General features: G+C 65.4%; 68 protein-coding genes and 1 tRNA gene (1 of these 69 cut by a window edge). 57 read left to right on the top strand and 12 right to left on the bottom strand.

The window, feature by feature from the left end; translation table 11 throughout:
- The 15 genes from ACMGRF_RS13845 to queC form a co-directional block, all read left to right on the top strand.
- Nucleotides 1-522, top strand: the 3' portion of a protein-coding gene (locus ACMGRF_RS13845; RefSeq protein WP_032954421.1) for an esterase/lipase family protein. Its footprint begins 111 nt before the window's first position; only the last 522 of its 633 coding nucleotides appear in the window; the start codon falls outside the window, past its left edge; it ends in the stop codon at nt 520-522.
- A gap of 175 nt (nt 523-697) precedes the next feature.
- Nucleotides 698-1,429 (top strand): YebC/PmpR family DNA-binding transcriptional regulator, encoded by a 732-nt coding sequence (locus ACMGRF_RS13840; RefSeq protein WP_262257696.1) that lies wholly within the window; start codon nt 698-700, stop codon nt 1,427-1,429.
- A 105-nt stretch (nt 1,430-1,534) separates the two neighbouring features.
- Entirely contained in the window at nt 1,535-2,056 is a 522-nt protein-coding gene (ruvC, locus tag ACMGRF_RS13835) for a crossover junction endodeoxyribonuclease RuvC (RefSeq protein WP_414485320.1), read from the top strand.
- A 13-nt stretch (nt 2,057-2,069) separates the two neighbouring features.
- Entirely contained in the window at nt 2,070-2,663 is a 594-nt protein-coding gene (gene ruvA, locus ACMGRF_RS13830; protein WP_005418517.1) for a Holliday junction branch migration protein RuvA, read from the top strand.
- Nucleotides 2,664-2,781: 118 nt separating this feature from the next.
- The gene (locus tag ACMGRF_RS13825; RefSeq protein ID WP_414485319.1) at nt 2,782-4,632 is read left to right on the top strand and encodes a potassium transporter Kup; all 1,851 of its coding nucleotides are present in this window, start codon (nt 2,782-2,784) and stop codon (nt 4,630-4,632) included.
- A 126-nt stretch (nt 4,633-4,758) separates the two neighbouring features.
- Nucleotides 4,759-5,799, top strand: a complete 1,041-nt coding sequence (gene ruvB, locus ACMGRF_RS13820; protein WP_005418515.1) for a Holliday junction branch migration DNA helicase RuvB — start codon at nt 4,759-4,761, stop codon at nt 5,797-5,799.
- On the top strand, nt 5,789-6,220 hold the full coding sequence (gene ybgC, locus ACMGRF_RS13815) for a tol-pal system-associated acyl-CoA thioesterase (protein ID WP_049413323.1): 432 nt from the start codon (nt 5,789-5,791) through the stop codon (nt 6,218-6,220). The genes ruvB and ybgC overlap by 11 nt, the downstream gene beginning before the upstream one ends.
- 10 nt (nt 6,221-6,230) lie before the next feature.
- A complete protein-coding gene (tolQ, locus tag ACMGRF_RS13810; protein ID WP_005410752.1) occupies nt 6,231-7,010 on the top strand; it encodes a protein TolQ in 780 nt (259 codons plus the stop codon).
- 24 nt (nt 7,011-7,034) lie between these two features.
- A complete protein-coding gene (gene tolR, locus ACMGRF_RS13805) occupies nt 7,035-7,463 on the top strand; it encodes a protein TolR (RefSeq protein ID WP_005410751.1) in 429 nt (142 codons plus the stop codon).
- Nucleotides 7,453-8,508 carry a cell envelope integrity protein TolA gene (gene tolA / locus ACMGRF_RS13800; RefSeq protein WP_049413325.1) on the top strand — a complete coding sequence of 352 codons (1,056 nt, stop codon included), beginning with the start codon at nt 7,453-7,455 and terminating at the stop codon, nt 8,506-8,508. Before tolR ends, tolA begins: the two co-directional genes overlap by 11 nt.
- 283 nt (nt 8,509-8,791) lie before the next feature.
- Nucleotides 8,792-10,111, top strand: coding sequence for a Tol-Pal system beta propeller repeat protein TolB (gene tolB, locus ACMGRF_RS13795; RefSeq protein ID WP_049413327.1), 1,320 nt, complete (start codon nt 8,792-8,794; stop codon nt 10,109-10,111).
- Nucleotides 10,112-10,175: 64 nt separating this feature from the next.
- The gene (gene pal, locus ACMGRF_RS13790; RefSeq protein WP_005418510.1) at nt 10,176-10,694 is read left to right on the top strand and encodes a peptidoglycan-associated lipoprotein Pal; all 519 of its coding nucleotides are present in this window, start codon (nt 10,176-10,178) and stop codon (nt 10,692-10,694) included.
- A 3-nt stretch (nt 10,695-10,697) separates the two neighbouring features.
- On the top strand, nt 10,698-11,516 hold the full coding sequence (ybgF, locus tag ACMGRF_RS13785; RefSeq protein ID WP_019660125.1) for a tol-pal system protein YbgF: 819 nt from the start codon (nt 10,698-10,700) through the stop codon (nt 11,514-11,516).
- A gap of 130 nt (nt 11,517-11,646) precedes the next feature.
- Nucleotides 11,647-12,348, top strand: coding sequence for a 7-carboxy-7-deazaguanine synthase QueE (queE, locus tag ACMGRF_RS13780; RefSeq protein ID WP_049441294.1), 702 nt, complete (start codon nt 11,647-11,649; stop codon nt 12,346-12,348).
- Nucleotides 12,349-12,425: 77 nt separating this feature from the next.
- Complete coding sequence (queC, locus tag ACMGRF_RS13775) at nt 12,426-13,091, top strand: 7-cyano-7-deazaguanine synthase QueC (protein ID WP_049413330.1); 666 nt, start codon at nt 12,426-12,428, stop codon at nt 13,089-13,091.
- A 70-nt stretch (nt 13,092-13,161) separates the two neighbouring features.
- Here queC and ACMGRF_RS13770 read toward each other — a convergent pair whose 3' ends face one another.
- Nucleotides 13,162-14,115, bottom strand: a complete 954-nt coding sequence (locus ACMGRF_RS13770) for a DUF2268 domain-containing putative Zn-dependent protease (RefSeq protein ID WP_414485318.1) — start codon at nt 14,113-14,115, stop codon at nt 13,162-13,164.
- A gap of 167 nt (nt 14,116-14,282) precedes the next feature.
- Between ACMGRF_RS13770 and ACMGRF_RS13765 the strand changes: the two genes are divergently transcribed.
- Nucleotides 14,283-14,358: transfer RNA gene (locus tag ACMGRF_RS13765), tRNA-Lys, on the top strand.
- 73 nt (nt 14,359-14,431) lie between these two features.
- Here ACMGRF_RS13765 and ACMGRF_RS13760 read toward each other — a convergent pair.
- From ACMGRF_RS13760 to ACMGRF_RS13745, 4 genes are all read right to left on the bottom strand, one after another.
- Entirely contained in the window at nt 14,432-15,484 is a 1,053-nt protein-coding gene (locus ACMGRF_RS13760) for a tyrosine-type recombinase/integrase (protein WP_414485922.1), read from the bottom strand.
- Complete coding sequence (locus ACMGRF_RS13755; protein WP_227860217.1) at nt 15,484-15,696, bottom strand: DUF4224 domain-containing protein; 213 nt, start codon at nt 15,694-15,696, stop codon at nt 15,484-15,486. Before ACMGRF_RS13755 ends, ACMGRF_RS13760 begins: the two co-directional genes overlap by 1 nt.
- Nucleotides 15,697-15,703: 7 nt before the next feature.
- The gene (locus tag ACMGRF_RS13750) at nt 15,704-15,994 is read right to left on the bottom strand and encodes a hypothetical protein (protein WP_134709534.1); all 291 of its coding nucleotides are present in this window, start codon (nt 15,992-15,994) and stop codon (nt 15,704-15,706) included.
- A gap of 581 nt (nt 15,995-16,575) precedes the next feature.
- Nucleotides 16,576-16,725: a hypothetical protein gene (locus tag ACMGRF_RS13745; protein WP_414485317.1), complete on the bottom strand. Its 150-nt coding sequence runs from the start codon at nt 16,723-16,725 to the stop codon at nt 16,576-16,578.
- A gap of 340 nt (nt 16,726-17,065) precedes the next feature.
- Here ACMGRF_RS13745 and ACMGRF_RS13740 point away from each other — a divergent pair, with 340 nt between their 5' ends.
- The gene (locus ACMGRF_RS13740) at nt 17,066-17,389 is read left to right on the top strand and encodes a hypothetical protein (protein WP_414485316.1); all 324 of its coding nucleotides are present in this window, start codon (nt 17,066-17,068) and stop codon (nt 17,387-17,389) included.
- A gap of 221 nt (nt 17,390-17,610) precedes the next feature.
- Here the strand turns inward: ACMGRF_RS13740 and ACMGRF_RS13735 are convergent, their stop codons facing one another.
- The 5 genes from ACMGRF_RS13735 to ACMGRF_RS13715 all read right to left on the bottom strand — a co-directional run bounded on the left by ACMGRF_RS13735 (nt 17,611) and on the right by ACMGRF_RS13715 (nt 20,530).
- Nucleotides 17,611-17,826 (bottom strand): hypothetical protein, encoded by a 216-nt coding sequence (locus ACMGRF_RS13735; protein ID WP_414485315.1) that lies wholly within the window; start codon nt 17,824-17,826, stop codon nt 17,611-17,613.
- Entirely contained in the window at nt 17,823-18,011 is a 189-nt protein-coding gene (locus ACMGRF_RS13730; protein WP_414485314.1) for a hypothetical protein, read from the bottom strand. Before ACMGRF_RS13730 ends, ACMGRF_RS13735 begins: the two co-directional genes overlap by 4 nt.
- Nucleotides 18,012-18,170: 159 nt before the next feature.
- Nucleotides 18,171-19,010: a DUF3037 domain-containing protein gene (locus tag ACMGRF_RS13725; RefSeq protein WP_414485313.1), complete on the bottom strand. Its 840-nt coding sequence runs from the start codon at nt 19,008-19,010 to the stop codon at nt 18,171-18,173.
- Nucleotides 19,007-19,762 carry a HipA family kinase gene (locus ACMGRF_RS13720; protein ID WP_227853587.1) on the bottom strand — a complete coding sequence of 252 codons (756 nt, stop codon included), beginning with the start codon at nt 19,760-19,762 and terminating at the stop codon, nt 19,007-19,009. Before ACMGRF_RS13720 ends, ACMGRF_RS13725 begins: the two co-directional genes overlap by 4 nt.
- A gap of 18 nt (nt 19,763-19,780) precedes the next feature.
- Nucleotides 19,781-20,530: a S24 family peptidase gene (locus tag ACMGRF_RS13715; protein WP_227853588.1), complete on the bottom strand. Its 750-nt coding sequence runs from the start codon at nt 20,528-20,530 to the stop codon at nt 19,781-19,783.
- Between the two features lie 56 nt (nt 20,531-20,586).
- Between ACMGRF_RS13715 and ACMGRF_RS13710 the strand changes: the two genes are divergently transcribed.
- Nucleotides 20,587-21,111 carry a transcriptional regulator gene (locus ACMGRF_RS13710; RefSeq protein WP_414485312.1) on the top strand — a complete coding sequence of 175 codons (525 nt, stop codon included), beginning with the start codon at nt 20,587-20,589 and terminating at the stop codon, nt 21,109-21,111.
- Between the two features lie 4 nt (nt 21,112-21,115).
- Here ACMGRF_RS13710 and ACMGRF_RS13705 read toward each other — a convergent pair whose 3' ends face one another.
- Nucleotides 21,116-21,325 (bottom strand): hypothetical protein, encoded by a 210-nt coding sequence (locus tag ACMGRF_RS13705; RefSeq protein WP_414485311.1) that lies wholly within the window; start codon nt 21,323-21,325, stop codon nt 21,116-21,118.
- Between the two features lie 11 nt (nt 21,326-21,336).
- On the opposite strand from ACMGRF_RS13705, the gene ACMGRF_RS13700 reads away from it, so the two are divergent.
- From ACMGRF_RS13700 to ACMGRF_RS13510, 39 genes are all read left to right on the top strand, one after another.
- A complete protein-coding gene (locus tag ACMGRF_RS13700; RefSeq protein WP_414485310.1) occupies nt 21,337-21,516 on the top strand; it encodes a hypothetical protein in 180 nt (59 codons plus the stop codon).
- Nucleotides 21,517-21,529: 13 nt separating this feature from the next.
- On the top strand, nt 21,530-22,147 hold the full coding sequence (locus ACMGRF_RS13695; RefSeq protein ID WP_414485309.1) for a hypothetical protein: 618 nt from the start codon (nt 21,530-21,532) through the stop codon (nt 22,145-22,147).
- Nucleotides 22,148-22,456: 309 nt separating this feature from the next.
- Complete coding sequence (locus ACMGRF_RS13690; protein WP_414485308.1) at nt 22,457-23,350, top strand: helix-turn-helix domain-containing protein; 894 nt, start codon at nt 22,457-22,459, stop codon at nt 23,348-23,350.
- On the top strand, nt 23,340-24,002 hold the full coding sequence (locus tag ACMGRF_RS13685) for a hypothetical protein (protein ID WP_414485307.1): 663 nt from the start codon (nt 23,340-23,342) through the stop codon (nt 24,000-24,002). The genes ACMGRF_RS13690 and ACMGRF_RS13685 overlap by 11 nt, the downstream gene beginning before the upstream one ends.
- The gene (locus tag ACMGRF_RS13680) at nt 23,999-24,193 is read left to right on the top strand and encodes a hypothetical protein (protein ID WP_065200530.1); all 195 of its coding nucleotides are present in this window, start codon (nt 23,999-24,001) and stop codon (nt 24,191-24,193) included. The genes ACMGRF_RS13685 and ACMGRF_RS13680 overlap by 4 nt, the downstream gene beginning before the upstream one ends.
- Nucleotides 24,193-24,480: a hypothetical protein gene (locus tag ACMGRF_RS13675; RefSeq protein ID WP_414485306.1), complete on the top strand. Its 288-nt coding sequence runs from the start codon at nt 24,193-24,195 to the stop codon at nt 24,478-24,480. Before ACMGRF_RS13680 ends, ACMGRF_RS13675 begins: the two co-directional genes overlap by 1 nt.
- The gene (locus ACMGRF_RS13670) at nt 24,480-24,842 is read left to right on the top strand and encodes a Ref family recombination enhancement nuclease (protein ID WP_414485305.1); all 363 of its coding nucleotides are present in this window, start codon (nt 24,480-24,482) and stop codon (nt 24,840-24,842) included. Before ACMGRF_RS13675 ends, ACMGRF_RS13670 begins: the two co-directional genes overlap by 1 nt.
- On the top strand, nt 24,839-25,357 hold the full coding sequence (locus ACMGRF_RS13665) for a hypothetical protein (protein ID WP_414485304.1): 519 nt from the start codon (nt 24,839-24,841) through the stop codon (nt 25,355-25,357). The genes ACMGRF_RS13670 and ACMGRF_RS13665 overlap by 4 nt, the downstream gene beginning before the upstream one ends.
- On the top strand, nt 25,354-25,671 hold the full coding sequence (locus ACMGRF_RS13660) for a hypothetical protein (RefSeq protein WP_414485303.1): 318 nt from the start codon (nt 25,354-25,356) through the stop codon (nt 25,669-25,671). Before ACMGRF_RS13665 ends, ACMGRF_RS13660 begins: the two co-directional genes overlap by 4 nt.
- A gap of 109 nt (nt 25,672-25,780) precedes the next feature.
- Nucleotides 25,781-26,479: a hypothetical protein gene (locus ACMGRF_RS13655; protein WP_414485302.1), complete on the top strand. Its 699-nt coding sequence runs from the start codon at nt 25,781-25,783 to the stop codon at nt 26,477-26,479.
- 97 nt (nt 26,480-26,576) lie between these two features.
- Complete coding sequence (locus tag ACMGRF_RS13650; RefSeq protein WP_414485301.1) at nt 26,577-27,065, top strand: lysozyme; 489 nt, start codon at nt 26,577-26,579, stop codon at nt 27,063-27,065.
- 8 nt (nt 27,066-27,073) lie between these two features.
- A complete protein-coding gene (locus ACMGRF_RS13645; protein WP_223224762.1) occupies nt 27,074-27,517 on the top strand; it encodes a hypothetical protein in 444 nt (147 codons plus the stop codon).
- Nucleotides 27,514-27,996, top strand: a complete 483-nt coding sequence (locus ACMGRF_RS13640) for a hypothetical protein (RefSeq protein ID WP_414485300.1) — start codon at nt 27,514-27,516, stop codon at nt 27,994-27,996. Before ACMGRF_RS13645 ends, ACMGRF_RS13640 begins: the two co-directional genes overlap by 4 nt.
- Nucleotides 27,997-28,251: 255 nt before the next feature.
- On the top strand, nt 28,252-28,530 hold the full coding sequence (locus tag ACMGRF_RS13635) for a hypothetical protein (protein WP_414485299.1): 279 nt from the start codon (nt 28,252-28,254) through the stop codon (nt 28,528-28,530).
- On the top strand, nt 28,530-28,892 hold the full coding sequence (locus ACMGRF_RS13630) for a DUF1064 domain-containing protein (protein WP_414485298.1): 363 nt from the start codon (nt 28,530-28,532) through the stop codon (nt 28,890-28,892). The genes ACMGRF_RS13635 and ACMGRF_RS13630 overlap by 1 nt, the downstream gene beginning before the upstream one ends.
- Before the next feature lie 162 nt (nt 28,893-29,054).
- On the top strand, nt 29,055-29,318 hold the full coding sequence (locus ACMGRF_RS13625) for a hypothetical protein (RefSeq protein WP_414485297.1): 264 nt from the start codon (nt 29,055-29,057) through the stop codon (nt 29,316-29,318).
- Nucleotides 29,318-29,716, top strand: a complete 399-nt coding sequence (locus tag ACMGRF_RS13620) for an HNH endonuclease signature motif containing protein (protein ID WP_005408954.1) — start codon at nt 29,318-29,320, stop codon at nt 29,714-29,716. Before ACMGRF_RS13625 ends, ACMGRF_RS13620 begins: the two co-directional genes overlap by 1 nt.
- Before the next feature lie 78 nt (nt 29,717-29,794).
- Nucleotides 29,795-30,175 (top strand): hypothetical protein, encoded by a 381-nt coding sequence (locus ACMGRF_RS13615; protein WP_065179332.1) that lies wholly within the window; start codon nt 29,795-29,797, stop codon nt 30,173-30,175.
- A gap of 3 nt (nt 30,176-30,178) precedes the next feature.
- Nucleotides 30,179-31,849 (top strand): terminase large subunit, encoded by a 1,671-nt coding sequence (locus ACMGRF_RS13610; protein ID WP_049431057.1) that lies wholly within the window; start codon nt 30,179-30,181, stop codon nt 31,847-31,849.
- On the top strand, nt 31,849-33,153 hold the full coding sequence (locus tag ACMGRF_RS13605) for a phage portal protein (protein ID WP_111176615.1): 1,305 nt from the start codon (nt 31,849-31,851) through the stop codon (nt 33,151-33,153). Before ACMGRF_RS13610 ends, ACMGRF_RS13605 begins: the two co-directional genes overlap by 1 nt.
- A gap of 1 nt (nt 33,154) precedes the next feature.
- A complete protein-coding gene (locus ACMGRF_RS13600) occupies nt 33,155-33,877 on the top strand; it encodes a head maturation protease, ClpP-related (protein WP_240458965.1) in 723 nt (240 codons plus the stop codon).
- A 68-nt stretch (nt 33,878-33,945) separates the two neighbouring features.
- Complete coding sequence (locus ACMGRF_RS13595) at nt 33,946-35,190, top strand: phage major capsid protein (RefSeq protein ID WP_099605632.1); 1,245 nt, start codon at nt 33,946-33,948, stop codon at nt 35,188-35,190.
- A gap of 57 nt (nt 35,191-35,247) precedes the next feature.
- Nucleotides 35,248-35,637 carry a hypothetical protein gene (locus ACMGRF_RS13590; RefSeq protein WP_329890157.1) on the top strand — a complete coding sequence of 130 codons (390 nt, stop codon included), beginning with the start codon at nt 35,248-35,250 and terminating at the stop codon, nt 35,635-35,637.
- 3 nt (nt 35,638-35,640) lie between these two features.
- Nucleotides 35,641-36,063, top strand: coding sequence for a head-tail connector protein (locus ACMGRF_RS13585; RefSeq protein WP_069116978.1), 423 nt, complete (start codon nt 35,641-35,643; stop codon nt 36,061-36,063).
- On the top strand, nt 36,060-36,392 hold the full coding sequence (locus ACMGRF_RS13580; RefSeq protein ID WP_164227277.1) for a phage head closure protein: 333 nt from the start codon (nt 36,060-36,062) through the stop codon (nt 36,390-36,392). Before ACMGRF_RS13585 ends, ACMGRF_RS13580 begins: the two co-directional genes overlap by 4 nt.
- Nucleotides 36,385-36,888 (top strand): HK97-gp10 family putative phage morphogenesis protein, encoded by a 504-nt coding sequence (locus tag ACMGRF_RS13575; protein WP_414485296.1) that lies wholly within the window; start codon nt 36,385-36,387, stop codon nt 36,886-36,888. The genes ACMGRF_RS13580 and ACMGRF_RS13575 overlap by 8 nt, the downstream gene beginning before the upstream one ends.
- Complete coding sequence (gene gp17 / locus ACMGRF_RS13570; RefSeq protein WP_065186827.1) at nt 36,885-37,247, top strand: tail completion protein gp17; 363 nt, start codon at nt 36,885-36,887, stop codon at nt 37,245-37,247. The genes ACMGRF_RS13575 and gp17 overlap by 4 nt, the downstream gene beginning before the upstream one ends.
- Nucleotides 37,248-37,325: 78 nt before the next feature.
- Complete coding sequence (locus ACMGRF_RS13565; protein ID WP_182068261.1) at nt 37,326-37,799, top strand: phage tail tube protein; 474 nt, start codon at nt 37,326-37,328, stop codon at nt 37,797-37,799.
- 125 nt (nt 37,800-37,924) lie between these two features.
- Nucleotides 37,925-38,299, top strand: a complete 375-nt coding sequence (locus ACMGRF_RS13560) for a hypothetical protein (protein WP_414485295.1) — start codon at nt 37,925-37,927, stop codon at nt 38,297-38,299.
- Between the two features lie 56 nt (nt 38,300-38,355).
- Nucleotides 38,356-38,592 (top strand): hypothetical protein, encoded by a 237-nt coding sequence (locus ACMGRF_RS13555; RefSeq protein WP_414485294.1) that lies wholly within the window; start codon nt 38,356-38,358, stop codon nt 38,590-38,592.
- Nucleotides 38,593-38,594: 2 nt separating this feature from the next.
- Nucleotides 38,595-40,562 carry a hypothetical protein gene (locus tag ACMGRF_RS13550; protein WP_414485293.1) on the top strand — a complete coding sequence of 656 codons (1,968 nt, stop codon included), beginning with the start codon at nt 38,595-38,597 and terminating at the stop codon, nt 40,560-40,562.
- Nucleotides 40,563-40,584: 22 nt separating this feature from the next.
- The gene (locus ACMGRF_RS13545) at nt 40,585-41,328 is read left to right on the top strand and encodes a hypothetical protein (RefSeq protein ID WP_414485292.1); all 744 of its coding nucleotides are present in this window, start codon (nt 40,585-40,587) and stop codon (nt 41,326-41,328) included.
- Nucleotides 41,329-41,617: 289 nt separating this feature from the next.
- Nucleotides 41,618-45,343, top strand: coding sequence for a phage tail protein (locus tag ACMGRF_RS13540; protein WP_414485291.1), 3,726 nt, complete (start codon nt 41,618-41,620; stop codon nt 45,341-45,343).
- 6 nt (nt 45,344-45,349) lie between these two features.
- Nucleotides 45,350-48,184 carry a hypothetical protein gene (locus tag ACMGRF_RS13535; protein ID WP_414485290.1) on the top strand — a complete coding sequence of 945 codons (2,835 nt, stop codon included), beginning with the start codon at nt 45,350-45,352 and terminating at the stop codon, nt 48,182-48,184.
- A gap of 69 nt (nt 48,185-48,253) precedes the next feature.
- Entirely contained in the window at nt 48,254-49,522 is a 1,269-nt protein-coding gene (locus ACMGRF_RS13530; RefSeq protein ID WP_414485289.1) for a hypothetical protein, read from the top strand.
- A 2-nt stretch (nt 49,523-49,524) separates the two neighbouring features.
- Entirely contained in the window at nt 49,525-49,995 is a 471-nt protein-coding gene (locus ACMGRF_RS13525; protein ID WP_414485288.1) for a hypothetical protein, read from the top strand.
- A 42-nt stretch (nt 49,996-50,037) separates the two neighbouring features.
- Nucleotides 50,038-50,970 carry an SOS response-associated peptidase family protein gene (locus ACMGRF_RS13520; RefSeq protein ID WP_414485287.1) on the top strand — a complete coding sequence of 311 codons (933 nt, stop codon included), beginning with the start codon at nt 50,038-50,040 and terminating at the stop codon, nt 50,968-50,970.
- A gap of 454 nt (nt 50,971-51,424) precedes the next feature.
- Nucleotides 51,425-51,874, top strand: a complete 450-nt coding sequence (locus ACMGRF_RS13515; RefSeq protein WP_414485286.1) for a BLUF domain-containing protein — start codon at nt 51,425-51,427, stop codon at nt 51,872-51,874.
- Between the two features lie 70 nt (nt 51,875-51,944).
- Nucleotides 51,945-52,232, top strand: coding sequence for a hypothetical protein (locus tag ACMGRF_RS13510; protein ID WP_414485285.1), 288 nt, complete (start codon nt 51,945-51,947; stop codon nt 52,230-52,232).
- A gap of 63 nt (nt 52,233-52,295) precedes the next feature.
- Here the strand turns inward: ACMGRF_RS13510 and ACMGRF_RS13505 are convergent, their stop codons facing one another.
- Nucleotides 52,296-52,565 carry a hypothetical protein gene (locus ACMGRF_RS13505; RefSeq protein ID WP_414485284.1) on the bottom strand — a complete coding sequence of 90 codons (270 nt, stop codon included), beginning with the start codon at nt 52,563-52,565 and terminating at the stop codon, nt 52,296-52,298.
- Nucleotides 52,566-52,595 lie beyond the last annotated feature (30 nt).

Here is a 52,595-nt window from a genome sequence, read left to right as displayed (position 1 = left end):
TCCTCGGTGTTCGGTGGTCCCGACGTGGCGGTGCCCCAGCTGCTGGAGCGGTTGGCCGATGCCGGGCCGTTGTCGCTGGTCGGCCACAGCCTGGGAGGGTTGCTGGCGCTGGAAGCGCTGCGGCGCAATCCGCAGCTGCCGGTGCAGCGGGTGGTCTGCCTGGGTTCACCGCTGCGCGGCAGTGGCACCGCACGCTCGTTGTCCGAGCACGGCTGGGGCCTGGCGCTGGGACGCAGCAGCGAGCTGCTGCTCGATGGCCTGCCGGACTGGCAGGGCAGGGCCGAGGTTGGCCTGATCGCCGGCTCGGTGCCGCATGGGCTGGGCAGCCTGCTGGGTGCCATCGACGATGCCTCCGATGGCACCGTGGCACTGGCCGAGACCCGGCTGCCGGGCCTGGCCGACCATTGCGTGGTCCGCACCAGCCACAGCGGCCTGGTGGTGTCGCCCGACGCCGCGCGGCAGACCGCGCATTTCCTGCGTCATGGCAAGTTCGACCACAGCCGCGACGCGGCGGCGGCCTAGGGGCAGGGAGGCAGGGCCGCCCTGTAGAGCCGGGCCCATGCTCGGCTGCATTCGGTCGGGCCCATGGAGCCGGGCATTGGCTCGGCTCTACAACAATACGGGCCTAGACACGGTTGCAGCGCCCGATCAGGTAGAATCCGCGCCTTGATCCTGAAGCAGCCAGACGGTAGCACCCATGGGTAGAGGCCCCTCCATCGAAGCCCGCAAGAACGCGTCCGACGCGAAGCGCGGCAAGATTTTCACCAAGATCATCCGCGAGATCGGCGTTGCCGCGCGCGGCGGTGGAGGCGACCCCAACAACAATCCGCGCCTGCGCGTGGCCGTGGACAAGGGCCTGGCCGTGAACATGTCCAAGGACGTGATCGAGCGTGCCATCAAGAAGGCGACCGGTGAGCTGGAAGGCGTCGACTACGAGGAAGTCCGCTACGAAGGCTACGCGCCGGGTGGCGTGGCCGTGATCGTCGACTGCCTGACCGACAATCGCGTGCGCACCGTGGCCGATGTCCGCCATGCGTTCAGCAAGTGCGGTGGCAACATGGGCACCGAGGGCTCGGTGGCCTTCATGTTCAAGCGCCTGGGCGTGCTCAGCTTCGCCGCAGGGGCCGACGAGGAAGCCATCACCGAAGCGGCCATTGAGGCCGGTGCCGATGACATCGTGGTCTACCCCGATGACGGCTCGATCGATGTGGTCACCAGCCCTGACGCGTTCAACGCGGTGAAGGATGCGATGGCCGCCGCCGGCCATATCGCCGACCACGCCGAGATCACCTTCCGCGCGGACAACGACATCAAGGTTGAAGGCGACGTCGCCCTGCAGGTCAAGAAGCTGCTGGACATGCTCGAAGACCTGGACGACGTGCAGGACGTGTATTCCAACGCCGAACTCGGCGCCGACGCCTACGCCTGAGCCGTCTTCGACGGCCTGGGCGCGGGCCGTTGAACGGTCACCGCGGACAGTCATGAGCCCATACGCCTGCCAGCGCATCCCGTTCCGCCCCGCCAGGAGTGCAGCATGACCCGCATCCTCGGCATCGACCCCGGTTCGCAGCGGACCGGGGTCGGCATCATCGATGTCGATGTCGCCGGCCGCGTCACCTACGTGCACCACCAGCCACTGGTGCTGCTGGGCGCCGACGACTTCCCGCAGCGCATGAAGCTGCTGGTGCTGGGCCTGGCCGACCTGTGCCGCGAGTACCAGCCGCAGGAAGTGGCCATTGAAAAGGTGTTCATGGCCCGCAATCCCGATTCGGCGCTGAAGCTGGGCCAGGCCCGGGGCGCGGCGATCTCGGCCGTGGTGCTGCGCGACCTGCCGGTGCACGAATACGCCGCCAGCGAGATCAAGCTCGCCGTGGTGGGCCGTGGTGGCGCCGAAAAGCAACAGGTTCAACACATGGTCGGGCTCATGCTCAACCTGAAAACCAAGCTGCAGGCCGACGCGGCCGACGCGTTGGCGGTGGCGATCACCCATGCCCACGTACGGGCAACGGCCAACCGCCTGGGGCTCAGTGCCCGCCAGGCGTGGGGCCGCAAATGAGGAGCTGCACGCAATGATCGGTCGACTGCGCGGCATCGTCGCCTACAAGGCGCCGCCGTGGCTGGTGGTGGACGTGAACGGGGTGGGCTACGAACTGGAGGCGCCGATGAGCACCTTCTACGACCTGCCCGAGCTCGGCCGCGAGGTCACGCTGTACACCCACTACGCGCAGAAGGAAGACAGCGTTTCGCTGTACGGCTTCCTGCGCGAGGGTGAGCGGCGCTTGTTCCGCGACGTGCAGAAGGTCAGTGGCATCGGCGCGAAGATCGCGCTGGCGGTGCTGTCCGGCGTTTCCGTCGAGGAGTTCGCGCGCATGGTCCAGGCCGGTGACATCACGGCGCTGACCCGCATCCCCGGCATCGGCAAGAAGACTGCCGAGCGCATGGTGCTGGAACTGCGTGACCGCGCCGCCCAGTTCGGCGCCGGCGGCGCGCTGCCCACCGGCAGCGGCCCAGCCCCGGCCGACCCGCTGTCCGATGCCACCGTGGCCCTGCAGCAGCTGGGCTACAAGCCGGCCGAAGCGGCACGCATGGCCCGCGACGCCTTCAATGAAGGCGACGAGGTAGCCACCGTGATCCGCAAGGCGCTGCAGTCGGCGCTGCGCTGAGCCGCGTCCCTTTCCTTCAACGAACCGCCTGAGCATCGCCAGGAGTCCCATGTCCAGCAGTCAAACCCCGCACGCAGCTGCCTCCGGCAGCCACGGTCACGCCCCTCCAGCAGGAGGCATGGCGCTGATCATCGGTGCGATCGGCGTGGTGTTCGGCGATATCGGTACCAGCCCGCTGTACACGCTGAAGGAGGCGTTCTCGCCGCACTACGGGCTCAACAGTGACCACGACACCGTGCTGGGCGTGCTGTCGCTGGCGTTCTGGGCGCTGAACATCGTGGTCACGCTGAAGTACGTGACCATCATCATGCGCGCCGACAACGACGGCGAGGGCGGCATCATGGCGCTGATGGCGTTGACCCAGCGCACGCTGCGCAACGGCTCGCGCTCGGCCTACGTGGTCGGCATCCTCGGCATTTTCGGTGCCTCGCTGTTCTTCGGCGACGGCGTGATCACCCCGGCGATATCGGTGCTGGGTGCGGTGGAAGGCCTGGAGGTGGCCGCGCCGGGCCTGCATGCCTTCATCGTGCCGATCACGGTGGTGGTGCTGTTGATGGTGTTTGCGGCGCAGCGCTTCGGTACCGAGAAGATCGGCAAGGCGTTCGGCCCCATCACGTCGGTCTGGTTCATCTCGCTGGCGGCGATCGGCATCTACAACATCGTCGATGCGCCGGAAGTGCTCAAGGCATTCAACCCGTGGTGGGCGATCCGCTTCTTCATGGAGCACAGCTGGCATGGGATCTTCATCCTCGGCGCAGTGGTGCTGGCGGTGACCGGTGGCGAGGCGCTTTACGCCGACATGGGCCACTTCGGTGCCAAGCCGATCCGACACGCCTGGTACTTCTTCGTGCTGCCGTGCCTGGTGCTGAACTACCTGGGGCAGGGCGCACTGGTGCTCAACCACCCCGAGGCGCTGAAAAACCCGTTCTTCGAGGCGGTGCCGCCGTGGGCGCTGTACCCGATGATCATCCTGGCCACCATGGCGGCGGTGATTGCCTCGCAGTCGGTCATCACCGGTGCGTTCTCGGTCTCGCGTCAGGCGATGCAGCTGGGCTACATCCCGCGCATGCGCATCAAGCACACCTCGCACGACACCATCGGCCAGATCTACATCCCGGGCATCAACTGGGGCATCGCGGTGATGGTGATCGGCCTGGTGCTGGCCTTCCGCAGCTCGTCCAACCTGGCGGTGGCCTACGGTATCTCGGTGTCGGCCACCATGCTGATCGACACCCTGCTGCTGGCCCTGGTGGCCCGTTCGCTGTGGCCGAAGGCGCGCGCCTGGCTGCTGCCGCTGTGCGTGGTGTTCTTCATCATCGACCTCGGCTTCGTCATCGCCAACGGTGCCAAGCTGCTGCAGGGCGCCTGGTTCCCGGTGGTACTGGGGATCTTCCTGTTCACCATGATGCGCACCTGGCGCCGTGGCCGCGAACTGCTGCGCGATGAGATCCGCAAGGACGGCATCCGCCTGGATACCTTCCTGCCTGGGCTGATGCTGGCACCGCCGGTGCGCGTGCCGGGCACTGCAGTGTTCCTCACCGCCGACCCGACCGTCGCCCCGCATGCGCTGATGCACAACCTCAAGCACAACAAGGTGCTGCACGAACGCAACGTGTTCCTGCACGTGGAGACCCTGCCGATCCCGTATGCGATGGAAGGGCAGCGGCTGAAGATCGAATCGGTGGGCGACGAGTTCTACCGCGTCTATGTGCGCTTCGGCTTCATGGAAACCCCGGACGTGCCGCTGGCGCTGATGCGCTCGTGTGACCACGGTGGCATCTACTTCGACCCGATGGACACCACCTTCTTCGCCAGCCGCGAAACCATCGTGGCCACCGCCAACCGCGGCATGCCGATCTGGCGCGACAAGCTGTTCGCGCTGATGCACCGGAATGCCGCGCCGGCCACGGGCTTCTTCCGTATTCCCGGCAACCGCCTGGTCGAACTCGGGGCCCAGGTCGAGATCTGAGGTCTGGTAGTGCCGGCCGCTGGCCGGCTTCCGCCGCACCACCGGTGTTCATGGGGTTGCCGGCCAGCGGCCGGCACTACCGTGCTTCCGGCCCCGGAATGCAACCATTTACCGCATAATCACGGTATGACCGACGACCGCATCATCGGCGCCGGCGCCACCCGCGAGGATGACGCCGCCGACGCCAGCATCCGCCCCAAGCGCCTGGCCGACTATCTTGGCCAGGCCCCGGTGCGCGAGCAGATGGAGATCTACATCGAAGCGGCCAAGGGGCGCGGCGACGCGCTCGACCACGTGCTGATCTTCGGGCCGCCCGGCCTGGGCAAGACCACGCTCAGCCACGTCATCGCCAACGAACTGGGCGTGGCCCTGCGGGTGACCTCCGGCCCGGTGATCGAGAAGGCCGGCGACCTCGCCGCGCTGCTGACCAACCTGCAGCCGCACGACGTGCTGTTCGTGGACGAGATCCACCGCCTGTCGCCGGTGGTCGAGGAAGTGCTGTACCCGGCGATGGAAGACTTCCAGATCGACATCATGATCGGTGAGGGCCCCGCGGCCCGTTCGATCAAGATCGACCTGCCGCCGTTCACCCTGATCGGTGCCACCACCCGCGCCGGCCTGCTGACCGCGCCGCTGCGCGACCGCTTCGGCATCGTCCAGCGGCTGGAGTTCTACAGCGTCGAGGAGCTGACCCGGATCGTGCGCCGCTCGGCCACCATCCTCGGCATCGACTGCACCGCCGATGGCGCCGGCGAGATCGCGCGCCGCGCGCGCGGCACCCCGCGTATCGCCAACCGCCTGCTGCGCCGCGTGCGCGACTATGCGCAGGTGAAGGCGGGCGGCCACATCGACGAGGCCGTGGCGCAGGCCGCGATGAAGATGCTCAAGGTTGATCCGGAAGGCTTCGACGAGCTCGACCGGCGCCTGCTCAAGACCCTGGTCGACTACTTCGATGGCGGCCCGGTCGGGATCGAGTCGCTGGCCGCGGCGCTGTCCGAGGAGCGCGGCACGCTGGAAGACGTGGTCGAGCCGTACCTGATCCAGCAGGGCTTCCTGGTGCGCACCGCGCGCGGCCGCATGGCCACCCACAAGGCCTACCGGCACATGGGCCTGAAGCCGAAGAACCCGCCGCAGGACCTGTTCGCGGAGGTTCCCGATGTCGGTTGAGCCACTATTCAGTTGGCCGACACGCATTTACTGGGAAGATACCGACGCAGGCGGCGTGGTCTACCACGCCCGCTATGTGGCCTTCATGGAACGGGCCCGGACCGAATGGATGCGTGCGCTCGGCTACGGCCAGGAGCGCATGCGCGCCGAGCATGGGATGGTCTTCGCGGTGCGCTCGATGCAGATGGATTTCATCAAGCCGGCACGGCTGGATGACACCCTGCAGGTGAGCGCCCGCCTGGTCCAGCTGAAGAAGGCCAGCATGGTCTTCGACCAGCAGATCCTGCGCGACGGCGAGCTGCTGCTGTCGGCCCGGGTCCGCATCGCCGCACTGGAAGCGGCCAGTTTCCGCCCGCGTGGCATGGACGAGGCCGTCCTTGCCATGCTGCAACCCCACCTCCACCCCGAATCCGAACACTGAGGAACAACGGATGATCGCAACGCTCCTGGCCCTGCAGGCCACGGTCACCGAGGCACTGCCGGCCGACGTCAGCAACGCCGCGACACAGACCCTTGCCCAGGCCACCACCGGCGGCGGCATCAACTACCTCGAACTGATGGCCAAGGCCAGCCTGCCGGTGAAGATCATCGTGCTGCTGCTGCTGGTCGGCTCGTTCGTCAGCTGGGTGATCATTTTCCGCAAGGCCCGCGTGTTCAAGCAGGCCACCCGCGAAGCCGACGAGTTCGAGAACCGCTTCTGGTCCGGCGCCGACCTGGGCAAGCTGTACAGCGCCGCCACCGACCGCAGTCGCAGCGTGACCGGCCTGGAAGCCATCTTCGAAGCCGGTTTCCGCGAGTACACCCGTCTGCGCGACAAGCGCCGCCTGGATGGCCGTGCGCAGCTGGAAGGCGCGCAGCGCGCCATGCGCACCACCTACACCCGCGAAGTGGACCAGCTTGAGCGCAACCTGGAACTGCTGGCCAACATCGGTTCGACTGCCCCGTACGTGGGCCTGGTCGGTACCGTGTTCGGCATCATGGTGACCATGCACGACATGATCAGCAGCGGTGCGCAGGCCGGCATCGCCGCCGTCGCGCCAGGCATCTCCGAAGCCCTGTTCGCCACCGCCATCGGCCTGTTCGTGGCGATCCCGGCGGTGTGGGCCTACAACCGCTTCACCACCCGCGTGGAGCGCATGTCGGTGCGGTTCGAGACCTTTGCCGAAGAGTTCAGCTCCATCCTGCAGCGCCAGAGCGCTGGCGACGAGTAAGCGCCTGACCCGGGAGTCCAAGCCATGTCCGCTGCCATCGGTCGCCGCAAGCGCCGCAAGCTGAAATCGGAAATCAACGTCGTTCCCTACATCGACGTCATGCTGGTGCTGCTGATCATCTTCATGGTCACCGCGCCGCTGCTCACCCTGAGCTTCGACGTCGACCTGCCGCAATCCAACGCCAAGGCGCTGGAAAGCAAGCAGGACCCGGTGATCGTCTCGGTGCGCCAGGACGGCCAGCTGAGCCTGAAGCTGCCCGATGCCAAGGAACCGACCGCCGTGTCGGCCGAGGAACTGGAAGGCCGCCTGGCAGGCATCGCCGCCCAGGACAAGGGCGTGCGCGTGATCGTCGCCGCCGACCGTGCCGTGGCCTATGAAAAGGTCATCGCCGCGATGGATGTGATCAAGCGCGCCAAGGTAGACAAGGTAGGCCTGGCCACCGATGCACGCTGACGCCCTGCCACCTCCACAGCAGCGCGAACCCGGCTGGGGCCTGCCCCTGGCGCTGGCGTTGCTGGTGCACCTGCTGGTCGCGCTGGTCTTCATCGTGGCCTGGTTCTGGTCACCCGAGCGCAACACCGACGCCGCCGCCGGTGATCCGTCGGTGGAGGCCAGCCTGGCGCTGTCCGCGTCCGAGGCGTCCGCCGCCCGCCAGGCCCTGCGCCAGTCCGAAAAGCTGGAGGACCTGCCGCCGCCGGTGGCCGAGCCGGATCCGGTGCCGGAAGACACCATTCCGCCGCCACAGCCGATTCCCGAGCCGCGCCCACAGGACGCCCCCACGCCGCAGCAGCAACAGGCGCAGGAGCGCGTCGCGCAGCCGGATACCAAGGACCAGGAAGCAGTGAGCGCGCTGGCCATCTCGCAGGAGAAGGCGAAACAGGAACAGGAAGCCAAGCGCCGCCAGGAGCAGATCGACCTGACCGAACGCAAGCGCCAGGAAGAGGCCGAGCAGAAGCTGCGCCTGGCCAAGCAGCAGGAAGAAGACGCGAAGAAGAAGCTGGCCGATCAGGCGCGCCAGGCCGCGGACAAGGCCGAGGCCGAGAAGCAGAAGAAGATCGCCGAGATCCGTGCCCGCCGCGAGCAGGCCGAAAAGGAAGCCAAGCTGGCCGAGCAGAAGCTGCGCCAGGTCGCCGCCGCGCGCAATGCCGCGGGCAGTGCCGCCGCCGGTGCCAGCGGTGCGTCCCAGCCGGCCGCCGGTGGCGGTGGCAACAGCGATGATCTTTCGGCCAAGTACGCCGCGGCGATCCAGGCCAAGGTCCTGTCGCAGTGGGTGCGCCCGGATACGGTGCCACTGGGCCAGCGCTGCCAGATCACCATCACCCAGATTCCGGGTGGCACGGTGATGCAGGCCAAGGTCAGCCCGAACTGCCCCTACGACGAGGCCGGCAAGCGTTCGATCGAGGCCGCCGTGCTCAACGCGCAGCCCCTGCCGTACCGTGGCTTCGAGTCGGTGTTCGCACGCACGCTCAACTTCACCTTTACCGCCCAGGATCGCTGAGGCGGGCAGGGCAGGGGGGGCTCGGGCCACTCCTGCCCACGGTTGTCGCGCTTGCCTCTGGTGTGCTCGGTTTCGACCGGGCAGGCTGTGGGCTGCTGTCGAACGCCGTCCTCCGGGGCGGCGTGACCAGGGCAGACGGTGCGATGTTAGCCACGACGTTAACGGTGCGTGAGAAGACGGGCTGGAACTGACCCGGAATTCACGTACCCTTGGTTCATGATTGCGAAGCGGTTCACTCCCGCTTTGTTATCCCTCGTTCCGGTTTCCCCTTATTGAGCGCTCCATGAAAAAGATGCCTCGCTGGCTTGCCGTGTTTGCGGCCCTGTTGCTGCCCTTTGCTGCCGCCGCGCAGCAGAAGGGGTTGGATATCGACATCATCGGCGGCAATGCCTCCGCGCTGCCGATCACCATCGTGCCGATGCCCTATCAGGGTTCGTCGGCCGCTCCGCAGACCGACGTCGCCGGCGTGGTCCGTGCCGATCTGGAGCGTTCGGGCCAGTTCCGCACGCTGCCGGAAGCGCAGATCGTCGAGAAGCCCGTGCGGGGAGGGGATATCCAGTTCGCGACCTGGCGCGCGCTGAAGCAGAACTACATTGTGGTCGGCCGCGTGCTTGATGCCGGTGCCGGTGCCTACCGCGTCGAGTACGAACTGTTCGACGTGCCCAAGGGCGAGCGCCTGCTGGGCCTGGCGATGACCGCCCGTGGCAATGCCATGCGCGACGTTGCCCACCAGATGGCCGACGCCATCTACGAAAAGATCACCGGTGTGCGCGGCGCCTTCTGGACCCGCATCGCCTACGTGACCGCCAGTGGCAAGGGCGACGCCATGCGCTACGCGCTGATGGTGGCCGATTCCGATGGCTTCAACCCGCAGACCATCGTGCGCTCGGCCGAGCCGCTGCTGTCGCCGTCGTGGAGTCCGGATGGCAGCAAGCTGGCCTACGTCAGCTTCGAGCGTGGCAATTCGGCCATCTACATCCAGAACATCGGTACCGGTGCGCGCGAGCTGGTCACCAGCTTCCGCGGCATCAACAGCGCCCCGGCGTTCTCGCCGGACGGCCGCAAGCTGGCCCTGACCCTGTCGCGCTCCGGTAACCCGGAAATCTACGTGATGGACCTGGGCAGCAAGCAGCTGACCCAGCTGACCAACCACTTCGCCATCGATACCGAGCCGACCTGGGCACCGGACGGCAGCGCGGTGTACTTCACCTCCGATCGCGGCGGCCGTCCGCAGGTCTACAAGGTCGGTGCCGGCGGCGGCAGCGCCGAGCGCGTGACCTTCCAGGGCAACTACAATGCCAAGCCGTCGGTGTCCTACGATGGCAAGAAGATCGCCGTCGCCCAGGGCTCGGGCAACAGCTACAAGATCGCGATGATGGACAGCTCGCTGGGCTCGCCGCGCTGGAGCACGCTGTCCCCGGGTTCGCTGGATGAATCGCCGAGCTTTGCGCCCAACGCAAGCATGGTGCTGTACGCCGCCCGCGAAGGTGGCCGTGGTGTGTTGTATGCCGTTTCGGCCGATGCGCGGGTTCGCCAGCGCCTGGTCCTGGCTGACGGTGATGTGCGCGAACCGGCATGGTCCCCATACCGTACCCAGCGCTAAAAGAGTGTTAATATTTTCGTTGTCTTGAACCCCTCATCGGCTTAGGAGCCACAAAGGTATCGCCATGAACAAGTCCACCCGCGTTCTGCTTGTTTCCCTGCTGTCTGTGGCCGTCCTGGCCGGTTGCTCGAAGAAGGTGAAGGAAGAGCCGGCAGCCCCGGTCGACACCGGCACCTCGACCACCACCCCGACCGGTCCGTCGACCTCCGGCCTGTACGGCCCGGGCGACCTGGACACCGACGCTTGCCTGCGCCAGCGCGTGGTCTACTTCGACCTGGACAAGGAAGACGTGAAGCCGGAATTCCAGGCCATCATGGCGTGCCACGCCAAGTACCTGCGTGACCGTCCGTCCTCGCGCATCACCCTGCAGGGCCACACCGACGAGCGCGGTTCGCGCGCGTACAACCAGGCCCTGGGTGAGCGTCGTGGCAACGGCGTCAGCTCGGCCCTGCAGGCCAACGGTGGTTCGGCTTCGCAGCTGACCGTCGTGTCCTACGGTGAAGAGCGTCCGGTCTGCACCGAGTCGAACGAGTCCTGCTGGTCGCAGAACCGTCGCGTCGAAATCGTCTACACCGCGCAGTAATCCATGCGCATTGGCATCAAACTGATGCTGGTCGTTGCGGCAGCCCTCGTGGCTGCCGCACCGGCGCACGCACAGCGACAGAGCCTGGCTGACCGTGTCGGCGCGCTCGAGCAGCAGATGTACAACAACAGTGCCAACCAGGACCTGTTGAACCAGATCAATCAGCTGCGGCAGCAGGTCACCAGCCTGCAGGCCTCGATCGAGCAGTTGCAGCATGACAACGCCCAGCTCAAGCAGTCCGCCCAGGACCAGTACCTGGATCTGGACAGCCGCCTGAACCGGCTGGAAGGGGGCAATGCCGCCCCGGCCCTGCCGCCTGTTCCGGCGAGCGCGCCGAAGGCCGCACCGGCCCCGGCAAAACCCGCAGCGGCGGCCACTTCCGAGCGGCCGCCTTCCGTCCATGGTGATGCTGGCAGCCTTGCCGCCACCGGCGACGAGCGCACCTCCTACAACGTTGCCTTCGATGCGTTGAAGGCCGGCAGGTACGACGATTCGGCGCAGCTGTTCCTGAGCTTCCTGGAGTTGTACCCGAACGGCGTCTACGCGCCGAATGCGCTGTACTGGCTGGGCGAGAGCTACTACGCCACCCGCAATTTCCCGATGGCCGAGACCCAGTTCCGAGAACTGCTCTCGCGCTATCCGACCCACGACAAGGCCGCGGGCGGCCTGCTCAAGATCGGCCTCTCGCAGTACGGCGAGGGAAAGGTCGACCAGGCCCAGCAGACGCTGGAGACCGTCGTGGCGCAGTACCCCGGCTCGGACGCCGCGCGCACCGCGCAGGACCGTCTGCAGTCCATCCGCCTGGGCAAGCAGATCCGCTGACCGGGCGTACAATACGCACCGTGGCGCTGGGCTGATGCCCGGCAGCCTCCTGTAGAGCCGAGCCCATGCTCGGCTGCTTTCGTTTCCGGCGCCGTGAATCGGCTGCCCGTCCCATGAAGAACTTTCCGCCATGACCGCCGTTACCCCGTCCAACGCCGTCGCCACCCCCAGCGACATCGTGCAGTCGCCGCTGCCGCGCCTGAAGATCACCGAGATCTTCACCTCGCTGCAGGGCGAAGCCGATACCGCTGGCTGGCCGACCGTGTTCGTGCGCCTGACCGGCTGCCCGCTGCGCTGCCAGTACTGCGACACCGCCTATGCCTTCCATGGCGGCACCTGGTGGGATATCGACGATATCGTGGCCGAGGTGCTGGCCCAGGGCGTGCGCCACGTCTGCGTGACCGGCGGCGAGCCGCTGGCGCAGAAGCGCTGCCTGGTGCTGCTGCAGAAGCTGTGCGATGCGGGCATGGATGTCTCGCTGGAAACCTCCGGCGCGCTGGATGTCAGCGCAGTGGACCCGCGCGTGTCGCGCGTGGTCGACATCAAGACGCCGGGTTCGGCCGAAGTGGCGCGCAACCGCTGGGAAAACCTGCCGCTGCTGACCGCGCGCGACCAGATCAAGTTCGTCATCTGCAGCCGCGAGGACTACGACTGGGCCAAGGCCATGGCCGCCGAGCACGGCCTGGTGAAGCGTTGCACCGTGTTCTTCTCGCCGAGCAAGGGCGAGATCACCGCGCGGCAGTTGGCCGACTGGATCGTCGAAGACCGGCTGCCGGTGCGCTTCCAGATGCAGTTGCATAAAATCCTGTGGAACGACGAGCCCGGCCGATGAGCCGGTGCAGCGTTCCCTGATGTAGCTCCGGCGCGGGACAGCGTGCTGGCTTTCCTCTCCCAACCGGAAGATTCCCCATGAAGAAGGCAGTCGTGCTTCTCTCCGGCGGCATGGATTCAGCCGCCGTCATCGCCATGGCCCAGGAACAGGGCTTCGCCGTGCACGCCCTGAGCGTGCGCTACGGCCAGCGCCACACCTCCGAACTGGATGCCGCCGCCCGCGTGGCCAAGGCCCAGGGCGTGGTCGCGCACAAGACCGTGGACGTGGACCTGCGCAGCATCGGTGGCTCGGCGCTGACCGATGACATCGACGTACCGGAGGCCGGTGGTGCCGGCATTCCGGTCACCTACGTGCCGGCGCGCAATACCATCATGCTGTCGCTGGCCCTGGGCTGGGCCGAAGTGCTCGGCGCCAACGACATCTTCTGCGGCGTCAACGCCGTCGACTACTCCGGCTACCCCGACTGCCGCCCCGAGTTCGTGGCCGCGTTCCAAACGCTGGCCAACCTCGCCACCAAGTCGGGTGTGGAGGGCGCGGGCATCAAGGTGCACGCACCGCTCCAGTTCCTCAGCAAGGGCCAGATCGTCAGCGAAGGCGTGCGCCTGGGCGTGGACTTCGGACTGACCGTGTCCTGCTACAACGCCGACGCCAACGGCGCCGCCTGCGGCCACTGCGACGCCTGCCGCCTGCGCGCGCAGGGCTTCGCCGAAGCCGGCGTGCCCGACCCCACGCTGTACGCCTGACCGCGTCTGGTAGAGCCGGCCGCTGGCCGGCTTCACTGTAGCTGCGAACCGTGGGTTCGCGCTCCTTGACCTACCGGGCCTGCAACCATCCCGATGCCTCGATGAAGTCGGCCACCGCCTTCGGATCGGCATAGTCCAGCTCGATCATCCGCGCGATGCCGGCGTTCTCATCGGTCTGCTGGCGCATGTACTCCTGCGCGATGCGGTAGCCGGCGTAGTAGCCCAGATCGCTCACCCCGAACGGATTGCGCGCACTGTTGTACAGCCAGTTGTCGAGGTTGTCCCCGCTCATCTCGGCAATGAACCGCGTGCGGATCTCCGCTTCGTGCGCGGGCCCGTAGGCATACAGCGGCAACGCGGGCCGACGCCCGCTCAGCCGCTCGGCCACATACTCGGCGACGCCCTCGCGCAATGCATGCTGGGCCAGGCTGCCGGTGGTCTCGCGCTGCTGGGTATGCACGTACTCGTGCAGGTTGTTCTGCGCGTTGTTCGCGCCCGGGCGGCTGTCGTAGAAGATCCGCAGCCGGCTGCGCATCGGCTCCGGAAGCTCGCTTACATCCACTCGCTCATCACCCAGCGCCATCTCCGCACCGATCAATACCTTGTTGCCCAGCGTGGTGCCGCCGGTGCGCAGGACACCGATCGCATAGGTGATGGTGGCCGGGCGCAGTGCCGGGTAGAGCGCGCGGAAGGCGGTCAGATCCCGCTCTAGCGTGGCGCTGGCCTGCTGCGCGTTCGCAGTCAACGGCCGTACCGACGTCCAGAAGCGTGGCCATGACTGCATGGCCTCGGCGTACTCGCGGGCGGTGTAATGGCGGGCCTGCATCAGTGCATGCAGGCCGGGGCTGCCCGGATCGATGTAGCGCTGCTGGACCAGCGCCACCCGGCGCTCGGCATCGGGTTCGGCGCGCACCGCGTCATAGGTGGCCCAGAAGCGGGCGATGTCGTCGGTGACGAGCTGGGGCGGCGAAGCCAATGCTGTGCAGGGCAGCAGGGCGGCAAGCAGGCTGACGATCAGACGCATCCATGGCTCCAGAAAGGACCACAGATGGGATGCGCCAGTGGCGCCAAAGGTTTAATCCCGCTGGTAGTGCCGGCCGCTGGCCGGCAACCCCGACACACCGGGGTTCCACGCGACCGGCCAAAATAGGGTAGAATGCCCACCCCGCCGAAAGGCCGGGGCGATGCATTGGGCCGTTAGCTCAGTCGGTAGAGCAGAAGACTTTTAATCTTTTGGTCGAAGGTTCGAATCCTTCACGGCCCACCATTGCGACAGAAGGGTTTCGGAGCGATCCTGAGCCCTTTTTGTTTTTCCGCAATCGCCTGTCTTTTCCGCAAAACTACTTCGTCGGGGTTACACGGTCGCCCTTTCGCTTTCGCGTGTAGGTCTCGGTCATCACCACGGACGAGTGGCCCAACTGCCGCTGGGCCTGGCGAATGTCCGCCGCAGCGTCGGCCTTGTCGGTGCCTGCCTTTGCCCGCAGATCCCGGAACTGGAACGCCGCCTTGGGCACGCCTGCACGCTCGCGCGCTGCGTCAAACCGGCTCCGCAGCTGACCCCTACTGAGGGGCTGACCGTATTCGTCCAGCAGCAGCGCCGTGTGCACAATGACCGCGCCCTTTTGCTTGCCGCGCCGCTTGAACGTCCTGGCGCTGAAGCGCACCAGTAGTTCGGCCAGCTCCCCTTCAATGGCAATGCGCAGCTTGTGCCTCGTCTTGCTCTGGCTGATGTGCAGGAAGCCATCGCGCACGTCGCGCCTGTCCATGTTAAGGGCGTCCGAAGGGCGCTGACCCGTTAGATAGGCCAGATCCAGGGCGTCTCTCAGTGGCTGATCTGCTGCATCCCACACCGCCCGGTAGACGTCGTCCTCGACGTACACATCGCGGCCTGCTTCGCCGTAACCACGCACACCCTTGCAAGGGTTCTCCGCGTCGGTGAAGCCCCATTCCCTACACTTGTTCCACAGATGACTCAGCAGCGCCTTCTCGCGGTTGGCGCTGACCATGGCCACCGACCCGTTCTTGGTTCGCCAGTCCAAGTACTGACGAACGTGCAGCGGCCTGATCTTGGCCAGTGGCGCAGGCGGATTGCAAAAGAATTCTTCGAGCTTCGCCAACTCCGCCAGATTGACCTTGGCCGTTGATGCGCGCTTCTTCGGGATGACCAATTGCTTGTACCGCTTGGCGGCATCGCGGAAAGTAACGATTTCCGGCACAGCTGCCTCGGTCGCCATCAGCTCGGCCCACTTGCGCACAGCCTCTGGATAACTCTTGCCCAGTGCTGTTTCCCGGCGCGGCTTGCCGCCGTGGTCGAAGAAGTAATACGTGGTCTTGCCCCGCACACGCTTCCGCATGTGTGGGATGGCACCAGGATCCTTAGAGCGTCGTCCCATTACGCTGCGGGCCTCATAGCGTTGCTTGACCAAGCGCCATCCGCCTCGGGTGCCTTCTTCGCCGAGCCATCGACTGCCGACCACATGACCACCGGCCATCCGGCCGCGTTAATGGTATGCGGGATGCCGTTGCGGGCCAGGTTCTGAATCTGCCTGCGCTTGGTGTGTGCGCCTGTTAGCTCGGCCACATCGCCGTGTGCGCCAGGACGCATGATCTTGTCAGCCGCCGACACGGCGCACCTCCCGATGCGAGGCCAGGAGCGGCAGCTGCAGCACGTTCTCTGGCAGCGTCGGCTCCGCCCTGCGCGCGCTGCGCTCGGGACGGTTGAGCCGGCGCCATGCTGCGATGGCCTTGTCGGGATCTGCATGCTTGCTGGTCGACCTGCAAGCGCACTCGACCATGTGACCACCGCCGGCGGAGGCGCAGCGCTTGTCGTGGATGTGGCGCGCGCGGTGGCCGGCGGCGCAGTTCGGCAACCCTTCCGGGTGGCTGATATGTTCCTGGGTCATGGCTTCTTGCACTCCTCGATGTGGGCCTGGAGCTTTTCCTTCGGGCATTGGTTGCACGGTGCTGTGTGGGGCGCACGGACGGAGAACCTTGTGCCGCGCACGTGCTCACCTGGGCGAATCACGACGTGGCCGCACGACAGCAGACATTGGAATCGAGCGGCAAGGACGCTCGAGCCGGGCGACGCAATGAACTGCGCGCTGGTGACGTTGCGTACTGGTGCGGCGGCGAGCAGCTGGTCAGTCATTGGACGACGCGCTCCACGTTGGCGAGGTCTTGTATGCTGAGAAGTGGGATGGTTGTGACAGGGGAGTTAAGTGGTCGAGCGAGCGCGGTGGCACGAGGACTGGAACTTCAAGATCAGGGGAAGAGACGTGACGGTCCGTGTAGCTACCGATGGCCCCGGCAGAGGCGAGGTGACTGCTATCCACGTGATCTACGGTCCCAGCCAGACCGGCTTGGCCATTCCGGTGGCTTCGCAGAAGGACGCCATGGAGAAAGCCGAAGCTCTGCTTAGCGATCTGATGGGCTCGAGCTGGTACTGACATAGCGTTCGCCGGCGCCGCAATCTTGTTGGCATTGCTCATGCCTGCATGTCCTTGCTACTGGTGGAGCGCGCGCTGTGCGCGGCGAGGTGTTCCCAGCGTTCGGCTTCGCCCACGTAGGCGGCGGCGCGGTTGGCCGCTGCCATGCGGGCTGGGTCGTGATCGAAGATGTCGAGCTGGCTACGCACGACATATCTCCGGGTCGTGGGGCGTGGCAGAATGCCGGCGAATCCACAGGGGGATCATGGAATGGGCTGGTAGAATGGGATCAGTGAGTGCTACTGGGTAAGTTCCACGTGCGTTCTCGATTGGGACGCAGCCTCGGCCGTGGCGACGGCGGCAGGCGTTTTGGCTGCCTTGGCTGCACCGGCCGTCACGAGAATCAGGCAGCGAAGACGTGCCAACGCGCTGCTCGTTTTGTCCTTCAGCGGGGATATCGCTCAAGCATGGGCACGTGCTGAATCGATATCGCGCGATTATCCATTTGGCTTGGCCGGTCCGGAATCCCAAGCCGCGCAAGAGCGGTTCATGAACGATCCTGACTATCGCGCCCAGTTTGCTCGCAGCGGTGAGCCCCTGCGTGTGCTCGCGCAAAGAGAACTCGACCTGAGCAAGTGGCCTCAGGCCATCGACCTTGGTGTGGCGGAGCGGGTCGCTGTAGCGATTCATGCAGCACAAAGGCTCTGCGTTGCACTTGAAGCAGGAAGTGAGGGTTCCCCCGACGCTGCCGGGTGGCGAGATTTTTGGACGCATTACAGGCGAGACGTTGATTTCGCAGTGAAACGGCTCGATGAAGCCTGGACGACCTGTCTGCGTGCTTCGCACAAGAGCCGCTACCCGGCTGGCCACTAGGGCGCTCAATCCAACCGCGAGATCCTCCGAAATCAGCAGGCATGCGGCAGAGGAATTGAGTGGATCCTGTCCCCACGTGGCGGTGGTGGTGTGCCCGAAGATCGCGCAGCACCGGTGCACGTGGACGCAGTCACCACACGTCTTTCCCACGGGCAGCTCCATGCAGGTGCTGCCGCTGCATGCCTTGTCGGCGCAGCATCCATGCTTGCCATTGGCAGTGTTCATGCAGCACCGCCTTGGGCGCGCGCTGCGCTTCGGACAGCGGCGACGGCGCCTGCAGCGCTATGACCGTGCCGCAGGACGGCATTGGCGGCGATGCTGGAGGCGATGACGACTTGGTAGGGGAGGAGGCCCCAGCGGCGCCCGGCGCGGGCGACGATGCCTGCGGCGGCTGCGGCGCGCTGAGCGCTGGAGTGTTGGGCGACGACGGCGCTCATGCGGCGGCCGCCGTACTGCTGCGCAGTTCCAGCGCGGCCTGCTGAATATCCAGGGCGAGGCGGTCCGCCTCTTCCTGCTCAACGTACAAGCTGGCGGCGCCGACCTTGATGGCGACCATGCCCACTGCGGGCATGGCGACTACGGTAGGTGGCGCCTTGCTGACGCCCAGGGAAAGGGTGGCCATGCGTGATCTCCTGCGCCCGGCCCCGGGATGGGGTGGTGTTGGGTGGCAGGAATAGATTAGTGGCGCTAATTCTATAGGTCAATAGGGGCGCTTATATTTAGGATGAAGGCGTTAAGCTTCTGCCGCCCCAAAGAAAAGCCCCGCCGGAGCGGGGCCTTTTCAGTAGCGCGGTACGGCTTTCTCTGCGAAGTGGAGAATGGCCGGCCTGTCCGATGCGTCTACCACTTCAACGCTCAGCTCTCGCAACTCTTCCGTGATCTCGCGAGTCGCCCTGAAGCGGTTCGTGCTGATGCTAGTTCCGGCGACTGGAGCCTCAATAGCGAACAGCGTGTGCTGCGGGAGTAGCCGGTGCTTTTTCAGGCGCGCCACCTTGTGAACCCATATCCCGCCGTGCTCGAAGATCTTGTTCGGCTCATCCTGACCCAGGAAGAGCGGCTTGATCACGACTTTGGGCGCGTCTTGACTGGTAGACACGAAGGGGAACTTCACGCTGAAGCTGTCGTCGCCGACGGGGAGATCATCGAAATAGGTCTTGAGGCGAGCACCGCTAAGAATCTTCCCTACACCCTTGGTAAGGATCTGCTCGTGGTACTCCTTGGTCGCAAAGTCACGTTCAATGAATCGCTCGTACAACTCCGTCAATGCTTGATCGGGGCTGTCTGCCAAGATGACCCGGGTTGCGCTGAATGTCATCAGGGCCTCTCTGGGCCGAGTAATCGAGTCGAACGCGTAATGCGCCGGCAGCGCACCGTCTTGCACGGCATTTGCTATGCGCACAATTTCTGACCGAACGTACTTCATTGCCTCACGATAGATCCTAGGGCCGAGGCCCTGGAAGAAGTCCGTAACGCGTTGAGTACGGTTCGTGGGAGCCAATCTAGCCTTCAGGAACCCAAGTTCTGGGCACGCGAGAACAACCCCGACATTGGCGAACTCGCCAGTTTCGGCGTAAGGGATGAACCTCACAATCGCGTATTGGCAGGCAACCTTGGTCTTCATGCCAGCCTCCAGAAGTCTTGATGGATGCACCGAGCCAGCAGTGCCTTGCAAGCGGGCTCGTCAAAATTTACGGGGATGGTCTGTTCATCATCGTGAAACAACCATTCGCTAGGAACGCTCGCCCAGGCGGTGTCCCATGTATCTGCCAGTACTTCGCTCAGCCGAGCTTGGTAATTTGCCATCTCCACCAGGTCTTGGCAAAGCGGGTTCCATTCATCTCCGAAGATGTGAGTCTGGAGGAACGTCGTTTCATCGAATTCGGCGTCAAACGCCAAATTGTGATCGATGACCACAAGCTCCTCTGACTCCGCATTGAAGAGGAGGTTTGGGTTCCCGCCCGTCTCTGTCAAGGTTCTGTCGGCGTTGTGGACCCACCAGTCAAATACGAGAACGTCCCGCCGCACTGGTAGCGGGACCCTCAGCCTAGATGCGTATGTTATCCAGTTCAGTCCTTCCACTGCCCTTGAAGCGAAGACGGGGCCGCTGCCTAGCTCCCGCCCCTCCGGGTGCAGGCGCACCAAGCCAGCGGGCGCAGCAGCGATCGCGCAGCGAGGCAAATTCAGTCCCATGCGGGCGGCGAGGTGCCCAGCCATCCACTCACAGATCAAGCTCTCATGAGTGGCTGATCTACCCTTGACGTAATAGAGGTGCCCATCCTCGCCTCGGCATTTGAATGGCATCGTCCTACCATCGGAACTCCGCTCAGTGATTTCCACAATGGGCAGAATGGAGCCTGCGACCTGTCCGTTCATATACGGCCTCCCGTGGCCTCAGTCAGCCCATCCGCCAATCCAATGGACTCGACCTATGACGGTGATCGGGTGTCGCTTCGACGCCATTGGCTTCGGCTTCTGCCATTGGTGGTCGCCTCGCGGGTTATCGCTTTGGAAGTAGACGCCGGCGTCGAGCACCAGGGCGCGTTTCACGTAGAACTCAGGATTCGCGTAGCCATCGACCTGGATGACGTAGAGAACGCCATCCACGACTCGCGTATCAGAGGTGTCGAAGAGGATGGCATCTCCGTCCTTGATGGTTGGTTCCATGCTGTCGCCCTTGCCGTAGTAGACGGCAAGGTTGCGGCCGTAGATGCCGCGCCTCCGGAGGCTGGTCTTCTTGAATTTTAGGCTGTGGGTTTCTGCGTACTCGACCGCTTCTGCGCCTGAACCTAAGCCCGCGGCCTGTGAGTAGCCGAGTACATCGGCGTAGTCGTCGTCCTTGGCATTAGTAGCTGTGAATTGCTGCTCTGGGAGATCGTTCCTAATTTCCGTGTCCTCAATGCCCAACGACGCCGCAAAGACCTTCAGCGTTCGGAAGTTCATCGGGATCTTTCCGTTGAGGTACTGGCTTACGGCTCCTTGGGTGATACCAAGCTCCAATGCCACCTTCTCCTGAGTGATCCCGAGCTTCCTCGCCTTAGAGGTCCATACGGACTTAAGGCGGGCTGCTGCCGCGATATCCGCTTTGGTTGGCTTGGCTTTGCGCGACGATTCCATATCAGGAACGCTAATGAACACGTTCACGACAGTCCAATAGGGGCGCTATTGACGCTAATATCAGGGGCGCTCATACTTGGGCGATGGACATCGTCACCTATCGAAAAGAGAAGGGGCTGTCGCAGGCAGCGTTCGCCGCCCTGCTGACGGAAATGGGTACGTCCGCCACCCAGGGCCTTGTCTCGCAGTGGGAGAACGGGACTACCGCGATCCGGGCAGAGCGGGCCGTCCAGATCGAACAGGTCACTGGCGGCGCTGTATCGCGCTATGACCTCCTTCCCCTCGTTTTCGGCCCTAGCCCATCTGTTGGCGGGCAGCCGCGTGCTGCCGTAGAGAAAACCCAGCCGAACGCGCAGGTGACTGCCCTGATCGACAGTCGAATGAGCAAGCGCGCGCTGCGTGCCCGATTGGGCCTGCGTAACGACGTGCACCTGGCCAAGGTTCTTGGCCTGCCCGTTGAGCAGGTGAGCGGTTGGGCGGATGAGGACATGGTCCCGCCGTTGCCGCAGGTGATGAAGTTGCTTGGGCACACCGAGCAGCCGGAGCCGGCCAAGCCGGCAAACGACGACCCCGATGCAGGCCGCATCGCACCGATTGAGGTGGCGTGATGGGCTACAGCCGAACCAAGCGCTCGCCTGTCGCAACCACTTCAAATCCGTCGGCGTCGGCATTGACGGCGCTGCCGTCGCCAAGAGTGTGCCTTGCCATCCCCTCGATCCAGCTTGGCCCGTCGAGGTCCGAGGTGTCGATGCGGGTGAAGTGCTTGATGACCCACACCCTGCGGCCGTCCGCGCCGCGAGTTTCGATTTGTTCCGTCTCCATGGAGAACCCCAATGTCTGACCAGACCCCCGAGCAGGTGCGGGAGCACCACCTGTCGCGCATCCGCGAATACGCGGAGCAGCACGACCTCGCTGGCGAGGATATCGCACTGATCTTCAATGCTGGGCTGGCTGCCGCCCGCACTCTGCGGCCTGCGCTTTTCGAGCAAGCGGCTCCCGGTCGTCGTCCCTGAATCGTTTATCTCCATGGCGCCCATCCTGCGCCGCCCCCGAGAGCCTGTCATGAAGCCCAAGCCCCAATTCCTGCCCAAGCGCCAGACGGTGATCTACGGATTTACCGAGCAGATGCTGCGCGATACCGGCTCCAACCGCCGCAGCTTTGCGATGGCGGTGGCCGATACCTACCTGTCGTTGCTGGGCGAGGACGACCGTGAGGTTCCGTTCCGCATCACGCTCGGTGGCGATGGTGACGCGGACAAGAAGCACAACGGCCAGATCCTCGGCCGCTATCTCGACGGCGTGGTGAAGACTCTGCCGGCCGACCTGGAGGACGCGTGGGTGCTGAGCCTGCCGGAGCCGTACCGCAGCAGTTGTGAGCGTGAGCTTGCCAGGCGGCGCGGCATCCTGCCGATCCGCATGGATGCCATAGAAACGGTAGCCGATACGACCGGCGTTGGCCAGCTGATGAAGGATTTCGGTGACTTGTGCGCCGCAATCAGCCCTGCGGTTGCCGACGGTGTGATTGATGAAAAGGACCGTCCCCACGGGCACAAGATCATCAACGAGTGCGATGACATGGTCATCAGCGCGTTGACCTTCCGCAAGGCCGTCATCCGCGCCATGGGACTGGAGACGGCCCGATGAACCATCCCGCTCGCTCCACTGATCCCAGCACCAGCGATGAAGCTGCGAGCCGTTTGGTGGTCAGTGGCAAACAGCGTGCCCAACAGGCAACGACCGAGGCAGCGGTAAGGCGCTACCCGGGCCAGAGCAGCCTGCACCTTGCGACCCTTACTGGGCTAGACCGACACATGATCGCCCGACGCCTGCCTGAGTTGGAGAAACAGGGCCGCGTGTGGAGAGGCCCGAAGGCGCCTTGCGCCAGCGGCGACGGTAGCGCTTGCACCTGGTGGCCGGTTGCTCCGGGCGAGAACCTGACGCTGGGGCTCTGACATGTCGACCATCATCATGTCGCAGTGCTGGCCGCTGCAGGGCCTGAGCGTCACGCAGAAGGCTGTGCTGATCTCGCTTGCTGATCAGGCGAACGACGACGGTGTGTGCTGGCCGGCGGTGGGCACCATCGCCGCTCGCTGCTGCATGTCGGCGCGCGCTGTGCGCACGGCAATGGATCATCTGGAGGCCGTTGGCCTGCTGACCCGTGACCGCCGGTTCAACAGCAGCACGGTCTACAGAGTCACTCCGGCCAGCTTCGACAAGGCCGCTGCGCCGTCGAAGGCCGGCCGCAAGTCTGGAAAAGCAGGTACTGCACCGGGCGCAGGGGCTGCGCCCCATGCAGGGGGTGCGCCCGCTGCAGGAGGGGATGCGCCCCATGCAGGGGGGGATGCACCGGGCGCAGGTCTAGGGGTGCGCCCCGTGCCGCCTAACCGTCATATAACCCTCAATGAACCGTCAGGAGAACCGTCATTTCCGGCGGGCCTGCCGGCCGCGCCGCTGGCGGTGGATTCTGAGACCGACCTGCAGGCTGCGTGCCGTGCCACCTGGGCGGCCTACGCCAGTGCGTACCGCGACCGCCACGGCGTGGCACCGGTGCGCAACGCCAAGGTGAACAGCAACGTCCGTCAGATCGTGCAGCGGCTCGGCCACGGCGAGGCCCCGCTGGTGGCCGCGTGGTTCCTGACCGTCAACGAGCGCTACGTGGTGCAGAACATGCACGACCTGGGCGCGCTGCTGACGAAGTGCGAGGCATACCGCACGCAGTGGGCCACCGGCCGGCAGATGACCCAAGCCAGCGCCGCTCAGCAGGACCAGACGCAGTCCAACGCCAACGCGGCCGACGAAGCCAAGGCGCTACTGCGGAAGATCAAGGGAGCCGGCCATGCTCAGTGACTTCGAGCAGGAGCGGCTTGTCGAGCTGCTGGTGGCAACGGCCGAGGTAATCGGCGACCGGATCAGCCCGAGCGCAGCCGTGTTCATGGTTTCGGACCTGGCGCAGTACCCGCTGCCGATGCTGGAGCGCGCGCTGGCGTCGTGCCGCCGGGAGCTGAAGGCGCGGCTTTCGCTGGCGGCGATCCTCGAACGCATCGAGGACGGCCATCCGGCACCGAATGAGGCATGGGCCAACGCGATCCGTGCCGCCGACGAAGGTGCGACCGTGGTGTGGACTGAGCAGACCCGCGATGCGTGGGCGGCGGCGTTGCCGCTGGTGCAGGCAGGCGACAAGATCGCGGCCCGGCCGGCATTCCTGGAGGTGTACACCCGGCTGGTGAAGGAAGCGCGCGCTGGACACCGCACGGCCACCTACCAGCTGTCCCTCGGCGGCGACGTGTCCGGTCGGGACAGCGTACTGCGGGAAGCGGTGGCCGCTGGCCAGCTGTTGAAGGAACAGGTGGCGGAGTACCTGGCACTTCCGCCCGCCACCCCAGCCTTCAACCCGCTGGCGCTGCTGGCTGGAACGGTTGAGCCATCGCCGACAGCGGACGAACGGACCCGTTCGCGCCTGGCCGAGATCGTCGCGCTGCTGGAGGGCAAAGCCGCATGAGCCCCGATCACTTCAACGTCGAAGTGCGCCCTGTGAGCGAGCCGGTCGCCGAGGCGGGCTGGTATCTGGCCTACGGCTACGGGATCAAGCCGATGGTGGTCTACGCGACGCGCGGGATGACTGTCTGGCGCGACGGCATGCGGCGGATTCCGATCACTCGCTACGCCGGCCCAATTCCGGAGTTGCGCTGATGGCCGCCCGGAAGATCCTCGCCCAGTTCACGACTGACCAGCTGTTGGAGGAGGTCGTCCGGCGGCGCAACGAACGGAAGGACGTGGGGGAGGTGGAGCCGTGCGACGAGTGCCGGCATTTCAAGTTCTGGACCGCCGATTCCGATCCGCCGAAGGACTACAACCCCTGCGGCCTGGGCAAGCGCATGAGCTTTCACATCGCCGGCGACGGCGAGGACCCGCACAGCGGCATCGGTTACTACCGGCGGGTTTGCCCCTCAAGGATGAGCAGGGAGGGCGCGCCCTGATGTGGTCGAAGGCACCACCGCCGACCAGGGAAGAAGCCGCCCGGATCGAGCTGGCCAAGACGGGACCGTGCATGGCCTGTCTGGCGCTGCAGATGCAGGAGCTGCTGGACCCGGAGCTGGTGGTCTACGGCTGCGACTACAACCACGCCAAGAGCGGGAACCTGCGGCGCGGCCACATGTTCGGCTACGCCCTCTGCAAGTGGCACCACATGCGGCATCCGATGGAGGGAAACACCTTCGCGACGATGCGCCAGATCTACGGCCCGAGCCTGCTGGATGGCTCGCGGACCTTCCACGAGACGTACGGCTCCGATGACGAGCTGATTGCCAATCAGACCTACGTGAACGAATTGAGGGCATGACCATGATGGACAGGAGCAAGACCAATGCAGGCCGAGTGCGCGCGCTGTTCGAGCGCCGGCCATCCGCGGCGCTGGTGGCCCGCGAGATTTACCAGGGCGTGGGTGCAACGATGCCCACCGATCGTGCCCGAATCCGCAGCGCGCTGCGGGACCTGACTGAGGCCAACTACCTCGTGAAGGATGGCACTGGCCAGCGGGCGTTGTTCCGGCTGTCGGGCATCGGGATGCCCCGTGCGTTCGTTGTGACGGACGAGCAGCGCGAGCGCTGCCGTCTCGACAAGGCACACAAGCAAGCGCTGCGCCGGGCCGCGAGGCGAGGTGGGGCGGCAGGCCTGCGCACGGCGGACAAGATGACGATCAACAGGGCGCGGGTGGAGCGGCTGTCCGGCCTGGCCCCGGCGAAAGCCTGGGGCAAGGAAAAGGACGGACAGCGGCCGGCCGAGACGGTGGAGCAGTTCGAGGCACGCGGCGGGCAGGTGCAGCGCCTGACAGCCAGCTGGGAGCAGCGAGCATGAGCGCCCTTGAGCACGCCGCCAGAAGCCACCTGTGCAAAGCCATGAGGTTGCCACCGGACGGCGTCACTGCAGAGCTGATGATGGACCTGTCGATCCCACAGCTTGGCATCGTTCCAACGGCCGCCGCACTCTGCGCGATCCGAGCGGCCTTGGCCCCGAACTGGAAGCCGATAGCCGAGGCGCCGCAGGACGGCACAAGGCTGATGCTGTGGGACTCGGTGAGCAAGCGGCCGGTGTTCGGGAGCTGGCGGGGTGAGAACCCCAAGATCACGCACTTTGCGGCCGAGCCGGCCGGCCCGGAGGAGCCTTCTTGACGGGCCACAACCGGACAGAGAACGAGGCCCTCAAAAGGCCCGCACTGAATGACCACGATGCGCGATCGCGCGCTGCACGAGCAAACCACCAAGGGGAAGGCACATGGGAATGAACGAGGCACGCGAACTGTTGTCGAGCCGGACGGGTCCGAGGGCGCTGATCTTCGACGGGAGCATTGGTGGACCGAGCACTGAGGAAATCTTGGCCGCCTTGGCGTACGTCCCGGCCGGCCTTGGTCGCGAACTGCTGGAGGCGCTGTGGTGGCCGGAGAGCGGTCAGCGGAGACGCGAGCAGCTGCGCCAGGCGGTCATCTCCCTGGTCGCGCCGGAGTTCACCCGCCAGATGCACGATCTTGCCGATGCCCGCACGGAGTTCGGGATCGCCAAGGCCAGCATGGGCTGGGGCGGGGGCACGGTTACGGATGTGCAGCGACGTGAACTGCGGCGTGCAGAGCAGGCGCTGGAAGATGCACGAGCGGCGGCGTGGCCGAACAACACGATGGAGCAACTTGGGGTGCTGGCCGGGGCGGTGATCGAAGAGATGGCCGGGGCGTGCGAATGTTCCCGCTGTGGAGGAAAGAAGGTTCTCATGGACCCTTCGATTGCGGGAATCGTGAACTGCGACAGCTGCGGGGGGAGTGGCTTCGATCCGCTCAGCGGCCGGAAGCGTGCGGCTGCCATCGGTGCCGACTGGTCCGCCTACAGCCGGTTCTGGCGACCGGTCTATGAGTGGATGCTCTTCAACTTCCGTGCATCCGAGGCGCGCGCTGCCAGGCAGTTCAGCAAGGCACTCACGCAGGCCGCATAGCGATGACTTCCTAGGTCATCGAAAAAGACGGCAATCTTGCCACCATCCAATCGCAAGCCCCGGCCCAGCCGGGGCTTTTTCTTTGCCCGGAGACGCCATGGCGCAGATCACTCCCCAACAGGCTGGCGGCGTGAACGTCGTGGCCTTCCTCGACATGCTGGCCTGGTCCGAAGGTACGGACAACGGCCGGCAGCCGACCAACGACCGCGGCTATGACGTGCTGGTCGGTGGTGGCTTGTTCCGTGGCTACGCCGACCACCCGCGCGTGCTGGTGGACCTTCCGAAGCTCAAGATCCAGTCCACCGCAGCCGGCCGCTACCAGCTGCTCCGCCGCTACTACGACGCCTACAAAAAGACGCTCGGCCTGAAGGATTTCTCCCCGCTGAGCCAGGACCTGATTGCGTTGCAGCAGATCCGGGAGCGCCGCGCGCTGCCGCTGATCCAGGCGGGCAGGATTCCCGAGGCCATCAAGGCGGTCAGCAACATCTGGGCGAGTCTGCCGGGAGCTGGCTACGGCCAGCACGAACAGAAGCTTGCCGACCTGTTGGCCGTGTACCGCAAGGCCGGCGGGACGGTGGCGCCGTGACTGAGCCCGTGAGCACTCTGAAAACCATCGTCGGGACCTTCACCGCGGCCGTTGTGGCGCCGGCGACGGCAGACGCGCTGCGGGAGGCCGAACGGGTGATCCTCGGCGTACCGCAGTCCGTGCTGCTGGTTGCCATGGCGGGAGCGCTGATCGGTGTCCTGCTACTGCCGGAGAAGGACGCGGAGCGGGTGGCCGCTGACGCCAGCCGCCGGCGCGGCCACCGCCTCCTGCAGACCGCCGCGCGCTGGGCTGCCCTGGCTGTGGCGGTTGTTGCCTACGCCATCGTGGCCGCATGGGTCATCGCCGTTGCCGCGTCCATCTGGCCGGCGCTGGCTGGCGCCCCGCAGCTGCCCCTGGCCGGCCTGTCCGGCGTCCTGATCCGCCGGCTGTTGCCCGGCTATGTGCGCATGGTGGAGCGAGCCACCGGCGCCATCGGAGGCGATAAGCCATGAGCGTATTGATTCGATTCCTGCGGGCAGTCTGGGACCTGGTCATTGGAACAGCCGCCGACGCGTTGCAGTGGCTACGCAAGCCGGGCAGCAAACTTAAGGCGGTGTGTGCTGTGCTGGCCTTTGGCTGCATGGTCTCTGCCCTGAGCGCGTACGAGAAGGAGCAGAAGATCCGCGACCTGAGCGCCCAGGTCATCAAGGTCCGGGCCGACTGGCAGGCCGACGCCGCCCGACTGCAGGCCGACGTGGACAGCCGCGATCAGCGTCTGGCCGAGGTCGCCGCCGCACTGAGGGCGGAAGCCGAGAAGCTGCAAGCCCTCCGGGACGAGAGTGCTGAGGCACTGCGGGCCTTGGCGGGGAAGGTCGAGGCTTCCGAGAAGGAGGCTTCCACCTGGCGCGGTCGCTATGAGCAACGGCCCGACACCTGTAAGGCAGCACTGGAGCTGCTCGATTCCGCCTGCCCAGCACTGAAGGGGTACTGATATGCGGCTCCCACTATGGCTCTACATCGACAGGGAAAGCGCCATTGAGGCCGGGATGACCCATGAGGGTCGCCTATTCGGCGTTCCGGCCTGGTTGCGCGAAGACAGCGATACCCAGGTGACGGCCAGTCCGAAGGTTCCGGCGTTGCACTTGTGGTGCATGGCAGTGGACTTGGTTCTGGAGATCGCCGCTGCGTTCGTACAGGAGGATCGCACCTTGGAATCACCCATCACCCTCGGTAGGAGGATCGCACCATGAGGTTCGCAATCCCCTTGGGGGTCTCGCTACTGGCCGCGTGCCAGGCCGCACCTACCAAGCCGAACCCGCCGCCAGCAGCTGTCATCACGGTTCCGGTGGCCACCTATGTGCCGATCGATGCCCAACTGCGCAAGCGCTGCAAGTGGGTGAAGGAGGCGGCGCCGTCTGCCGTATTCGAGGTGAGCAACGGCCGGAAGCGGTGCCTGCTGCAGTACGAAGCGCAGCTCGACGGCATCGACCAGGTGCAGGGCAAACCTGTGCCGGATTCGCCCTGATGGTCCGGCAGACGGCGCAGGAACGCCGCGTGCTGGCGCTGGGCCGGCTGAAGACGGGCGAGATGAACAAGACCGAGGCCGCGTATGCCGAGCGGCTGCGCGCGCTGCAAGCGGCAGGCGAGGTGCAATGGCACCGGTTCGAGGGCATGAAGCTGCGCTTGGCCGACAACACGTTCTACACCCCGGACTTTGCCGTCATGGCTGCCGACGGTGTCATGGAGTGCCACGAGGTGAAGGGCCACTGGCAGGACGATGCCAGGGCCAAGATCAAGATTGCAGCGGCGATGTACCCATTCCGCTTCATCGCGGTGAAGGCCAAGCCGAAACGGGATGGCGGCGGCTGGGCAGTGGAGGAGTTCTGATGACTGCGACAGTGCGCGCGTCGATACGCATGCGGTGGTGGCTGAGGTGGTATCTGGCTGCCGTCGTATGGACTGCCCGGGAGACGGGCTTGGAGCCGGACTGGGAGCGGGTCGAGTGGTGGATACAACGCGGCCTGGTATTGCGAACGACGAGGGTTGGTGATGGACGCTGCACGGATTGAAGAGGTGGCGCGCGCTGCTGCTGTCGCTGCCTTGGCGGGGCTGATTGAGGGCAGCACTGACAGTCGCATCGACCGACTGGTCGGGATCATCGAGCAGCAGGGCAAGCAGATCGCCGAGCTGGCAATGCACGTTGGCCTGCTGGTGCAGGCCGTGGCGCAGCTGCTGGGCGAGGAGGCCGGCACGCCGGTGCATGACGAAGCTGTCGAGCCGGAGCGAGTCGACCTGGACGGGAAGCGTTACTGATGCCGACCCGGCCACCCCAGCACCGTGCAGCCGGCTGGCGCCCGTACAAGGAGACCACCGCCCAGGTCCGCAAGAGGCAGGCACGCCGCGCCCTGCCCACCAACTGCTCGCTGTGGCGCCGGCTCCGTGCGGTGGTGCTGGCTCGTGAGCCCCTGTGCAGATGCTGCGCCGGGCAGGGCAGGGTGCGACCGGCCACTGAGGTCGACCACATCGACGGGGACGACGGCAACAACGCCGATAGCAACCTGCAGCCGCTGTGCCGGCCGTGCCATAGCGCCAAGACGGCGCGGGAGAACGGCGGGTTCGGCAGGGACGCGCGCCAGCAAGGCGGAGCTGAACGAGCGGCGAGTTATCCACCGAAAGCTGAACGGAAAGGGAGGGGGGAGGGTCAAAGTTGAGGGCCTTCCTCGCCCGATACGCGCGCCCCCCTTTCTTCTCGCGTCCGCAGAATTTGAATTTCAGAAATGGGAGGTCCGATGGCTCGCCATCGACAGCCGAGGGAACTGGCCGAGCTGAAGGGCGCGACCAAGAAGGATCCGCAGCGCTACAAGAAGGAAGCGCCCAAGGCGAATGCTCCGTTGGGCAAGGCACCGGCACACCTTCCGACCGAGGTCGCAGTGGTCTGGAAGGAGCTGGAGAAGTGCGCCCTGCCTGGCGTCCTGACCAGCGCCGACCGTTTCATCATGGAGGTGGCGTCATCGCTGCTTTCCGAGTTCCGTGCCAACCGCGGCGAGTTCGTTGCGGCCAAGTACTCCCACCTGATCGGCTGCCTGGCGCGCCTGGGCCTGACCCCGGCTGACCGTCAGAAGCTGGGGACCGAAAAGACCCCGGAGGGCAACCCATTCGACGAGTTCTGATCCATGACGCCGAGCGAATCAGCCAAGGCATACGCCAAGGGCGTCACGTCAGGAAAGATCCCGGCCGGCGAGTTCATCCGTCTGGCGTGCCAGCGGTTCTTGGATGACCTGAAGCGCAAGGGGGCCGACTGGCCCTACAAGTACGACGCCGAGAAGGCGGACCGCGCGGTGCGGTTCATGGAGAAGATGCCGCACACGAAAGGAAAGTGGGCGGCGCAGAAGCGCCTGCTGGTGCTGGAGCCCTGGCAGCACTTCATCGAGTGCAATCTGTTCGGCTGGGTCCACAAGAAGACCGGGCACCGGCGCTTCCGCCGCGCCTACGAGGAGATCCCGCGCAAGAACGGCAAGTCGTTGCGGCTGGCTGCCCGTGGCCTGTACCTGTTCTGCGCTGACGGCGAGGCGGGCGCGGAGGTCTACTCGGGCGCAACCAGCGAGAAACAGGCGTATGAGGTGTTCCGCCCGGCCTGGCAGATGGTCCAGAAACTGCCGGCCCTGCGCGCCCGCTTCGGTATCGAACAGGCGGGCAACCCGAAGAACCCGGGGCCGCTGTTCGTCATGGAGGACATGTCCAAGTTCGAGACGATGATCGGCAAGCCAGGCGATGGCTCGAGCCCGCACGCGGCGCTGGTGGACGAGTACCACGAACATGACGATGACCACATGGTCGACGCCATGGAAACCGGCATGGGCGCGCGCGAGCAGCCCCTGCTGTCGATCATCACCACGGCAGGCACCAACCTCTCCGGCCCATGCTTCGAGATGCGAGGCGATGCCATCCGCATCCTGCGCGGCGAGGTGACCGATGAGACGGTGTTCGCGGCGATTTACTGCATAGACGAGGGCGACCGCTGGGACGATCCGGCGAGCCTGCGCAAGGCCAACCCGAACTACGGCGTTTCCGTGTTCGAGCAGTTCCTGCTCGACCAGCTCGCCAAGGCAAAGCGGTCGGCCAGCAAGCAAAGCGCGTTCCGTACCAAGCACCTGAACGACTGGGTCGGCGCCAAGCTGGCATGGATGAACATGCTGGCCTGGCAGCGGCAGAAGCGACGGTTTGAGGTGTCCGACTTTGCGGGCTGTCCGTGCTGGGTCGGCGTCGATCTGGCATCCAAGCTGGACGTGGCTGCCGTGGTGCTGCTGTTCGAGAAGGGCGATAGCTACTACGTCATTCCCCGGTTCTACGTGCCGGAGTCGGCCGTGGAGGAAAACGAGAAGTACCAGCAGTTCCTGCTGGACGAGCTGATCGTGTCCACGCCGGGGAACATGACGGACTACGCGTTCATCGAAGAGGAGCTGAAAGAGCTTGCGGCACAGGGCGTCGACGTGCGGGACATTGCCTTTGACCCGGCCCAAGCGGCGTACCTGATGACGCGCCTCGAACAGGAAGGGCTGCCGACCGTGGAGATGGCGCAGTCCGTGCGCAATCTGTCCGAGCCCATGAAAGAAGTGGAGGCGCTCATCCTGTCGCGGCGCCTGTGGCACGACGGCAACGCGGCCATGACCTGGATGATGGGCAACGTAGTGGCGCGCGTGGATGCCAAGGAACACGTCTATCCCCGCAAGGAAAAGATGGAAAGCAAGATCGACGGCGCGGTGGCGCTAATCATGGCCATGGGCCGCGCCATGCAGGCGCGGGACACCGGCACAACCCAACAAGGCTTCGTGGTGATCGACTGATGTTCGGACTATTCGAGAAGAACCGGCGGGCCGATGCCCGCGACCGTATCGAGCCGACGATCAGCAACCTGGTCGACGGCGAGGTGATCCAGTCCTCCGACATGCGCATGTTCGAGGTGTTCGGGAACCCGACGACGGCCTCCGGAGCCGTGGTCAGCCCGGAATCGGCGATGCGGGTTTCGGCGGTGTTCGCTGCCGTTTCGCTGCTGGCCGGCGCGATCGCCCAGCTGCCGCTGCCTGTGTTCGAGCGGGTGGACGGCCATCGCAAGCGGGCGGAGCACGACTACTGGTGGCTGCTGAACGAGCAGTTCTCCTCCGGCTGGTCGAGCGCTACCGGCTGGGAGTTCATCGTCGGCCAGATGCTGCTGCGCGGCGATGGCGTGGTGTACGTGACGCGCAACCGTGCCGGGGTGGCGACCGGGTTGATCCCCTGGCCACGCGACAGGGTGATGATCCTCAAGCAGGAGAAAACCAGCCCACGGGAGCCAACACGCCTGCAGTACACGTTCCACGATGCGGACGGGTACTTCACCGTCGACCAGGACGACGTGCTCCATTTCCCCGGCTTCGGTTTCAACGGCGTGCACGGCATGTCGGTGATCCAGTGGGGCGCTCGGAACGGCATCGGCATCGCCATCCAAGGTGACGAGCACGCCGGCAAGTTCTTCAGCGAGGGCGGCAAGCCCGAAGTGGCCATCCGAACGCCCAACAAGATGACCAAGGAGCAGCAGGACGATTTCCGCGATGCCTGGGTCAAGAAGTACGGCGGGGTGCAGGGTAACCGTCGCATTCCGCTGGTTCTGACCGAGGGGCTGGAGGTTCACGAACTGACCATGTCAGCGGTCGACCAGCAGCTGCTGGAGTCGCGTCAGTGGCAGGTGATCGACGTAGCCCGCGCCTTCGGTGTGCCGCCCCACATGATCGGTGAAACCACCAAGTCGACCAGCTGGGGCAGTGGCATCGAGAGCATGGGCATCGGCTTCGTGAAGTACACGCTGGGCCCGCACCTGAAGCGGATCAAGGACGAGTTGAACCGCAAGCTGTTCCGCACGCCGCGCTACTTCGTTGAGCACAACGTGGACATGTTCATGGCCGGCGACTCGAAGACGCAGGCCGAGTACTTCAGCAAGGCGTTGGGTGGCCCTGGGACCCAAGGCTGGATGGTCGTCAACGAAGTCCGCCGCCTCAAGAACCTGCCTCCCATCGAGGGCGGCGACAAGCTCTACCAACCGAAAGACCCCGCGCCACCGGCGAAGCCGGACAGCGACGACCCTGAAAGGAACCCTGAAGATGCCGATTCCTAAGTTGCTGCAGCTGGCCAAGAACAACGCCGGCCAGTCCAAGCCCATCCGGGCGGAGACCGAAGGCAAGGAGGCCACGATCTACCTGCACGGCGTCATCGGCGGGTGGTGGGGCGACATTGACGAGACGATGTTTGCCCAGGCTATGGCCGGCATCGACGCGGACGTGATCCATCTCCGCATCGATTCGCCCGGCGGTGACGTGTTTGCGGCCCGATCGATGATGACGGCCATCGCACAGCACAAGGCGACCGTGATCGCCCACGTGGATGGACTGGCGGCCTCGGCTGCCACCGGCATTTGCATGGCCTGCGATGAGGTTGAGATCAGCCAGGGCGCCGGTTTCATGATCCACAACGCCTGGACGGTCGCTATCGGCAACAAGGCCGATATGACCAAGACCGGTGAGCTGCTGGCCAAGATCGATACCGGGCTGGCCGGGGACTACACCCGTCGCACTGGCAAGGATGAAGCGCAGATTGTCCAGTGGATGGACGAAGAGACCTGGTTCACGGCCGACGAAGCCAAGGAACACGGTTTCGCTGATCGCGTGGTGGAGGTCGTCGGCAAGAAGAAGGCATCCAACACCTGGGATCTGTCCGCCTACGACAACGCACCTGCCGCACTGGCCAACCGTACCCCCGAACCCGACGACGGCGCCGCCGCCGCCGCCCACAAGGCCAACCTGTCGCGCCGTCTGGCGCTGCTGGAACGCTCCGCTGCGTAAGCGACTCCCGCCCGCAGTTCATCCCGACCGCCGAAAGGCGGTTTTTTTTCGACACGAGGAAATCACCAATGCCCTTCAACATTCAGGCCGAGCGGGAGCGCCGCACCGCGCTGGCAAAGGAAACCCGCAACCTGCTCGACACCAGCACCGGTGACGGCAACAAGTGGACGCCGGAGAACCAGGCCAAGTACGACAACAACATCGCCGAGATCGAGCGCATCGACGCGGCGATCGAGCGTCATCAGAAGGTCATGGACCTGACGGCCGACGAGGCACTGCGCGAACAGGGCGTGCGTGAGCACGACACTGCCAACCGCGGCGGCCGTGACCTCTCCAACGAGGAGCGCCTGTTCGACCGTTGGGCGCGTGGCGGTGACAGCGCCCTGAGCGCAGAGGACTGGAAGCAGGTCAACGCGGCCATGTCGGGCAACCCGGCCGTCAACCCGGAGCAGGGCGGCTACACCGTTCCGACCACGCTGGCCGAGCAGATCCTGGATGCCCTGAAGGCATTCGGCGGCATGCGCCAGGTGGCTGATGTGTTCAGCACTGCCGGCGGTGAGCCGATGCAGTACCCGACCAGCGATGGCACCTCCGAAGAGGGCGAACTGGTCGCTGAAAACCAGTCGGCGAACGACCAGGACGTGGCCTTCGGCACCAAGGGCCTGCAGGTGTACAAGTACAGCTCCAAGGTGGTGACCGTGCCGTGGGAGCTGCTGCAGGACAGCACGGCCGATATCGCCGGCTTCATCGAGAAGCGCCTGCAGACCCGCCTGGGCCGCGTCACCAACCGCCACTACTCTGTCGGCACCGGCGTTGGCCAGCCGATGGGCGCCTTTACTGCCGCGACGGTGGGCAAGATCGGCGCTGTCTCGGCGCTGCCGATCGTCACCTACGACGACCTGGTCGACCTGGAGCACAGCGTCGATCCGGCGTATCGCCAGCTGGCCAAGTGGATGTTCCACGACGACATGCTGAAGCTGATCCGCAAGGTGAAGGACGACCAGGGCCGGCCGATCTTCGTGCCGGGTTACGAGCAGGGCAATCCGGGCGGTGCGCCGGATCGTCTGCTGAACCGCGATATCCAGATCAACCAGCACGCCCCGGCCCCGGCCGCAGGCGCAACCTCGATCGCGTTCGGCGACTTCAGCTACTACAAGATCCGCGACGTGATGGCCGTGACCCTGTTCCGCTTCAACGACTCGGCATACGTGAAGAAGGGCCAGGTTGGCTTCATGGCCTGGATGCGCTCCGGCGGCAACCTGGTTGACGTGGGCGGCGCAGTGAAGACCTTCAAGCACGGCGCCGCGGCTTAACCGCCTCGGCCCACGAACGGAGGGACGCCCCAGCGCGGGCGTCCCTCGGAGACGATCATGGCAAAGCAGAAGAACACCTCCGCGCCGGCGGTCGGCGGTCCGGCCGACGCGCAGGAAGCGCCCGCAGCGGCTGCCCAGGGCCAGCAGCCGGACGCCGAAAGCCCCGACGCTGGCGCGGCAGCCGCCGTCCGTGAGCCGGAGACGGACGAGGGCGGAGACAGCCAGAGGCCCGAAACCGTGGAGGCGGACAACGACCTGCCGCCACCGGATGAAGAACCGGCTCCGCCGGAGGGCGAAACCGTGCCGGCGCTGGTACTCAGTAACAACCACCTCGGGAAGGTTGGCCAGGTGATTCAGGTCAACGCGGCACACGTTGAGGCGCTGCGCCTTGGCGGGCTGATCGACCCCCACCCCAATGCCATCAAGTCGGCCACGCCGGAGGAATGACCCATGCTGCGCACGTTGACCCCGGCGGCAGAGGAACCCGTGTCGCTGAGCGAAGCGAAGGCGCACCTGGTAGTTATCCACGATGCCGACGACGCGCTGATCGGCGCCTTCATCACCGCCGCGCGTGAGTCGGTGGAGCGCACCACGGGGTATGCGTTGGCAGCAGCGACCTATGAGTGGACCCCGGTCGGCGAGGGCCGCTCTCCGCTACCGATCGAGCCGGCCACGCTCGACAGTGAAGCAGGCGCCTATCCGGTGAGGTTCACGACGACACCTGGCCCGCTTCCGGGACCGCTGCGCGCGGCCGTACTGCTGTTGCTGGGCGACCTGTACGCCAACCGCGAGGCGGTGGTGGCTGGCTCGCAGTTGGCCGAGAACCCGACCCTGGACCGGCTGATGTTCCCCTACCGGCGGGTGCTGCCATGAGGCGGGCCGGCAAATACCGGCACCGCATCGAGCTGCAGGACTACGGCCCGGTGCGTGATCCGCTCGGCGGGGACGTGAAGCAATGGCGTAGATGGCGGGCTGACGTGCCCGCAGAGGTGGTTCCGCTCTCGGGTCGAGAGTTCACTGCTGCCTCGGCCGAGCATGGGCAGGTAACTGCACGCATCGAGATCCCTTACCTGCCCGGCGTAGTGCCGACCATGCGCGTGGTGTTCGACGGGCAGGTGTACGCGATTCGTGCGGTGCTGCCGGATGCGACGGCACGCGGGCATATCACGCTGATGGTCGATGCGGGGGTGTCCGATGGCTGAGCAGGTGAAGATCGACGGCCTGGACGGCCTCCTGCGTTCACTGCGGGAGGCACCCAAGGCGATTCAAGGGCGAGCCGTGCAAGCCGGTATGCGCAAGGGCGGCAACGTCATTCGCGACGACGCCCGGCGGCGGGCTCCGAGAGCATCGGGGTTCATGGCCTCGCAGATCGTCACCCGCCGGGCCAACACCAAAAGCCGGCAGCGGGCAGGTGTAGGCCAGGGCGGCGAGTACTACACGGTCGGGGTTAAGACCGGTCGCCGGCGCAAGTACGCCAACACCAAGCGCAACCGGCGCCGCGGCCGCGTCGGGAAGGTTTATGAGGAGGCGGGCTGGGCCTATTACTGGCGCTTCAAGGAGTTCGGCACCAGGAAGATGAGGGCTGAGCCGTTCCTCACGCCGGCAGGCGAGGCCAAGGGGCCGGAGGCGGCGCAGGTGATCATCAATGAAACCTGGGTGGCGCTCGACAAGCAGCTCAAGAAGGATGGGTGGCGATGATGGTTCCCCTGATCCAGTCCCTGCTGCAGGGTGATGCAGCGGTTCGGCACGTGCTGGGCGACCCGATCCGGTTGTGGCCGGGAACCGCCCCACAGGATGCAGCACTGCCCTACGCGACGTGGGAGGTGGTCGGCGGATCACCCACCGCGATGCTGTCCGAGGCGCCGCCGGCCGACGGCTGGCGAGTCCGATTGACCGTGTGGGGCAAAGCCCTGACGCAGGCCAACGGCGCGGCCGTCGCCATCCGTGACGCGATCGAGCGCGTAGGCAGCATCGAGTCTTACAACCCGACGCCTGACAGCGACGGCGCGGACGCCTTTGGCATCTCCTTCGACGCCAGGCTCCTGCAACTGCGCTGAACCACACAACGGCAACCCACTGGCCCCGCAAGGGGCCTTTTTCATGCCCGGCGACGGGCGCAACACAAGGAAACCCCTATGGGACAGGTAATCAAGTCGAAGCATTCGCAACTGTTCGTCGCCATCGCCGCGGCCGAGGTCATCAAGGTGACCCGCCTGCGTTCGGTCGGCTTCCCCGATGGCCAGGCGTCGGAGATCGATATCTCCGATTACGACGACGACTGGGACCAGTTCGTCGCCGGCCGCAAGCAGACCGGCAGCACCAGCATCGAGATCATCTACGACAGCGTCGACCACGAGAAGCTGGAAGAGCTGCACGAGACCGGTGCGGTCGTGAACTGGCTGGTGACTGCGCCGCTGTCGGAAACCGAAGGCGTGGAAAAGCCGACCGCCGCTGCCGGCAAGATCACCCCGCCGGACACTGTGCTCTCCAAGCAGTTCGACGGCTTCGTGCAGAACTTCGCGGTGACCAGCCAGGACAACGACGTCTGGAAGGCGACCATCACCATCCGCGGCTCTGGCGCCGTCACCACGCACCGCCCGACGCCGTAAGGCAGCGGCAACGGCGCACACCCAGGCCCGCTCCGGCGGGCCATCTCTCTGACGGGGCGCGCGGATCCTCCGCGTGTTAGCCGTGCGCGGCCCGCGCGCCCTGTCGCCATTCAAGGAAACGGCCAATGAGCAAGACCAGCGAAACCACCCAAACCCAGCCGCAGCAGCCCGTGAGCATCCTGCAGTCGTTCACCAACCTGGGCATGTTCGCCTCCAAGGACGTTCGCGCCGACACGATTACCTTGCCCAACGGCTCCAAGGCGCAGTTCCATGTGCGCGAGCTGCCGGATGCGGAGTTCCGCAAGCTGTGGGGCGAGGGCGACCGCGCCAAGCTGATCGCAGCGACCATCTGCGACGAGGACGGCAAGCCCGTCATGAATATGGAGCAGGCCGCCCAGCTCAAGCCCCTGGTGGCCGCTGAGCTGCAGCGTGTGGCCATGAAGCATTCCGGCTTTGGCGAGGATGCTGCCCAAGCCCAGGCCGACGCGGGAAACGGCTAAGGCAGCGCGGCGAGGACTGGTTCTGGAAGGTCCTCGCCGGCCACCTGCATCGCACGGTGTCCGAGCTGCAGGCGAGCATGTCGCGCCGGGAGTTCCTCGAATGGTGGGAGTTCCATAAGCGGAACCCCATCGACCCGGTAAGCCTGCACATCAAGCCCGCTGCCTTCGCCGCATACATCACCGCCTCACACAGCCAGTGCGGCACCAAGCGCTCCTTCCAGGAGTTCCTGGAAACCCTCGTGCCGCGTTCCGAGGAGGACGAGGCGCAGGACTGGTTCGATCGACTGGGATAGCCATGACCGATACCTTTGGGCGCTTTGCCGCCCTCCCGATCGGCCCGCTGCTCGCTGCGCGCGACGGTGGGCTCACTCTCGCCACGACGGAAGCAGCCGACCTCAACCGCTGCGCCCGGTCCGACTTTGCCCTCAGCGCCGGCGTTGTCGGCGTCGAGTTCGCGCTGTGGGGCGATGACGACCTCTCGGCCGTCGTGGGCTTTGTCACGGCAGCAGCGCCCCTCAGCCAAGCGCCGGGCGCCAACGGGGAGGGCATCGGCTGGGAACTGGCCACCGGTCGCCTGATCCAAGGCACTGGTGCGATCGCAACTGGTCTGCCCGTGGTCGCGCTGGGCGATATCGCCGGGATGCGGGTCTCCTTCGGCAGTCCCTCCAGGCTCCACCTGTACCTCAACGGCGCGCTGGTCCACCAGCGCGACCTGCTGCTGGCCGGCCCGCTCCACTTCGCCGCCGCACTGGCTGCGACGAAGGCCGGTGGGCTGTGCTTGGCCGTGAACGCTGGGCAGTGGGGCGCCAGCAGCGACGCCGCTGTTGCCGGTTGGAAGCTGGAACAGGCCCAAGCGCCGACCACCCGGCTGGCCGACGATGACTGGCTCTCCGCGCCAGGCGATAGCCCGGCCAATGCCCGGTACGAAGGGCTGGTGGCCGAGGGCGTCAACCTCGTCCAGGAGCTGAGCTTCTGGCCGTGGGGTGGCGATCCGGTGTCGCAGACGGCGGCGGCGGAATGCGTGGTCGCCGACGCCGAGGGGCTGCTGGATGACCTGGCATTGTCCGGTGCCTCGGGGGCTGCGGTGCGCATCCTGCAGGTGGATGACGGCGGCATGCTGGCCGACGCTGCTCCGGTGTTCCGCTGTGTCATCGATCAGATCGAGGTGAACGACGACGGCAGCAAGACCCTGCACCTGCGCGACGCGCACGACTACCTGGGCCAGACCATCAACCGGGGCGTGTTCCTGCCCAACATCACCTCGCTGGCCTGGAAGCCGCAGCCGGTAGTGATCGGCGCGGTGGCCAGCGTGCCGGCAGCCGGCGCCAATTCCGATGCGACAGCGATGTTCCTGGCCGACAGCCCGGTGCACGTAAACGCTGTGATGGACCGCGGCGATCTGATGGAAGACGGCACCTTCAGCATGGCGCCGGACGGCCAGCAGCTGCTGCTGAAATCTCCGCCCGTCACCCCTGTGGTGGTCGATGGTTCGAGCATCGGCCCCGGCATGGCCCCGGCGCGCCTGGAGCAGGCCGTGGGCGACGTGATGGCTCGCCTCGGGGCAGGGGCTTGGTCGGCAGCGGACTGTGCGGCCGTGGACGCTGCAACCGGCTACGCCGGTATCGGCTACTACGCCGGAGCGGCCATCACGGGCAGGGATGCCCTGAACGCGATGCTGCCCAGCTACGGTGTCGGATGCTACCAGGATCCTACCGGTGTACTGCGCTTCGTGCAGGTGGTTGCGCCGGAGACCTACCAAGGGCAGCCGGCGTTTGAGATCTCGGAAGCCGACATGGCCAGCGACCTGATTGGCGTCCCGGACGACGCGCCCAACCTGACCCGGCGCATGGCCTACCGGCCGAACGCGCAGGCCCTAGGCGCCTCCGACCTCGTCACCGACGTGGTGGACGTGCCGCAGAGCCGCCGCGACGAGCTGACGGGCCTCTACCGAGGTCAGGTGTTCGCTGCGGGCGCACTGGACGCACACTACCGCCGCGCCGACGCCGCCGATCCGGTCATTTCGCTGTTCTGGCATGCCGCCGATGCGCAGGCCGAGATCAACCGCGTCGTGGCGATGTATCAGCGGCAGCGGTTCTTCTACCAGGTCGCCATTCGCGGTGATCAGGACATGGCTCCGCTCCCTGGTCAGATCGGCCGGCTGACCTACAGCCGCTACGGCCTGGCCGACGGCAAGCCGGTGCTGGTGCGGCGCGTGGAGCGCAACCCTGCCACGGGGGACGTGGTGCTTACCCTGTGGGGATGATGACGTGTTGATTGGATATGGCATGCCGGCGGTAGAAACGGCCACCCTCACCGGTGGGACGTGGTTGTCGACCGACCAGGGCGCGGCGCTCTTCGATGGCAAGCCGGGACGATCGTCGCGGATCCGGCGCACCGGTTCGCTGGCGATCACGATCACCCTGGCCGAGGCTGTTGTGCCGGGGATCATCGCGGTTCTCGGCCTCAACATCCCGCCCGGCGTGCAGGTGAGCGCGGCCGGCGCGAGTGCCACCACCGTGCGACTGCCAGACGGCAGTGTCTGCGCCTGGCTGTTCCCGCAGGCCAGCGCCTTGGTATCGACGGTGTCCGTCGAGATCGACACAACTGCCACGAACGTCGACGTGGGCGAGATCGCGATCTTCCGGGCGGTCGAGGTGGGTATCAGCGACGGTTGGGCGGTGGCCACAATCGACACCAGCGTGCACACCCGCACAAAGGGCGGTCAGGTCAATACGGTTCCCGGGCCTCTGTACCGCCGGCTCACCTGCACCTTGTCCGGCCGGGCGACAGCTGCCGTGCGCGGCGGTGGGCTGGGCGGGACCGATTGGGAGACGGTGGCGGCTGCGATCGCGGGACGCCGGCGCTCTTGCGTTGTGCCGCAGTACCGGGACATGGTCAGCAAGGCGTTCGACCCGCTGCTGGCGGCGCGGTCGGCGCTCTACGGTTACCCGACACAGCTGCCGTCGGCGGAGAACATCAGCCGGCAGTATTTCACCGGGTACATGGAGTTTGAAGAGGTGCCTGCCTGATCTACCAATGGAACGGTGGCATTATTCCCCTCAACAACAAATGTTGAGGGGAAGCGATGTACATCGTGTTAGCCGTTCTTGGCATCCTGGCTGCCATCGCGGGCCTGCTAATGCTCACCCAAGGGACCATGGGAGTAGGCGCGATTGCGTTCGGCGTTTTCCTGGTCGCGTTGGCTAGATTAGTTCAGGCAGAGCGCCATCACTCAAAGACTATGGGCGAATAGCCGATCAATCGGCGCCCAACCAAAAGCCCCGCCGCGTGCGGGGCTTTCTCGTTTCTGGAGCCGACATGTCCCTGTATACCCTCACCGTCGATCTGCTCATGAAGACGGGCTCTTTCGTAAAGGACGCCGGAAAGGCCGAGCGGCAATTCTCGCAATCCATGGATCGGATGCAGGCTGTTGCAAGAAGGGCGGGAACCGCCATCGGCTTGGCAATATCGTCGGGCCTGACCAGTACGACTGCAGCAGCCGTCGCGTGGTCCCGCCAGGTTGCTGAACTTAGCGTTCAATATGATCGCTTTGCCGCTCTTTCAGGCACCAGTTCCGAGGCGTTCCAGCGAATGGCGGCTGGAGCGACTATGGTGGGGATCAGCCATGAGAAGTTGGCGGATATCCTGAAGGACGTGCAGGACAAGATTGGTGACTACGTCCAGACGGGCGGTGGCGCCATGAAGGACTTTTTTGACAACATTGGCAAACGCACTGGCGTAACCGCCGAACAGATGCGGAAGTTGTCCGGGCCTGACGCTCTGGGTCTGTACTTCAAAAGCCTAGAACGGGCGAATCTTTCGCAAGCCGAGCTGACCTTCTACATGGAGGCCATTGCCAGTGACTCGTCGATGCTGATTCCGCTCCTGCGGAACAATAGCGCTGGATTTCGACAGTGGGCAGACGCTGCGGAAGCGGCGGGTGCGATCATCGACGGTAAAACCACGAAGGCGACGGATCGTCTGCGCGAGATGACCCAGCAGGCAGATCTCGCGATGATGGGATTGAAGGTCAGCGTGGCGGAAGAGTTGTTGCCGACGTTGAACAATCTGACTGAGTTCATGGCCTCCCAGCAGACCCGGAACGCCTTCGCAACCGTTACAAAGTGGGCCGCAGAGTTAACGGGGCAGATGGCTGATGGCGCGGTCCAGATCGTGAATCTGATATCGCGGTATGCAGATCTTCAAGCGCTTGAAGGCGCGGCGCCTAGTGCGCTGACCGGCGCTACCGAGGACGCTCTGAACGAGCAAATGGGCGACTTGTTCGCACGGCGGCGCTTGCTCCTTGCGGTTGAAGCGCCATCGCCGGAACGAGATAAGGAAGCCGATCGGTTGCTGGCAGAGCGACTGCGAATCCAGCGGGAGCTTACGCGCAGGTATGGACCGCAGGTCACGGTTCTTGAGAACGGGCAGAGGATGCCCGACTCTGCTCTAAAGCCAGACGCCGTCGGCTACCGACCCACCGGGAACATCGACAAGGGGGCACGGGATAACGCTGACGCAGATGCCAAGCGCCGTGCCGCGGAAGTTGCCAGATACCATCGTCAGGCGCAGGAAGCGGCTGGGGCGATGGAGGGCCCTTTGGCCGAGGCCATGGGTAAGCACCTTGGCAACATGTCCGAGTACAACAGGCTGCTCGCTGAGGGGAATATCGCGCAAGCCGATGCCAATGTGCTGATGGCTCAGAGCGCCCTGGAGTACTCCAAGGTTGCGGCCGAAGTGAACAAGGCGCTGGCCGGCCCCGAGGCACTCCTAGCGACGATGGATGCCGAGGTCGCCCTGCTCGGTAAAGTCGGTCGTGCGCGCGAGCTGTCGCGGCGCGAGATGATGAACGAGCGGGACATGCGGCAGGAGCTGCAGAAGGCGGTGGAGGCTGCTGGCAGCAAGGAAGCGCTGGCGCTGTCCAAGGGGGCGGCGAGCTACGAGCAGTACGAGCAGGCCATGCTGGACGCCGCCCGAGCATCGGCCGATCTGTCGCTGCGCGTGGAGGAGGCCGCTGCCAACGTTGAGGCGTGGGCGAACGTGGTCGTCAACGGTGTGGGCGATGCCGCCGACGCCATGGCCGACTTCGTTGCCAGCGGCATGCGCGACTTCGACAACCTGTGGGACGACCTGAAGGATGCCGCCAAGCGCGGGCTGCGTGACCTGGCGCGCGAGTTTCTACAGCAGAAGATTGTGATCCCGATCCAGACGCAGATCCTCAACGGGATGAACGGCCAGGGCGGTGGCCTGAGCCTTCAGAGCATCATGGGGCTGTTCGGTGGCAATGGCGCCGCCGGCGGCGGTCAGAACCTGGGGACCATAGCCGGGCTGCTGTCCAAGGGCCAGGGGCTGTTCAGTGCGGGCGCGGGTGCGGCGAGCAGCGGCGCCAGCGCCGGCAGTCTGCTCGGCTTCGGCAACAACGTTGCCGCCCTTACCGGTGGCGGCGCAGCCGCAGCGGGTGGTTCTTCCGCTGCTGCTGGTGCCGGTGCGGCTGGATCTGCTGCTGCGGCGGTCCCGATCATCGGCTGGATCGTGGCCGGCATGATGAAGAACGCCGAGCTGTTCGATCAGGGCTGGAACATCGCCAACGGGGAGAGCTGGGCCGGCAAGATCGCAACGGCCGGCGCGGTGGGCCTCGCCGATAAGACGTTCCGCGGGCTGGGGTTCAATGACAAGGTCGCATCGATCCTGTCCGGGTCGAGCATCCACGCCAAGCTTTTCGGCCGCGGCGCGCCGAAGATCACCGGCCAGGGCTTGACCGGCTCGTATGGGTTCGGTGGCTTCGACGGCCAGACCTACGCCGATATCAAGCAGAAGGGTGGCTTGTTCCGGTCCGACAAAAAGTGGACGCAGTATGGCGCTGTCGATCCCGGCATCGATCGCACGTTCGACATGGCCGCCCGTCAGGTCCGCGGTGCGGCAACGGGCCTGGCCAAGCAGCTCGGCGTCGACCTGACCCAGCAGCTGGGTGGCGTGCGGGTGAGCCTGGGCAAGCTGCAGCTGTCGGCGGACTCCGCCGAGGCCAAGTCGCAGCTGGAGGCGTACCTCGGTGACATGACCAACCGGCTGTTCACCGAGGCGGTGAAGGCTGCCGGCTTCGGAGGCCAGCTGGACGGCTACTTCGAGGCGTCGGATGTGTTCAACGCGCTGAGCGCGTCGATCGCACTGGCGGTGGGCAATGCCGACGAGCTGGGCCGCGCCCTCAACGGGATGGAGGTCGACAAGGTCAACAAGGCGGTGGACTACTTCCAGGACCTGGCCAGCGTCGCCGGCACGGACTTGGCCACCCAAGTGGAGAAGGTGACCGGGTTGCTCGGGAACTACGCCTCGCTGATGGCGGACGTTTCCACGCAGCTCATGACCGGTGATCTGTCCAGCTACCAGCAGCAGGCACTGAGCATCGAGCGAACCTACCGGCAGCAGGTGAAGTCGGCCAACGACTACGCCAAGGCCCTGGGCTTGACCGGTGCGCGTGCCGAGGACCTTGCCAAGATCGAAGCGCTGCGCGCAATGAACATGGGCAAGCTGCAGGCGCAGATCGACAAGGACAAGCAGGCCATGCAGTACGGCCTGTCGATCAGCGACCTGTCGCCGCTGACGGACCAGCAGAAGCTCGGCGAGGCCATGAAGGAGCTGGAGCGGGCCGTGGCCGGTGGCGACACCAGCGCGGCCCAGGCGGCGGCGCAGGCCGCACTTGGCTTTGGCCGGAACCTGTACGCCAGCGGCAAGGACTACAACGGGTTGTACGACCAAGTGACCGGGCTCATCGACGGCATGAAGGTCGGCGACCTGAACACCGAGGACGGCACCAGCATGGGACAGCTGGCGGACGCGATCGAGGCCCTGCCGGACAACTTCAGCCGTGCGGTGTTCGACCTGGTGGTGAACAACGAGTCGCAGTCCCAAACCACGGCGGCTGTACAGCAGAGCAATGCGCTGCTCACCGAGCAGAACCAGTTGCTTCGCGAGCTGCTGTCCACCACCACCCAGGGCGTCCGCGCCTCCAGCAGCAACGCGCTGCGCCAGGCACTCAACGCGAGGTAATCCGCAATGCAAGCAAGGAAACTCACGCTGGTGGAGATCGGCGTGGGCGCGCTGCCGTCGCCGTCTCCGGCGGCGCCGCGCTACTCGAACTGGTTCCCGGTCGTTCACCGGCCACCCGAAGTGCCACCGGTGGACGGAGTGACCCCCAACCCGGTGGCCGACGGCGTGCTGCTGGAATGGCCGGCTGTCGATCTGGCCGGCGTCGTGTACGTGGTTGAGCGTGGCCCCTCTCCGGAGGGGCCGTGGACCGAGATCTATCGGACCACCGACACGCGCTACTTCTACAGCGACAACACCGGCACCAAGTGGTGGTTCAAGATCACGCCGACTGTGCGCGGCCGGCCGGGCTCGGGCTCGGTGGTGGAGGCTACGCCGCCGCCGACCACCGCCGAACTGATCAAGCAGACCGAGCGGATCACCAAGGAAATCGCCGACCGGATCGAGGCAGATGCCGCAGAAGCGGCCGCGCGGGCCGACGGCCTGGCTGCCGCTGCCCGGGATCTCCTGGCGGAGGCCGAGCTGCGGCAGCGCGGTGTGTCCGACGCTATGGAGGCGATCGCGCAGGAGGCGCAGGCCCGGGTCGACGGCCTGCTGAATGAGCGCCTCGAGCGCGAGGCTGCCATCACGCTGGAGACCCAAACCCGGCAGAGCGACGTGGAATCGCTGTCACGCGCGCTGTCCGAGGTGGCCGCCGGCAGTGGGACCCAGTTCGACAGCCTGCGCATCTGGTACTTCGACACCACCGTGGAGGAGTGGACCGGCAACGGTGCGCCACCGACGGTGGTCGATGGCTGGCTGCGGCCGGCCAATGGCACCGAGAACCCGTATGTTCAATCGCCGGCTGCGCTGGCCGTCGACGGCAGCGCCTACCGCTTCGTCAAGCTGAGGGTGAAGCGAGTTGGCGATGCAGCGTGGGACGGCTTCCTGCAGTGGATCACGCTGGCCGACCAGGCATGGGACGTGGACAAGCGGGCGGCGATCCCGGAGCCGCGGTGGGACGACAATGGCGTGGGCACGGTCGACGTGGCCGATATCGCCTGGTGGCCGGGTGAGGTCGACGCTATCCGGCTGCAGTTCGGCGCGACCCAGACCGTCTCCAGCTACTTCATGACCGACTGGGTGGCCATCGGGCGTCCTACGCCCGGTGCAGGCGTGGCACTGGTCCAGGAGGAAGCCCGCGCCCGCGTAGCCGCAGACGTGGCCGAGGCCAGCAAGCGCGAGACGCTGGCCGTGCAGCTGCGGGGCGACTACGAGGGCAGCGACCTGTCCCAGGTTCCGAGCGGCCTGTTTGCGGCGGAGCGCGATGCGCGGGTCACGGCCGATGAGGCCAACGCCAGCGCCATTGAGGTGATCCAGGCCCGGATGCCCACGGGCGATGGCACGGTGGCCACGGAGGCCAGCGTCACGGAGGAGCGCCAGGCGCGCGCAGACGGCGACAGCGCCAACGCTGAGGCGATCGAGCGGGTGTCCGCGAGGATGCCCGCCGGCGACGGCAAGGTGGCCTCTGCGGAAGCGCTGGATGCCGTCTCGACCCGTGTGGAAGAAACGGAGGAGGGCATCCGGGCGGTCGGCGATAGAACGTCGTCGCTGGAAGCGCAGGTGACGTACAAGCACGCCGGCGACCGGGACTGGAACGCCGGGGACCGCGACGTGCGCGCGGGCGTGAAGACCTGGCAGTCCGTGATCGCCCAAGGCGACCGCGCCGTCGCTAAGCAGGTGGAATCGGTCCGGGCCGAACTGGGCGAGTTCGAGGCCACGGCGACGCGCTCCATCGAGGTCATCGCCACGGAGCAGAGCGCCCAGGCGGTGCAGATCCAGCACCTGGGCGTCGAGCTGGACGGGAAAGCGTCAGCGGACTACGTCGAGGAGATTAGCGCCCGGGTCGGCGTGACCGAGCAGGGCATCGAGGCATTCACTGGCCAACTGCAATCGGTGAAGGCTGAGGTGGACAGCAAGGCCAGCGCGCAGGTGGTGCAGGGCATGGAGGCCCGGGTGGTCCAGACCGAAGACGGCCTGACCCAGGTATTGGCGAGGGCGTTCCTGAATGTCATCGCCAACAGTGGTGGCGGGCCGCTGATCGGCGGCATGGTCATCGAGAACAACGGTCAGGTCGTCAACACGCGCTTCTCCAGCAACACGTTCGAGGTGATCTCGCCCGGAGCCAGTGAAGGAATGGAATGGCGCGGTGGCTTCCTGCGCGTCTGGAAAGGGTCTGCTCAGCGCATCATTGGCACAAACTTCGGCAGTGCCGGCGACAACCTGGTCGATTACTTCGGCCCCAACGTCGGCGCCGGCGCTGCATCGAAGGCCAATGCGGTGATGTGGATGGACGCCAACGGCAACGCCTACTTCGGTGGCCAACTCTCGGCGGGCATCCTGCGCAACGCGGTTCAGACGACGACCACGCAGACCGTCGGCGTGGAGCTGGTCAACGGCCCATTCGCCACCAACGGCCGCGTGCGCAGCGTCACTGTCAGCTTCTCCCGTCGACATGTGCGCACGAAGACGACCTATGGCACTGACGGATTCGTCGCTGGCGGGGGCCAGAACACGGCGCGCGTGGAAATCTATCGGCGAGTGGGTGAGGGCGCTGAATCGTTGTGGCAAGTCCTCAACGCCAGCGGCGGGGTGAACATCCTCAATGAGACGGATGGCCCGGACAATGCGATTTCCGACTGGGGCGGATCGTTCACGGTGAACGACACCAGCACCAGCGCGCAGACGATGACCTACCGCGCAGTGATCACCAGCTTCACAGAGCAGACCGTGTCGCACACCTCCGGCTCCTTCCAGCAGCAGTCCATCACGCAGAGCCTGTCGATCATCTCGGTCGAGAACTGAAACCGCACAAGGCGCGGGCCGGCATGTCCGGCCCGCTTTGCCGTGGGCGATCAACAGCAGAGAACACATATGCCGCAGAAATTCATCGATCAAACGACCATCCAGCCGGATGGCAGACCAGGCGACGACGCGTTCACCGCGTTTGCAACCTGCAACGACAACTTCGAGGATTCCGAACAGCGTCTTTCCGCGCTGGAAGGCGGGTCATCGAACATCGGCCAGGACGTGGCCGACTTGAAAGTTGGCTTGCAGCAGGAGACGCTCCTGCGCACGGACGCCGATACCGCGCTTTCGCAGGCTATCGCTGCGGAAGTGACCGCACGCCAGAGCGCTGACACTGCGCTTGGTGCACGCTTCATCGGAAAGAACCTGCTTATCAATGGCGACTTCCGGTTTTGGCAACGAGCCACAACGTCTGCAGCGGCAGCTGCACGTCGTTATGTGGCTGACCGTTGGGAAGTATGGAGCATCGGCACCACCACACAGGTTGACGCGATGGTGATCAATGATGGAAGCATTGACCCGCCTGCTCGCTTCTCTCATCGCGTAATCGTTAGCTCGGTAGCTGGCGCAGGTAACATTGGGTTCATGCGGCAGCACATTGAAGATGTGCGCACAGCGTCGGGGAAAACTGTCACGTTTTCCGTTCGTCTGTATTCGCAATCAGCCAGCAAGATTGCAGTGAACATCGCTCAAAATTTTGGCGTCGGCGGTAGCGCTGCTGTAAACACCACGGCGCAGAAATTCGATCTTGTGGCAGGTTGGCAGGCTGTCACCGCTGCGTTCAATATCCCATCCGTATCGGGAAAGACCATCGGAACATCTAGCTCTCTTATCTTGCAAATCTGGATGGATGCTGGTGCCGACTACAACACTGTGACTGACTCGCTCGGACAGCGCAGTGGCACTTACTGGTTTGCAAACGCGCAGCTGGAACTCGGTTCGAAAGCTACGGCGTTTGAGTATCGTCCGGATGCGTTGGAGCTTGCGCTGTGCCAGCGCTACTACGAAAAGAGCTACAACCTCGGAGTCTTCCCCGGAACTGCCGACCGTAATGGTAGTTATCGATGCTCTATCGTAAATGGTTTCTTCTTCTCTGCTGGCACTATCGCGTTTGCGGTGCAGAAGCGGACTACCCCTGCAATTAGCGTGTACGCAGCGCGTGATGGGACGGCTGGTGCAGGCTCGGAGGTAAACAGCTCTGGAGTATTTGTGGCAAACAGGAACGTTACGCCGAGCAATATGGGCACCAGCCGGTTCCAGACGGGTAGCAACAACGGTGGTGCTGCAGCTGGCAACACTATTGAATTCCAATGGACTGCGGACGCGGAGCTTTAATCATGTACCAACTCACTGAAGACCCGGATGTGATTCGCTGCGTCGAAACCGGTGCTTTCATCCCGCGCGGGCACTACCTGTGGCCGACCGAATGGCTGGAACAGAACACACCGCTGCCGGCGTCATCGCCCGGCCTGGGCTTCGAGTTGCACACGCCCGCGCACTACCGCTACATCCGCGACCAGGCGTTCGCGTGGATGCGCGCCGAAGCGGTAGAGCGTGGCTACGACAGCATCGAGTCGTGCGCCAGCTACTACAACAGCGGCGTGGCTCGATACCGCGCCGAGGCGCGGGCGATGGTGGCCTGGCGCGATGCTGTGAACCAGGCGCTGGAGCAACTGGTGCTGGCACCGCCGGAAGGCATCGAGACCTGGGAACAGGTGCGCGCGCTGTTGCCGCAGCCGGAGACGTTCGCGTGGCCGGAGAAGGCGGAGCTGCCGCTGGATGGACTGGCCCCGGTGGCCTTGGCCTGATCCTCACGCGGGCTCAACGGCGCCTGCTGCCAGATTGCGCCCATGTGCTATTCCGCCCAGATCACCGCCGCCTATCAGAAGCTGGTCAGGATGACCGGCGCCACCCTGTCGCTGCAGGAGTTCGCCGCGCTCTACGCGCACGACCCGGGCAAGAAGCGGCCCAAGACGCCGAAGGCCATGGATGACGCCTTCCGGGCCGGCGCGAGCCCGGCGGAGCTTGCGGTGTGGGCCGAGGTCGAGCAATGGAACAGGGCCGAGGCCACCATCCTGGAGCAGGAGCTGTTCGCCAACCGCAAGCGGCTGGCCGACGCCGAACGGGCGCTCCAGGTGAAGGAGACGAAGAAGGCCCGGGAGGACGTTCGGATTGCCGGCAACAAGATCGAGCGGGCCAAGGCGCGGCTGGCGGACCTGCAGCGCGTCGAGCCGAAGGATCGCGACAGCCGCATCTTCCCCGGCGTCTACGCCCCGGTGATCGTCGCCGAGGGCGGGAAGCTGGTCATCAAGCCGATGCGCTACCAGTGCCGCCTGGCCGGGAAGCCGGCCAACTACGACCAGCGCTTCCCCGGCACCTACAACGCCCGCCGCGACAGCCTGGAGAAGTTCTGGGCGCCGGCGTTCGGACACACCCACGGCCTGATGGTGGTCGACACGTTCTACGAGAACGTCGAGGGGCCGGACGGGAAGAACCAGGTGGTGCAGTTCACCCCGCGCACGGGCGAGCCGATGCTGGTCGCGTGCCTGTGGTCGCACTGGAAGGACCCGGGAGGCAAAGAGCCGGATCTGCTGTCGTTCGCCGCCATCACCGACGACCCCGAGCCGGAGGTGGCCGCAGCCGGCCACGACCGGACCATCATCAACATCAAGCCCGAGCACGTGGATGCCTGGCTCAACCCGGATCCATCCGATCTGGCTGCGCTCTACCGGATCTTCGACGACAAGCGGCACCCGTTCTACGAGCACCGGCTGGCGGCATAGCTGGCCGGGGGCTCGTCAAGCTGCTCGGGGAGCGGGACCGCCGTCGCTGAGGATGTGATCACACTCGACCAAGCGCGCATTGCTGACCATCTGCCGTGCGCCGCACTTTCCACAGATCAGAACGGTGCCGCCGCGCGTTGACTCGAGGTCTGCTCCTGCGGAGCGTGTGACGTGAGTACAGCGCGAGCATTGCATGGCCAAGCTCGTGATGTAGGCGATTCGCCGCTGCTCATCGAGCACCGCATCTATATCCAGCACGTAGAACAATCCTGTGTTAGGCATAGCCGTAACCTCGGAAGTCGGCGCGATCTTGCGCGGTCCGTCGCGTTGGCTGGGTGACGGGTCTCCCTGTTCATTTGCAGATGCCGATGAACTGTTCATCACGCGGCGCTGATCCTCACCCTCGCGTTCGCTAAGGGCTGCTACGGTTTGCTGCTCATCAAGGAGGTGGGCTATGCCTATCAGGGCAGTTGTATACGTGAGCGGCGCTGGCGAGGAGATCGCCGGCGACAAGCTGGGCCTGTCCAATGGAAAGCTGGATCAGATTGTGGACGACGCCGCCCGGTTCAACCGTGACGCTGGAGTTACGGGGGTACTCCTCTTCGACGGCGGGCGCTTCCTCCAGTACCTGGAAGGGCCGGAGGACGGGCTTTCGGTGGCCTATTCCCGCGTGCTGGGCGCCAGTAGCCACAACGGTCTAGTCGAGCTGCAGAGAGGCCGGGTGGGGCAACGCCGGTTGCCTTTCTGGCCGATGAAGTGGCTGCCCGTCGAGCCGGAAGAGTTGCGGCGATTGGCCCACGCGGACTGGACCAGGTTCAACGAGCGCGGTGACGCCGAAGACCCCAACCCGACGGCCATGGACCTCTTGGCCGCGTTGGTCGAACCGTACGCTATTGCCGCGTAGTTGGTGCCAAGTGGGCTCCATGGCGCTAGCATGGCCCTGGAGCCCCTGACCGAGATGGCCGGACTGGATCATGGAAGAATTGCCGAAGCGGCAGAAGAAGCCCAGCCGCAAAGACGGGTTCCCTTGGAAGAGCACCATTGCCGTCGTGGTTATCCTAGGCATTGTTCTTGCCGTATTTGAAATGGGACGAGTCGAACGCGCGTACCGCGCGCAAGCCAACCGGCAGGCCCTTGAAGCCATGCACGCTGTGCTTCAGCAGGAAGAGATCGTTGGCCGTCCGGCTGCGGACACCATCCCTGCAAGCGATACAGATCAGAACGAGCACGAAGCAGTGGGCTCCCCGACCGAACGGAAATGAAGCGTGGGCGGGTCCGGTCGAGCGCGCGTGAGCCGCGCCGCGCCGGCACCAGCCGAGTGAAGATCAGGCGCGGGCGTCGCCGATCTGTTCGGTCAGAACTGTCAGTGATTGCTCGAAGGCGGCTGCAAAGAGCTCGCCGTCATCCTCTTTGTGCCTCGCAGCGATGCTGGGTAGTAGCTGGAGCCACGCATCGTTTAGGCGCTCGGGAGCAGGATGGGTCAACACCGAAATCCGCAGCGCGTACTCCATGGCTTTCAGATAGCCGCGGTGGACTTCTATCGCAACTTCGCAGGAATGTACGCGCTCCAGCAGGTCGGAGATGGCATCGTTCATTTTGGGTCCTCAATATCGAGCGGATCGTCA

Source organism: Stenotrophomonas sp. EMP41, assembly GCF_047495535.1.
GTDB lineage: Bacteria > Pseudomonadota > Gammaproteobacteria > Xanthomonadales > Xanthomonadaceae > Stenotrophomonas > Stenotrophomonas sepilia.
Note: the sequence above shows the minus strand (reverse complement) of the source record. Positions and strands in the feature narration are given on the sequence as shown.

Bases quoted from the DNA above. Each gene is read 5' to 3' on its own strand.
- ACMGRF_RS13510 (WP_414485285.1), top strand. From the start codon at position 51,945: ATGGAAGAATTGCCGAAGCGGCAGAAGAAGCCCAGCCGCAAAGACGGG.
- ACMGRF_RS13595 (WP_099605632.1), top strand. From the start codon at position 33,946: ATGCCCTTCAACATTCAGGCCGAGCGGGAGCGCCGCACCGCGCTGGCA.
- ACMGRF_RS13770 (WP_414485318.1), bottom strand. From the start codon at position 14,115: ATGCGTCTGATCGTCAGCCTGCTTGCCGCCCTGCTGCCCTGCACAGCA.
- ACMGRF_RS13825 (WP_414485319.1), top strand. From the start codon at position 2,782: ATGGCGCTGATCATCGGTGCGATCGGCGTGGTGTTCGGCGATATCGGT.
- ACMGRF_RS13615 (WP_065179332.1), top strand. From the start codon at position 29,795: ATGGCTCGCCATCGACAGCCGAGGGAACTGGCCGAGCTGAAGGGCGCG.
- ACMGRF_RS13655 (WP_414485302.1), top strand. From the start codon at position 25,781: ATGAACGAGGCACGCGAACTGTTGTCGAGCCGGACGGGTCCGAGGGCG.
- tolR (WP_005410751.1), top strand. From the start codon at position 7,035: ATGTCCGCTGCCATCGGTCGCCGCAAGCGCCGCAAGCTGAAATCGGAA.
- tolQ (WP_005410752.1), top strand. From the start codon at position 6,231: ATGATCGCAACGCTCCTGGCCCTGCAGGCCACGGTCACCGAGGCACTG.
- ruvA (WP_005418517.1), top strand. From the start codon at position 2,070: ATGATCGGTCGACTGCGCGGCATCGTCGCCTACAAGGCGCCGCCGTGG.
- ACMGRF_RS13580 (WP_164227277.1), top strand. From the start codon at position 36,060: ATGAGGCGGGCCGGCAAATACCGGCACCGCATCGAGCTGCAGGACTAC.
- ACMGRF_RS13680 (WP_065200530.1), top strand. From the start codon at position 23,999: ATGAGCCCCGATCACTTCAACGTCGAAGTGCGCCCTGTGAGCGAGCCG.
- gp17 (WP_065186827.1), top strand. From the start codon at position 36,885: ATGATGGTTCCCCTGATCCAGTCCCTGCTGCAGGGTGATGCAGCGGTT.
- ACMGRF_RS13585 (WP_069116978.1), top strand. From the start codon at position 35,641: ATGCTGCGCACGTTGACCCCGGCGGCAGAGGAACCCGTGTCGCTGAGC.
- ACMGRF_RS13840 (WP_262257696.1), top strand. From the start codon at position 698: ATGGGTAGAGGCCCCTCCATCGAAGCCCGCAAGAACGCGTCCGACGCG.
- ACMGRF_RS13605 (WP_111176615.1), top strand. From the start codon at position 31,849: ATGTTCGGACTATTCGAGAAGAACCGGCGGGCCGATGCCCGCGACCGT.
- pal (WP_005418510.1), top strand. From the start codon at position 10,176: ATGAACAAGTCCACCCGCGTTCTGCTTGTTTCCCTGCTGTCTGTGGCC.
- ACMGRF_RS13535 (WP_414485290.1), top strand. From the start codon at position 45,350: ATGCAAGCAAGGAAACTCACGCTGGTGGAGATCGGCGTGGGCGCGCTG.
- ACMGRF_RS13550 (WP_414485293.1), top strand. From the start codon at position 38,595: ATGACCGATACCTTTGGGCGCTTTGCCGCCCTCCCGATCGGCCCGCTG.
- ACMGRF_RS13725 (WP_414485313.1), bottom strand. From the start codon at position 19,010: ATGAAGACCAAGGTTGCCTGCCAATACGCGATTGTGAGGTTCATCCCT.
- ACMGRF_RS13625 (WP_414485297.1), top strand. From the start codon at position 29,055: ATGGACGCTGCACGGATTGAAGAGGTGGCGCGCGCTGCTGCTGTCGCT.
- ybgC (WP_049413323.1), top strand. From the start codon at position 5,789: ATGTCGGTTGAGCCACTATTCAGTTGGCCGACACGCATTTACTGGGAA.
- ACMGRF_RS13700 (WP_414485310.1), top strand. From the start codon at position 21,337: ATGTCTGACCAGACCCCCGAGCAGGTGCGGGAGCACCACCTGTCGCGC.
- ybgF (WP_019660125.1), top strand. From the start codon at position 10,698: ATGCGCATTGGCATCAAACTGATGCTGGTCGTTGCGGCAGCCCTCGTG.
- ACMGRF_RS13750 (WP_134709534.1), bottom strand. From the start codon at position 15,994: ATGACCCAGGAACATATCAGCCACCCGGAAGGGTTGCCGAACTGCGCC.
- ACMGRF_RS13660 (WP_414485303.1), top strand. From the start codon at position 25,354: ATGAGCGCCCTTGAGCACGCCGCCAGAAGCCACCTGTGCAAAGCCATG.
- ACMGRF_RS13560 (WP_414485295.1), top strand. From the start codon at position 37,925: ATGAGCAAGACCAGCGAAACCACCCAAACCCAGCCGCAGCAGCCCGTG.
- ACMGRF_RS13565 (WP_182068261.1), top strand. From the start codon at position 37,326: ATGGGACAGGTAATCAAGTCGAAGCATTCGCAACTGTTCGTCGCCATC.
- queC (WP_049413330.1), top strand. From the start codon at position 12,426: ATGAAGAAGGCAGTCGTGCTTCTCTCCGGCGGCATGGATTCAGCCGCC.
- ACMGRF_RS13540 (WP_414485291.1), top strand. From the start codon at position 41,618: ATGTCCCTGTATACCCTCACCGTCGATCTGCTCATGAAGACGGGCTCT.
- ACMGRF_RS13515 (WP_414485286.1), top strand. From the start codon at position 51,425: ATGCCTATCAGGGCAGTTGTATACGTGAGCGGCGCTGGCGAGGAGATC.
- ACMGRF_RS13705 (WP_414485311.1), bottom strand. From the start codon at position 21,325: ATGGAGACGGAACAAATCGAAACTCGCGGCGCGGACGGCCGCAGGGTG.
- ACMGRF_RS13635 (WP_414485299.1), top strand. From the start codon at position 28,252: ATGAGGTTCGCAATCCCCTTGGGGGTCTCGCTACTGGCCGCGTGCCAG.
- tolB (WP_049413327.1), top strand. From the start codon at position 8,792: ATGAAAAAGATGCCTCGCTGGCTTGCCGTGTTTGCGGCCCTGTTGCTG.
- ACMGRF_RS13610 (WP_049431057.1), top strand. From the start codon at position 30,179: ATGACGCCGAGCGAATCAGCCAAGGCATACGCCAAGGGCGTCACGTCA.
- queE (WP_049441294.1), top strand. From the start codon at position 11,647: ATGACCGCCGTTACCCCGTCCAACGCCGTCGCCACCCCCAGCGACATC.
- ACMGRF_RS13675 (WP_414485306.1), top strand. From the start codon at position 24,193: ATGGCCGCCCGGAAGATCCTCGCCCAGTTCACGACTGACCAGCTGTTG.
- ACMGRF_RS13760 (WP_414485922.1), bottom strand. From the start codon at position 15,484: ATGGGACGACGCTCTAAGGATCCTGGTGCCATCCCACACATGCGGAAG.
- ACMGRF_RS13525 (WP_414485288.1), top strand. From the start codon at position 49,525: ATGTACCAACTCACTGAAGACCCGGATGTGATTCGCTGCGTCGAAACC.
- ACMGRF_RS13670 (WP_414485305.1), top strand. From the start codon at position 24,480: ATGTGGTCGAAGGCACCACCGCCGACCAGGGAAGAAGCCGCCCGGATC.
- ACMGRF_RS13505 (WP_414485284.1), bottom strand. From the start codon at position 52,565: ATGAACGATGCCATCTCCGACCTGCTGGAGCGCGTACATTCCTGCGAA.
- ACMGRF_RS13755 (WP_227860217.1), bottom strand. From the start codon at position 15,696: ATGCGTCCTGGCGCACACGGCGATGTGGCCGAGCTAACAGGCGCACAC.
- ACMGRF_RS13735 (WP_414485315.1), bottom strand. From the start codon at position 17,826: ATGAGCGCCGTCGTCGCCCAACACTCCAGCGCTCAGCGCGCCGCAGCC.
- ACMGRF_RS13695 (WP_414485309.1), top strand. From the start codon at position 21,530: ATGGCGCCCATCCTGCGCCGCCCCCGAGAGCCTGTCATGAAGCCCAAG.
- ACMGRF_RS13545 (WP_414485292.1), top strand. From the start codon at position 40,585: ATGCCGGCGGTAGAAACGGCCACCCTCACCGGTGGGACGTGGTTGTCG.
- ACMGRF_RS13740 (WP_414485316.1), top strand. From the start codon at position 17,066: ATGAACGATCCTGACTATCGCGCCCAGTTTGCTCGCAGCGGTGAGCCC.
- ACMGRF_RS13685 (WP_414485307.1), top strand. From the start codon at position 23,340: ATGCTCAGTGACTTCGAGCAGGAGCGGCTTGTCGAGCTGCTGGTGGCA.
- ACMGRF_RS13640 (WP_414485300.1), top strand. From the start codon at position 27,514: ATGAGCGTATTGATTCGATTCCTGCGGGCAGTCTGGGACCTGGTCATT.
- ACMGRF_RS13590 (WP_329890157.1), top strand. From the start codon at position 35,248: ATGGCAAAGCAGAAGAACACCTCCGCGCCGGCGGTCGGCGGTCCGGCC.
- tolA (WP_049413325.1), top strand. From the start codon at position 7,453: ATGCACGCTGACGCCCTGCCACCTCCACAGCAGCGCGAACCCGGCTGG.
- ACMGRF_RS13530 (WP_414485289.1), top strand. From the start codon at position 48,254: ATGCCGCAGAAATTCATCGATCAAACGACCATCCAGCCGGATGGCAGA.
- ACMGRF_RS13730 (WP_414485314.1), bottom strand. From the start codon at position 18,011: ATGGCCACCCTTTCCCTGGGCGTCAGCAAGGCGCCACCTACCGTAGTC.
- ACMGRF_RS13710 (WP_414485312.1), top strand. From the start codon at position 20,587: ATGGACATCGTCACCTATCGAAAAGAGAAGGGGCTGTCGCAGGCAGCG.
- ACMGRF_RS13690 (WP_414485308.1), top strand. From the start codon at position 22,457: ATGTCGACCATCATCATGTCGCAGTGCTGGCCGCTGCAGGGCCTGAGC.
- ruvB (WP_005418515.1), top strand. From the start codon at position 4,759: ATGACCGACGACCGCATCATCGGCGCCGGCGCCACCCGCGAGGATGAC.
- ACMGRF_RS13520 (WP_414485287.1), top strand. From the start codon at position 50,038: ATGTGCTATTCCGCCCAGATCACCGCCGCCTATCAGAAGCTGGTCAGG.
- ruvC (WP_414485320.1), top strand. From the start codon at position 1,535: ATGACCCGCATCCTCGGCATCGACCCCGGTTCGCAGCGGACCGGGGTC.
- ACMGRF_RS13575 (WP_414485296.1), top strand. From the start codon at position 36,385: ATGGCTGAGCAGGTGAAGATCGACGGCCTGGACGGCCTCCTGCGTTCA.
- ACMGRF_RS13650 (WP_414485301.1), top strand. From the start codon at position 26,577: ATGGCGCAGATCACTCCCCAACAGGCTGGCGGCGTGAACGTCGTGGCC.
- ACMGRF_RS13665 (WP_414485304.1), top strand. From the start codon at position 24,839: ATGACCATGATGGACAGGAGCAAGACCAATGCAGGCCGAGTGCGCGCG.
- ACMGRF_RS13630 (WP_414485298.1), top strand. From the start codon at position 28,530: ATGGTCCGGCAGACGGCGCAGGAACGCCGCGTGCTGGCGCTGGGCCGG.
- ACMGRF_RS13720 (WP_227853587.1), bottom strand. From the start codon at position 19,762: ATGAACGGACAGGTCGCAGGCTCCATTCTGCCCATTGTGGAAATCACT.
- ACMGRF_RS13620 (WP_005408954.1), top strand. From the start codon at position 29,318: ATGCCGACCCGGCCACCCCAGCACCGTGCAGCCGGCTGGCGCCCGTAC.